At 66.0% G+C, this 50,550-nt stretch carries 36 protein-coding genes and 1 tRNA gene; 21 read left to right on the top strand and 16 right to left on the bottom strand.

Annotated features, from left to right (window positions below):
* From Q319_RS0107960 to Q319_RS24310, 3 genes are all read left to right on the top strand, one after another.
* On the top strand, positions 1 to 331 hold a 331-nt coding region (locus tag Q319_RS0107960; RefSeq protein WP_139322927.1), incomplete at its 5' end, for an ISAs1 family transposase.
* 4 nt (positions 332 to 335) lie between these two features.
* Positions 336 to 506: a hypothetical protein gene (locus Q319_RS28610; RefSeq protein ID WP_245619042.1), complete on the top strand. Its 171-nt coding sequence runs from the start codon at positions 336 to 338 to the stop codon at positions 504 to 506.
* Positions 503 to 1,453, top strand: a complete 951-nt coding sequence (locus tag Q319_RS24310; RefSeq protein ID WP_245619040.1) for an ABC transporter ATP-binding protein — start codon at positions 503 to 505, stop codon at positions 1,451 to 1,453. The genes Q319_RS28610 and Q319_RS24310 overlap by 4 nt, the downstream gene beginning before the upstream one ends.
* A gap of 143 nt (positions 1,454 to 1,596) precedes the next feature.
* Here Q319_RS24310 and Q319_RS0107950 read toward each other — a convergent pair whose 3' ends face one another.
* A complete protein-coding gene (locus Q319_RS0107950) occupies positions 1,597 to 3,285 on the bottom strand; it encodes a long-chain-fatty-acid--CoA ligase (RefSeq protein WP_029481680.1) in 1,689 nt (562 codons plus the stop codon).
* A 223-nt stretch (positions 3,286 to 3,508) separates the two neighbouring features.
* Between Q319_RS0107950 and Q319_RS0107945 the strand changes: the two genes are divergently transcribed.
* Both Q319_RS0107945 and Q319_RS0107940 read left to right on the top strand, forming a co-directional pair.
* Positions 3,509 to 4,480, top strand: coding sequence for a phosphotriesterase family protein (locus Q319_RS0107945; RefSeq protein WP_029481677.1), 972 nt, complete (start codon positions 3,509 to 3,511; stop codon positions 4,478 to 4,480).
* 247 nt (positions 4,481 to 4,727) lie between these two features.
* Positions 4,728 to 4,802, top strand: a tRNA-Ala gene (locus tag Q319_RS0107940).
* Between the two features lie 164 nt (positions 4,803 to 4,966).
* Here the strand turns inward: Q319_RS0107940 and Q319_RS0107935 are convergent.
* Both Q319_RS0107935 and Q319_RS0107930 read right to left on the bottom strand, forming a co-directional pair.
* Positions 4,967 to 6,289 carry a site-specific integrase gene (locus tag Q319_RS0107935; RefSeq protein ID WP_029481675.1) on the bottom strand — a complete coding sequence of 441 codons (1,323 nt, stop codon included), beginning with the start codon at positions 6,287 to 6,289 and terminating at the stop codon, positions 4,967 to 4,969.
* Positions 6,290 to 6,305: 16 nt separating this feature from the next.
* Entirely contained in the window at positions 6,306 to 7,010 is a 705-nt protein-coding gene (locus Q319_RS0107930; RefSeq protein ID WP_156039232.1) for a helix-turn-helix domain-containing protein, read from the bottom strand.
* An 80-nt stretch (positions 7,011 to 7,090) separates the two neighbouring features.
* Here Q319_RS0107930 and Q319_RS0107925 point away from each other — a divergent pair, with 80 nt between their 5' ends.
* A complete protein-coding gene (locus Q319_RS0107925) occupies positions 7,091 to 7,378 on the top strand; it encodes a helix-turn-helix domain-containing protein (RefSeq protein ID WP_029481672.1) in 288 nt (95 codons plus the stop codon).
* A gap of 72 nt (positions 7,379 to 7,450) precedes the next feature.
* Positions 7,451 to 10,381 carry a phage/plasmid primase, P4 family gene (locus tag Q319_RS0107920; protein ID WP_029481670.1) on the top strand — a complete coding sequence of 977 codons (2,931 nt, stop codon included), beginning with the start codon at positions 7,451 to 7,453 and terminating at the stop codon, positions 10,379 to 10,381.
* Positions 10,382 to 11,062: 681 nt separating this feature from the next.
* Here Q319_RS0107920 and Q319_RS0107915 read toward each other — a convergent pair.
* Entirely contained in the window at positions 11,063 to 11,605 is a 543-nt protein-coding gene (locus tag Q319_RS0107915; RefSeq protein WP_156039231.1) for a helix-turn-helix domain-containing protein, read from the bottom strand.
* A 600-nt stretch (positions 11,606 to 12,205) separates the two neighbouring features.
* Between Q319_RS0107915 and Q319_RS0107910 the strand changes: the two genes are divergently transcribed.
* From Q319_RS0107910 to Q319_RS0107885, 6 genes are all read left to right on the top strand, one after another.
* A complete protein-coding gene (locus Q319_RS0107910) occupies positions 12,206 to 17,311 on the top strand; it encodes a DEAD/DEAH box helicase (protein WP_029481666.1) in 5,106 nt (1,701 codons plus the stop codon).
* A gap of 3 nt (positions 17,312 to 17,314) precedes the next feature.
* Positions 17,315 to 20,158, top strand: a complete 2,844-nt coding sequence (locus Q319_RS0107905) for a helicase-related protein (RefSeq protein ID WP_029481664.1) — start codon at positions 17,315 to 17,317, stop codon at positions 20,156 to 20,158.
* Positions 20,155 to 24,144, top strand: a complete 3,990-nt coding sequence (locus tag Q319_RS0107900; protein ID WP_051655204.1) for an Eco57I restriction-modification methylase domain-containing protein — start codon at positions 20,155 to 20,157, stop codon at positions 24,142 to 24,144. The genes Q319_RS0107905 and Q319_RS0107900 overlap by 4 nt, the downstream gene beginning before the upstream one ends.
* Entirely contained in the window at positions 24,141 to 26,483 is a 2,343-nt protein-coding gene (locus Q319_RS25430) for an AAA family ATPase (RefSeq protein WP_081845943.1), read from the top strand. The genes Q319_RS0107900 and Q319_RS25430 overlap by 4 nt, the downstream gene beginning before the upstream one ends.
* Positions 26,480 to 27,781 carry an McrC family protein gene (locus Q319_RS0107890; RefSeq protein WP_029481660.1) on the top strand — a complete coding sequence of 434 codons (1,302 nt, stop codon included), beginning with the start codon at positions 26,480 to 26,482 and terminating at the stop codon, positions 27,779 to 27,781. Before Q319_RS25430 ends, Q319_RS0107890 begins: the two co-directional genes overlap by 4 nt.
* A 106-nt stretch (positions 27,782 to 27,887) precedes the next feature.
* Complete coding sequence (locus Q319_RS0107885; RefSeq protein WP_029481659.1) at positions 27,888 to 28,556, top strand: hypothetical protein; 669 nt, start codon at positions 27,888 to 27,890, stop codon at positions 28,554 to 28,556.
* Positions 28,557 to 29,206: 650 nt separating this feature from the next.
* Here the strand turns inward: Q319_RS0107885 and Q319_RS0107875 are convergent.
* On the bottom strand, positions 29,207 to 31,135 hold the full coding sequence (locus Q319_RS0107875) for an RNaseH domain-containing protein (RefSeq protein ID WP_029481655.1): 1,929 nt from the start codon (positions 31,133 to 31,135) through the stop codon (positions 29,207 to 29,209).
* Between the two features lie 517 nt (positions 31,136 to 31,652).
* Here Q319_RS0107875 and Q319_RS0107870 point away from each other — a divergent pair.
* The gene (locus tag Q319_RS0107870; protein WP_029481653.1) at positions 31,653 to 33,347 is read left to right on the top strand and encodes a hypothetical protein; all 1,695 of its coding nucleotides are present in this window, start codon (positions 31,653 to 31,655) and stop codon (positions 33,345 to 33,347) included.
* A 381-nt stretch (positions 33,348 to 33,728) separates the two neighbouring features.
* On the opposite strand, the gene Q319_RS0107860 is transcribed toward Q319_RS0107870, so the two are convergent.
* On the bottom strand, positions 33,729 to 35,030 hold the full coding sequence (locus tag Q319_RS0107860; RefSeq protein ID WP_029481649.1) for a replication initiation protein: 1,302 nt from the start codon (positions 35,028 to 35,030) through the stop codon (positions 33,729 to 33,731).
* Between the two features lie 573 nt (positions 35,031 to 35,603).
* Between Q319_RS0107860 and Q319_RS0107855 the strand changes: the two genes are divergently transcribed.
* From Q319_RS0107855 to Q319_RS0107845, 3 genes are all read left to right on the top strand, one after another.
* The gene (locus Q319_RS0107855; RefSeq protein ID WP_156039230.1) at positions 35,604 to 36,059 is read left to right on the top strand and encodes a hypothetical protein; all 456 of its coding nucleotides are present in this window, start codon (positions 35,604 to 35,606) and stop codon (positions 36,057 to 36,059) included.
* A 150-nt stretch (positions 36,060 to 36,209) separates the two neighbouring features.
* Entirely contained in the window at positions 36,210 to 36,548 is a 339-nt protein-coding gene (locus Q319_RS0107850) for a hypothetical protein (RefSeq protein ID WP_029481646.1), read from the top strand.
* Between the two features lie 559 nt (positions 36,549 to 37,107).
* Positions 37,108 to 37,566, top strand: coding sequence for a hypothetical protein (locus Q319_RS0107845; RefSeq protein WP_156039229.1), 459 nt, complete (start codon positions 37,108 to 37,110; stop codon positions 37,564 to 37,566).
* Positions 37,567 to 37,696: 130 nt separating this feature from the next.
* On the opposite strand, the gene Q319_RS0107840 is transcribed toward Q319_RS0107845, so the two are convergent.
* On the bottom strand, positions 37,697 to 38,365 hold the full coding sequence (locus tag Q319_RS0107840) for a hypothetical protein (RefSeq protein WP_029481644.1): 669 nt from the start codon (positions 38,363 to 38,365) through the stop codon (positions 37,697 to 37,699).
* Positions 38,366 to 38,559: 194 nt separating this feature from the next.
* On the opposite strand from Q319_RS0107840, the gene Q319_RS0107835 reads away from it, so the two are divergent.
* Positions 38,560 to 39,222 (top strand): hypothetical protein, encoded by a 663-nt coding sequence (locus tag Q319_RS0107835; protein ID WP_029481643.1) that lies wholly within the window; start codon positions 38,560 to 38,562, stop codon positions 39,220 to 39,222.
* Between the two features lie 71 nt (positions 39,223 to 39,293).
* On the opposite strand, the gene Q319_RS0107830 is transcribed toward Q319_RS0107835, so the two are convergent.
* The 4 genes from Q319_RS0107830 to Q319_RS0107815 all read right to left on the bottom strand — a co-directional run bounded on the left by Q319_RS0107830 (position 39,294) and on the right by Q319_RS0107815 (position 42,991).
* Positions 39,294 to 39,959, bottom strand: coding sequence for a hypothetical protein (locus Q319_RS0107830; protein WP_029481642.1), 666 nt, complete (start codon positions 39,957 to 39,959; stop codon positions 39,294 to 39,296).
* Positions 39,960 to 39,971: 12 nt separating this feature from the next.
* Positions 39,972 to 40,841: a phage NrS-1 polymerase family protein gene (locus tag Q319_RS25425; protein ID WP_156039228.1), complete on the bottom strand. Its 870-nt coding sequence runs from the start codon at positions 40,839 to 40,841 to the stop codon at positions 39,972 to 39,974.
* Positions 40,838 to 42,187 (bottom strand): zinc ribbon domain-containing protein, encoded by a 1,350-nt coding sequence (locus tag Q319_RS0107820; protein ID WP_156039227.1) that lies wholly within the window; start codon positions 42,185 to 42,187, stop codon positions 40,838 to 40,840. The genes Q319_RS25425 and Q319_RS0107820 overlap by 4 nt, the downstream gene beginning before the upstream one ends.
* A 189-nt stretch (positions 42,188 to 42,376) precedes the next feature.
* A complete protein-coding gene (locus Q319_RS0107815) occupies positions 42,377 to 42,991 on the bottom strand; it encodes a hypothetical protein (protein WP_029481637.1) in 615 nt (204 codons plus the stop codon).
* 1,535 nt (positions 42,992 to 44,526) lie between these two features.
* Here Q319_RS0107815 and Q319_RS0107805 point away from each other — a divergent pair.
* From Q319_RS0107805 to Q319_RS25420, 3 genes are all read left to right on the top strand, one after another.
* Positions 44,527 to 45,054: a hypothetical protein gene (locus Q319_RS0107805; protein WP_156039226.1), complete on the top strand. Its 528-nt coding sequence runs from the start codon at positions 44,527 to 44,529 to the stop codon at positions 45,052 to 45,054.
* 131 nt (positions 45,055 to 45,185) lie between these two features.
* Positions 45,186 to 45,635 (top strand): helix-turn-helix domain-containing protein, encoded by a 450-nt coding sequence (locus Q319_RS26150; protein ID WP_081845942.1) that lies wholly within the window; start codon positions 45,186 to 45,188, stop codon positions 45,633 to 45,635.
* Positions 45,635 to 46,138: a transposase gene (locus Q319_RS25420; RefSeq protein ID WP_051655201.1), complete on the top strand. Its 504-nt coding sequence runs from the start codon at positions 45,635 to 45,637 to the stop codon at positions 46,136 to 46,138. Before Q319_RS26150 ends, Q319_RS25420 begins: the two co-directional genes overlap by 1 nt.
* A 328-nt stretch (positions 46,139 to 46,466) precedes the next feature.
* Here Q319_RS25420 and Q319_RS0107785 read toward each other — a convergent pair whose 3' ends face one another.
* From Q319_RS0107785 to Q319_RS0107765, 5 genes are all read right to left on the bottom strand, one after another.
* The gene (locus Q319_RS0107785) at positions 46,467 to 46,859 is read right to left on the bottom strand and encodes a hypothetical protein (protein WP_029481628.1); all 393 of its coding nucleotides are present in this window, start codon (positions 46,857 to 46,859) and stop codon (positions 46,467 to 46,469) included.
* Positions 46,826 to 48,253 carry a hypothetical protein gene (locus Q319_RS28210; protein ID WP_029481627.1) on the bottom strand — a complete coding sequence of 476 codons (1,428 nt, stop codon included), beginning with the start codon at positions 48,251 to 48,253 and terminating at the stop codon, positions 46,826 to 46,828. The genes Q319_RS0107785 and Q319_RS28210 overlap by 34 nt, the downstream gene beginning before the upstream one ends.
* Before the next feature lie 63 nt (positions 48,254 to 48,316).
* Positions 48,317 to 48,904: a hypothetical protein gene (locus Q319_RS0107775; RefSeq protein ID WP_029481626.1), complete on the bottom strand. Its 588-nt coding sequence runs from the start codon at positions 48,902 to 48,904 to the stop codon at positions 48,317 to 48,319.
* A 93-nt stretch (positions 48,905 to 48,997) separates the two neighbouring features.
* Positions 48,998 to 49,549 (bottom strand): hypothetical protein, encoded by a 552-nt coding sequence (locus tag Q319_RS0107770; protein WP_029481625.1) that lies wholly within the window; start codon positions 49,547 to 49,549, stop codon positions 48,998 to 49,000.
* Between the two features lie 632 nt (positions 49,550 to 50,181).
* Positions 50,182 to 50,550, bottom strand: a 369-nt coding sequence (locus Q319_RS0107765; protein WP_029481624.1) for a transposase, incomplete at its 5' end; no start/stop codon positions are given.

Genomic DNA, 50,550 nt, shown 5'->3' with positions numbered 1-50,550 from the left:
CGTTCGTTCAACACGAACTGTAGGCCAGAAAACCAGTGTGGAAGAGCGCTTCTATTTGACCAGTATGCGAAACCATGCCGCACTGATTCTGAGAACGAGCCGACTGCATTGGGGCATAGAAAATCAGCTTCACTGGGTGCTGGACGTGGTTTTTGATGATGATGCTTCAAAGGTCAAGAACCGAATTGCAGCCCAGAATTGGGTCATGGTGCGGCAGATGGCTGCCCATCTGCTGCGGCGTGAAGGGACGGGCAAGGGAAGTCTGGCCTCTAAACAGTTCCGCGCCACGATGGATTTGCCATTTCTAGAGGCTGTCCTGACTTTGCGGTAGCCCTGTGCAGGGCTTCGCGCGCGAGGAAGCGGAGGCGCGCAAGGTCGCCGCCATCGGGCAGGAACTGTACGACGAGGGCATGAAGGCGGTGGTGATCCGCAACCGGGCCTTTCCGCTGGTGCATTTTATCGCCAACTTCGGCAACATCCTGATGCTGGGCGGCGGGGTGGTGTGATCGCAGGCGGCCAGTTCACGCTGGGCGGGCTGCTGGCGTACCGGGGCTACGGGCGCTACTTCTACGGTCCCATCGACGATCTGGTGGGCCTCAACGATCTGCTTCAGCGCGCCGAGGCCAGCGGGCGGCGCATCTTCGAGGTGCTGGACGCCCCGGTCACGGTGCTGGAACGCCCGGACGCGGTGCCGTTGCCGCAGCCGGTCACGGGCGAGATCGTGTTCGAGAACGTCACCTTCGGCTACGATCCGGCCCAGCCGGTGCTGCGCGGCCTGAATCTGCGGGTGCGGCCCGGCGAACGGGTGGCGCTGCTGGGCGCGTCCGGGGCGGGCAAGAGTACCCTGATCGGGCTGCTGACGCGCGTGTACGATCCGCAGTCGGGCCGCGTGACCCTGGACGGCCACGACGTGCGGGACCTGACGCTGCCCTCGCTGCGGCGCGCCGCCGCCGTGATGCCGCAGGACACCTTCCTGTTCTACGACACCGTGCTGGAAAACGTGCGCTACGCCCGTCCCGACGCCACGCCGCAGGAAGTAGATCTGGCCCTTGAGCGTGCCGGGGCGGCCTCGTTCGTCGCGGGGCTGCCGCAGGGACTGGACACCATTGTGGGTGAGCGCGGCGTCAAACTCTCGGGCGGACAGAGACAGCGCTTGGCCATTGCCCGCGTGCTGCTCGCAGACCCCGCCGTGCTGCTGCTGGACGAGCCGACGAGCGCCGTGGACGCCGAATCCGAGGCGCTGATCGTGCGGGCGCTGGAGGAAGCGATGGAGGGACGCAGCGCCCTGATCGTGACCCACCGCCTGTCGCTGGCCCGCAGTGCGGACCGGGTGGTGGTGCTGGAGGGCGGCGTGATTGTGGAAGACGGTCCACCCGCCGCACTGCGTTCGAGGGGTGGAAGATACGCGGCGCTGGAACGCGCCCAGACTCCTGGCCTGCCCGAGCAGGTGTAGAAGCGTGCAGGCGTTTCCTGGAGTTCATTTCCCAATTTCCTGACGGTTACACGGCGGGGGCTTGCTGCCACACGCCGGAAGAAGCATGGCCCCGCATTCCCGAGGAGAACAACCCCGAAAGGTCAGAAGTGATACCGGAAAGATCAGTCCCCCTGCAATTCCAGCTCCCCTCTAGCCTCTTCCTGCATGGTGCGCCAAGCGACCTTGCCTGTCGGGCCACGCGGCAGGGCATCTACGAACCGGACCTCGCGCGGGGCCTTGTAGTGGGCCATCTGTTCGCGTGCCCAGGCGATCACATCAGCCTCATCCGGGCGCTGGCCGGGGCGCAGCACGATGACCGCGCGCACCCGCTCGCCAGTCCGCGTGTCCGGGACGGCGATCACGCAGGCTTCCTGCACGGCGGGATGGGCGTGCAGCAGCGCCTCTACCTCGGCGGGCCAGACTTTCATGCCGCCCACGTTGACCATGCGCTTGAGCCGGTCCACGAAAAAGAAATAGCCCTCGTCATCCACGTAGCCCAGGTCCCCGGTGCGGAAGTAACGCTGGCCGCCCAGTTCCAGAAACGCCTCCGCCGTCGCTTCCGGGCGGTTCCAGTAGCCCTGGAACACCTGCGGCCCGCGCGTCACGATTTCCCCTACCTCACCCTGCGGCACTTCCTGGCCCGACTCCGGGTACACGATGCGGGAGTCCACGTCAAAGACCGGCAGGCCCAGGCATTGCAGTTTGGGACGGTTCATGGGATTGAAGTGGCTCTGCGAGATGGTCTCGGTCAGGCCGTAGCCTTCCACGAAGGACAGGCCAGTCAGGTCGCGGAGTTGCCGCGCCAGGGCTTCGGGCATCGCCGCGCCGCCGCCCACGATCATCCGCAGCGTGGGCATGTCGGCTGCCGACAGATCAGGCAGGCTCAGCAGGTCCACCACCAGCGTCGTGATGGCGAACCACACGGTCACGCCCTGGGTGCGGGTCAGCTCGCGGGCCAGCGCCTTGTCCCAGCGGGCCATCATGACCACCCGGTTGCCCAGATACAGGCCCATCAGCATGTCGTGGATGAACGCCGAGACGTGAAACAGCGGCAGGGTCATCAGCAGCACGTCGGCGGGGTTCGCGCCGCGCATGACCGCGCTGCCAGTCACGTTGGCCTGTACGCTACCGTGCGTGTGCATCGCGCCCTTGGGCTTGCCGGTGGTGCCGCTGGTATACGGCAGCGCCGCCAGATCCCCCGCGCCCACCCTGGCCTCGGGTGCGGGCGCGGCACGCAGGGCCGTTTGCCAGTCCACGTCCCCGGCCTGAAGTTCGGGGCGGCTGTCCAGCCCGGAAGGCAGCGGCAGAGTGGTGCCTTCCGAGAGGTCCGCGACGACGGCATGTTCCAGCCCTGCCGCCCTGAGCGCCGCGTACTGCTCGCCCCCCACCAGGCCGACGGTGATCCCGGCGTCCCCCAGGAAATAGCGGTACTCCTCTGGGCCGAGCATGGGCGGCAGCGGCACCAGCACCGCGCCCAGCCGCCAGATCGCGTGCGCCGCCGCCACCCACTGCGGGCTGTTCTGCATGGCGATCAGCACGCGGTCCCCCTGCACTACGCCTGCTGCCGCCAGATGACCGCTCAGCGCGTCGGCCTCGGCGAGCAGTTCGCGGTACAGCACCTCGCGTCCGTAGAACCACAGGGCCACCTTGTCGGGATAACGCCGCGCCGACACGCGCAAATTGTCGTACAGGCTGGTCTGCGGCACGTCCAGACTGAACGGCTGCCCGGGCGGCCAGTAGCGGGTGCTGGGGCTGAGGGGCTGGCTGGGGCTGGGAGGCTGAGTAGAACGGGCGGATGAGGACTGGATCATGTGCTGTTCCCCCTGAACGGCCAGCGCGGACTGGAGCCGCTGCCACGAATTTTTGACGGTGAAGACGGGGTTCAATGTATCCCATGCCGACACGGAGATTTGACGTGGGGGCGCGTCCCTGGCCATGATGGGCCATCTTCAATCCAGCTTCCCGCCAGATGGACACGTCTGTCTGCGCGGTTCCTTCTCGCCCCGTAATCCCTGCTGCGCAAAGGAGTTCCACATGACTGCACAGACCTTCACTGGCCCCGTTCCCGCCGATCAGATGGGCTTTACCCTGCCACACGAACACGTCATCTTCGGCTATCCCGGCTATCAGGGGGACGTGACCCTGGGCACGTTTGACCACGCCGCCGCGCTGGACGAATGTGTGCGGGTGGCCGGGACCCTGCGCTCGCGCGGCGTGCAGACCGTCGTGGACGCCACCCCCAACGAGTGCGGGCGCAACCCGGCCTTTCTGCGCGAGGTCAGCGAGAGATCCGGCCTGAACATCCTGTGTTCCAGCGGTTTTTATTACGAGGGTGAGGGGGCCACCGCCTACTTCAAGTTCCGTTTCTCGCTGACCGACGGCTTCTCTGAAGTTTACGAGATGATGCTGCGCGAGGTGACGGACGGCATCGGGACGACGGGTATCCGGGCGGGAGTCCTCAAGCTGGCCAGCAGCCGCGACGAGATCAGCCCCTACGAGCGGGTCTTTTTCCGGGCGGCGGCCCGCGTGCAGCGCGAGACGGGCGTGCCGATCATCACCCACACCCAGGAGGGCCGCCAGGGACCGCAGCAGGCCGAACTGCTGGTGGGCGAGGGCGCTGATCCGGGGCGCGTCATGATCGGCCACATGGACGGCAACACGGACCCGGATTACCACCGGGAGACCCTGAAACATGGCGTCAACATCGCTTTTGACCGACTCGGATTGCAGGGTCTAGTGGGTACGCCGATGGACACGGACCGCCTGCGGGTGCTGGAGGCACTGCTGGGCGACGGGCACGCCGGGCGCATCCTGCTGTCGCACGACACCATCTGGCAGTGGCTGGGCCGCCCGCTCCCGCTGCCGGAGGCCATCCTGCCCGCCATCAAGGACTGGCACCCCACCCATCTGATGGACGACATTCTGCCCGAACTGCTGCGGCGCGGCATTTCACAGGAGCAGATCGACCAGATGACGGTCAAAAACCCCGCCCGCGTCTTTGGTTGAGAGGCCCGGATCGTGGCATTTGACTGCCGCCTTGCCCCACCGCGCCCAGGATGGAAAACAGAAGCGTCGTCCCGGACTAACTCCTATGCTCAGGATCCAGGCAGACCGTCGCCCAGAAATCTGCGCATCTGCGGGATGCCACGCTTCAATTCGGGCATATTGCCCACTCCGCGTTCACCCCGTACAGCGTTCCCCGCACCACCCCTTGCCATTCGCACCAGTCATCTGCTAATCTGCGCCCCGCTGAGGGGGCTTAGCTCAGCGGGAGAGCATCCGCTTTGCAAGCGGAGGGTCTGGGGTTCGAATCCCCAAGCCTCCACCAAGAAAGGACGTCGTTTACGGCGTCCTTCTTTCTTTTTGACCCTGGTCCAGCGTCTCAGTTGGCAAGTTGACAGGGTTTGACAGGGAAAGGACTTTTATGCGGCCCAACTGCATAAACGTGAAGGGCCAGGAAACACACTCTCTGGCCCTTCGCGCTCTGCGCTGTTAACTGACTGACTCTCCCCCTTCTTCCTGGCTGTCCACCAGTCCCAGACGCTCAGCCCCGATGAACGCCGCACGGGTCTGGCGGCCCTCTACGTTGCGGGCGTAGTGCAACGTCATTTCCGGAGTTGAGTGCCCCGCCGCTCGCTGCACCTCGTGGACCTTCAATTCCCCGAGCACCGCCGTGATCCAGGCCGCCCTCGTCTCGTGCAGGGGCCGGTGCGGCAGGCCGGCGCGTTTCAGAATCTCGCTCCACTCCCGCTGCACGTTGCGGACCAGGAACGGCGTTCCGTTCCCTGTTGGAAACATCGGCGCATACGGTTCAGGGGCCGGGGGCGCGGGCACCCAGCCTGCCGCGTACCGGCGGGTCGAGGCTTGACGCTGAAGGGCACGGGTCTCAGCCTCGTCCTTGACCGTTTTCCGCTGACCCCAGAGGGGACCAGCAGCGGCGCGGGCCCTCGAAACTGCCACAAGGTGGTCCGCCAGGATCTGGCACACGGCGGGAGGCAGGGGCAGTTCGCGCAGCGCATGCTCGGTCTTCGGCTTGCCCCGCCCGCCCCCCTTCTTGGCCGTTCCGGTGATCCGCAGGACCCCGCTGGCCGGATCGTAGTCCTCCAGACACGCGCCCACCAGCTCGCCCACGCGGGTACCGGTGGCCATCAGAAGGATGAAAAAAGCAGACATCCGGCTTTCCTTCACGGCTGCATGGAGGCGGGTGAGTTCCTCCGGCGTCCAGGTCGTTCGCGGGGCAGACGCAGCGACAACGGGAGCCCGGACGCCACGAACAGGGTTGCGGGGCAGGAGGCCGCGCTGAACAGCCTCCTCAACGGCGCTGCGCAGTTGCCGGAAAGCCTTGGCCCGCGTGCTCGGTTTGTAGCCTGCTTGACGCAGGCTCCCGAGCATCGCCTCCACATGCTGCACTTCCAGTTTCTGGACCTGCCGGTTTCCAAACTGCACCAACGGCGCCACATCGAACGCACCCGAGATGAGCTCCGTCAGCCACGCGTGGTTTTCAACCGTCGAGTGTTCGGCCCCGGCATCCCGGCGTCGCCGTCCCCAGTCAACGAGCAGTTCGCGCACCGTGGTGCTGTCGCGGATCACCACGATGCCACGGTCACGGTCATGGAGTACCTTGTTGCGGGCTTTACAGGCGTCTTCTAGGGTGCGGTAGGTACTCTGGAACGCCACATGCCGCCCCTTGTCGGCGTCGAACTTACCGTTCTCAATGGTGACAGCGAAACGGCCGTCCTGGCGTTCCGTGATGTACTTCTCCTTGCCACGCGTCTTCGGTGCAGCGTTTCGGTTTTTCCAGCCAGCGGGAGGCATCGTCAGTTCACCCGGCTCAGGTGTACTGGCCGACAAACAGCACTCGGCCCAGCACCTGAACGGTTTCAGGCTCCACAAGCAGGTGGTCAACGAGCAACAGCATCTGCCCTTCCGGCGCAGCGCAGGCGCGCGCCTGCCGCACGGCGCCGCCCTGCTCGATCAGATACCGTCCCCCCGGAACGAGACCGCGTTCACCGTGATCGACGATCAGCACGTCAGCCCCCAGAGTGTAGGCCCGCTGCCCGGAAGGCTGCTCAGGTGCCAGGTCGGCGGCGTGGGCCGCAAACACGTCCACGGCGCGCCGGTCTTCGACGATCACGCCAGTGATCGCCGCCAGGTCACTGGCCGAGAGATCAAGGACCTGAGTCAGGTAGCGCAGGTATTTGCTGTTGGCCAGCTTGGTGTGCCCATGTTCGATGGCCGACAGGTACTGGGCGCTCGGCGGCGTCTCCCCACTGAGCTGGCCGATCTGCGCGGCCACATCCACCAGGCGAAGATTCCGGCTTTCCCGGCGGCGCGCCAGCATCTGACCCGCTTGCTTTGGCGGCAGCACAGCCAGATCGAACGTCTGACCCGGCGACGGAGCCCAGATAACCTCCGACTCCGCACCTGCACTGGGCGGTGACCACTTTGCCTGTCGCCAGTGCGCGCTTCTTCTGGGGTTCGGTGGAATGGGTAGCACGCTGCCCGCCGGAGCAACACTGGGGTGGGAATCAGTCATGGCCCCATTAGAACCCAACCCGCATTTCTGATCAAGTCATAAATAGACTCGGACTTCACCATATCTTATAGTGATCAGTGATGGAACACACCACGCAAATCATCCTTGACCTCGGTATCCTGGTGCGCCTGCCCGACCTCCTGCAGCGTCTGGAATCCGCCCTCAGCACGCTCGAAACCCCTGACGTCATCCTGAACACTGCGGGAGCGGCAGCGTTGCTCAACGTCAGCGAAGGCGAGATCCGCTCGCTGGTCGCTTCGCACGATCTGCCCGCCTACGCGGTCGGCAACGGCTGGAAATTCTCCCGCCGCGCCTTGCTCGACTGGTTTCACCAACGCGCTCAGAAAAACCTCAAGGAGGCAGTTTAACATGAATGTTCTGCGTCAGAAAAAGGCCAACACATCTGTTCGCCGCCCTCCGGGCTTCGGTGGGCGCTGAACATGGCGGCCCAGGCAACCGAGCCAGAGGCGGAGGTGCGGGTCTTCGCCCTGAACCAGACCATCACCGATCAGCAGATGCCGCAGGAAGCCGCGCGCCTGGTGGCGGTCTTCCGCGAGCCAGGCGAGAAGATTTTTCTCCAGACCCTCCCCGACGGCCCTGACGAGCTGTACTTCAGGTCTGCCTGGACGGACCAGAGCGGCCAGCGCAGGGAAACGCAGAAATACAGGCTGGCCACGGCGGACGGCGGCCACCTCGAGGACTGCACGGCCAGGGGCGGAAGCTTCACGCTGGCGCAAATCGAAGCCGGACAGTACCTGCGCGCCAACCACGCCCGCCTGGGCGTGGCCTGGGTGGTCAACGTCCTCTCGGCGGAAGCCACGCGGCGACAGAGTGACCAGGTGTCCCGCGTGGCCGCCGTATACATCGATCTGGACGGCAAGCCCCTACCGCCCACGTTTCCACACCAGCCCACGGCCATCGTGGAAACCAGTCCTGGGCGTTTCCACGTGTACTGGAAGGTCACCGATCTGCCCCTCGAGGAATTCAGAACCGTCCAAAAATTCCTGGCCACCCTGTACGGCGCGGACACCTCGGTGTGCGATCTGCCGCGCACCATGCGCTTACCAGGCTACGTCCACGGCAAAAACGAGCCGGGATTCCTGACCCGGACTGTGGAACTGCATGCAGACGTGCAGCACAGCCGGGCCGAGTTGCTCGTCGGCTGGCCGGAGTTGCAAGACGCTCTGAATGCAGCGAAAGCGGACCGTGAGCAGCAACTCAAAGCCACCAGGCGGCGGCGCGCTGACATCCAAAAGCGGCAAAACGAGATCGAGGCAGGCACCCTCGTAGGATCTAACCCCGCCTGCGTCAAATACGTTCAGGTCCTGCTTGACGGCTGCTGCGCCGATCTGCTGGCGGCCCCCCTGGGCAAGAGGAACAGCACCTTGAATGCTGTCGCCTACAGGGCAGGAAGGGCCATCGGCACTGGATTTCTGGATGAGGCGGAAGTGCGCGCCTCCCTGAGCGCGGTGGCCGCACAGATCGGGCTGGGCAAGGCTGAAACGTCGGTGACCCTGGACAGCGGCCTGCAAGCGGGCAAGGCCGATCCGCTGGACCTGAGCGCAGTCGGCTCACGCGCCAGGAAGGCGAGCAAAAAAACCACGGTGACCATCAACGTGACCGCCGTGGAGGGTCTGCCAGCAGCTGAAGACCTCCCCGATCCACAGGGCGAAAACGACACCTACAGCGCCGGGCAGTTGCTTGACCTGCTGGGAGTCCGGGTCAGGTGGAATGTGGTTGCCATCGACCGTGACCTGGCACACTCCCGCAGGCTGTGCGATCACGCTGGCAATGACCTGGCCTTCGTTCCCGACCTGGGCGGCTACCTGGCCTGGAACGGAAAACAGTGGCTCGGCGGCGGCAAGTCTGGCCCGGGCCGGCTGGAGGCGCGCCAGCGCGTTCAGGAACTGGGAAAGGCCATGGAATGGGAAACAGACCGCCTGCTGAACCTGTACAGCGTGCTGGACACGGCCACCAGGCGGCTGAGCAGCTCACTGGACGCCGACCCGCGCAAGGTGACAGCCATAGCACGCCGCGCCGCCGCCATGCTCAAGGCGTACCACACGCTCCACCGCGTTGCTCGCAGCACGGAAGATGATAAGAAACAGCAGGCCATCCTCAGCAGCGCAGAGACCATGTACAAAAAACCTTTGGAGGCTTTCCAGCCGCGCCCGTGGGTGATCGGGTTTCAGAACGGCACCTGGACCAACGGCACGTTCCGCGAAGCACGGCGTGAAGACCATCTGCTCCAGCTGGCCCAGGTGGAGTACGACAGTGACGCAGATCAAGGCGACTGGGCCGCCGTGCTGGGGCGGATGACCGGCGGAAACGCCGACCTGGCCCTCACGCTCCAGGACGTGGCCGGCTACGCACTGAGCGGCGCGTCCTCGCTGCGTCTGCTGTTGTGGATGTCCGGCAAGCCAGGCACCGGAAAAAGCACCTTCAGCGAACTGCTGTCCACAGTGCTGGGTGACATGGCCACCACGGTGGACCCCAGCCACCTCGCCGGGGACTCCTCACGCGAGCGACTGGGCGCGGCCATCTGGGCGAAGCGCGTGGTCCTGTGTGCGGAAGCGGGCAACGCCCGCCTGGACGCTGAGCTGTTGAAGACCCTGAGCGGGGCCGACCGACTGCCTGGCCGACTGCTGTACAACGAGGCATTCACCTTCACCCCCACACATGTCCTGATGATGGTGGCCAACGATCCCCCACGCGTGGAGGCGTACGACGACGCCCTGAAAGACCGGGTGCTGGCGCTGCCATTCACCCATCGGCTGGACAAGGGGGACCTTCTCCTGAACGGACGGCCGATCGAGGCGCTGCGGCGGGATCCGAACAGCGCCCTGGTTCGCGGTTTCACCGCGTGGGCCGTCGAAGGGCTGACCCGGCTCCATCAGGTTGGTGCCCGGGACATTCACCGCGCCGCCGTCTGTAAGGAAGCCACGCAGAAATTCTGGCACTCGGTCGATGAACTGCACGGATTCTGGCTGAGCCTGGACCACGCGGCACTCCTGCGGGGCATGGGGATCAGCGACCTGAAGGGTTGCTATCAAGAGTGGTGCAACGCCATGGGCACCACGCCGCTGGGAGGACAGAAATTCAACCGGGCGTGCGAGTCGGTGGGACTGAAGTCCGGCAGTGACGGCAAACAGCGCCGCTGGCGACTGGACAGGCCGGCCAAATTTCCTGAGAAGGCGGACCAGCAGAGCGGGGACGAACTGACAGGTTTGACAGCTTCAAACGGTTTTTCCCAAAGCTCTCCTGATCCCTTCTCTTCTGAAAGAGAACAAGAAAGGCTTTCGGAAAACAGCCCCGAAGTTGTCAAACCTGTCAGCGCCCCACCGTCCGGCTGGACCGGAGACGACTTGTGACGCTGGTGGGCCTGTCGGCCAGGCTGCGCCAGCATGGCGTTTCCCTGACGCTGACCCCGGAAGGAAAACTCCGGCCCACGGCACGACAAGCACCGCCTGAAGAACTCTTGCAAGCGGTCCGTGACCACAGGGACCCACTGGTCCGCCGTCTGGCGCGCGGTCAGCGGCCCGATGGACGGCTCGATGTGGCCACCTTGAGCGCGGCGCCGGGACGCTGCGTCACCTGTCGCCGCTGGACCGGTCCGGACGCGTTCGGCGATGGTCTGTGTCCTCTTGGCCGGCACGCCCATGGGTGGCTGGACGGCGATCCGGACGCGCCCGTGATCACGGCGGCGCTTCACGTCTGCGCGGCACATCAAGGAAATGGCTGGCAGGTCCGGCGGACCGCTGATTCCCCTGGCGAAACAGCCCCATGAGAAAACGCCCGGTCCACAGGAACAAACAACGCACCGCCTGAGGTCTGCGTGGTGCGCGCAGCGCCCAACGGCCAGCAGGGCTTCCAGACTGCGCCCTTTTTCAGACTCAGCCGCGCCGGATCTCGGCGTCAGTCTGCCTCCTCACGGGGCCTGAACGCCAGGAGGCTGCGGCGCACCCACCGGCCGATGTCATCACGGCCATCTGGGGAGCAGTCCTTCAGGAATTCGTTTCCTGGAGCGCCGACACGCTTGAGAAAGCCAGCCGTTAATCCAGCATTTTACTTTTGTGCAGGCGGCGCTCCTCCTGAACCCTCTGACCGCTCTTGACCAGCGGAAACGGATTCAGGGCCATTTCATAATCTCTGTCCTCGTCGGGCCTCCACTCGATCGTCTCTACAGGAACACCGATAAAGGTCGCCAGCCGGATGGCCGACGTGACCGGAGGAACCACCCGGCGCGCACGCCACCGAGACACCGTCACCGTGGTGGTGTCGAGGGCGGCGGCAACCTGTCCGTTGCTCAGGTCGGCGTCGTCCAGCAGTTGGGCAAGTGGGGGACGTTCCAGAGGGAGGTTCGTTTCACCGCCGCCCAGCAGGTCCGGGGTCAGTCTATGGGTCCACAACACGGTCTGCCCGCTGACCACCACCCGTCCTGCCAGCAACTGCACGGACATCGTCTTCAGATGTTCCGCCCCTTGATCCGGCAGCAGACGCCCGAGTTGCTCCTCCATAACGATGGGCGAAACAACAGCGGTGCCGACAAATTCTGGCGTCGCAAAGTTCAGAACAAACCGATCATGGGGATTCACGTCTGGACAGTAGCACCGGCCCTCCCGATCAGCGCACCGAACGTGCCGGGCATGGAGAGTCAGAATCAGGACGCTCGCGCCAGACCGTATCTTGACGCCCTGACCGCCTGCCCGTCCTGAAGTTGCCACCCGTTCCACTACATATGCGGCTGTCTCTACCAGGTCTGCTGCACATGGCGCGGCACGGACCTGGGCGAAGCGGACGCACCGACGCGGCCGTGGCACGGATCGGCAGCCCCACTGCCGCCTTCAGCCGGGACCAGGCAGCGCGCCCGCTGACGTTAAAGTACCCGCCTGATCAGCGTCTCACCCAGGGTGTCCTGCCCTGCGCCCGGTTGCTTCTGAGAATGCCCTGCGAGGTGCCCCCGAAGGACGGACGGGGAGTCGGAAGTGGCGCTGGCTGTCGTCTTGCGAGCCGCTGAAGGCGGGAGTCAGGTGACCTTCAGAAAAACGGCCAGCACGCCCAACCGGTGCCGCCTCCATTCGTACGAAAAATGGCGGCTGGAGGCACCAGCCGTCAAGCTGCCTTTCATCTTTGCCATAATCTCAGGACCCTATGGTCCCCTGCGCCTGCCCCCCCTCCCCTGACTCGAGGCGTTCTTGAATATCTTCGAGTTTCGCCAGGACGTCATCCGTCAGTATCAGAGCTATGTTTCGTCGTTCGTCCACATCCAGGACGCGGACATCCGCGCCTACGTCGAGGGTGAATTTGCCCGGGGGACGTTCTGGCCTGATCCACTCGTTCAACTGAACCCCAATTTCATGCCGGGCGGCAGCGTGACGGAACTGGTGGGTGGGGGACACCTGCACCCCCAGTGCGCCGACATCTTTGCGTCCGAGCGTCAGGGACAACGGGCGCCGCTGAACCTGCACCGGCATCAGCGCGACGCCGTCCTGCTGGCCAACCAGGGTCAGTCCTACGTGGTGACCACCGGAACGGGATCAGGCAAATCGCTGACCTACATGATTCCGATCGTGGATCACGTGCTGCGCCGGGGTTCCGGCCAGGGGATTCAGGCCATCGTCGTCTACCCCATGAACGCCCTGGCCAACAGCCAGCGCGAGGAGCTGACCAAGTTCCTGGGCACCGATGGACCCGTCACGTTCGCGCGCTACACCGGGCAGGAAACGCGCGATGAAAAGGCAGCGATCATCGCCCGGCCACCCGACATCCTGCTGACGAACTACATGATGCTGGAGCTGATCCTGACGCGTCAGAACGAGGCGCAGCTGGTCAGCAGCGCGCGCGGGGTGAAGTTCATCGTCTTCGACGAGTTGCACACCTACCGTGGCCGTCAGGGAGCGGACGTGGCCCTGCTGATCCGCCGGCTCAGGGAGCGCCTGGACGCGCCTGAAGCCATCTGCGTGGGCACCAGTGCCACGATGTCGTCCAGCCCCACCTACGCCGAGCGGCAGCGGGCCGTGGCCGGCGTGGCGTCCCGGGTGTTTGGTGTGCCCCTGAGCCCCGAGCAGGTGATCGGGGAAACCCTGGAGCGCGTCACGGTGGGTGAGGTGACGCCGGCCGCCCTGCGCTCGGCGATCAGTGCGCCGGCGCCCGGAACATTTGCGGCGTTGATCGGTGATCCCCTGGTCGTCTGGCTGGAAAACCGGGTGGGGCTCCGCTGGGACGAGCCGTCAGGCCGCTATGAGCGCCAGCCCCCGCAGGCCGTGGCAGGCGAGGCAGGGCTGGCCGCGCGGCTCGCTGCCGAAACCGGTCTGGAGCGCGCGCTGTGCCTGGACGCCCTTCAGGAACGGTTGCTGCGCGGCAACGCCCTGACGCATCCAGACACGGGGCGTCCCGTGTTCGCCTTCCGGCTGCATCAGTTCATCAGCAAGGCCTCAGCCGTGTACGCCCCGCTGGCTCTGTCTGCCGAGCGGCGGGATCACCTGACGTTGCGGGGACAGGTGTACGTTCCAGGCACAGAGCGTCAGCAGCGCCTGTATCCGCTGGAGTTTTGCCGCAACTGCGGTCAGGAATATTACTCGGTGCGCAGGACCGATCAGGGGGGCCAGGAGGTCTTTCTCGCCCGTGGCGGCGAGGTCCGGGAAGAGAGCGCCCCACAGGACGGCTACCTGTTCGTGGGCAGCCCGCCGTGGCCGCTGGACGAGGAGGAGCAGCTCAGGCGTCTGCCCGACTTCTGGCTGGAAGAACGGGGCGGCGCGCTGCGGGTCAAGAGCAGCTACAAAAAAGACCTGCCCAGGCCCGTACGGGTCAGCGGGCTGGGTGAAACGCTCCACAGCGGGGCCGGACTGCCGGCGGCGTTCGTAGAGGCGAACTTCAAGTTCTGCCTGTGCTGTGGCGTGAGTTACGTGGGCCGCACCGGCAAGCTGACCAAGCTGGCCAGCCTTTCGAGCGAGGGCCGCAGCACGGCCACCACCCTGCTGAGCATGGCCACCGTGCAGGGCCTGCGCACGTCGGACCTGCCGCCCACAGCCCGGAAGGTCTTGTCCTTCACCGACAACCGGCAGGACGCTTCCCTTCAGGCCGGTCACTTCAACGACTTCGTGTTTGTGGCGGCCCTGCGTGCTGGACTGGCCCGGGCGCTTCAGGGAGGCCCGCTGACCCACGAGACGGTCGCCGAGCGGGTGCTGGAGGCCATGGAGCTGGACTTCGCGTCCTACGCTGCGGATCCGGCTGTGCGCTTCGGGGAGCGCAAACGCACCCTCAAGACGGCGCGGGACCTGATCGGGTACGCGCTGTACACCGATCTGGCCGAGGGCAAACGGCTGACCCTGCCCAATCTCGAGGGCGTTGACCTGGTGCGCTTCGAGTATCCAGACCTGCAGGACGTCTGCGAGGCCCACGACCTGTGGGAGGGTGCCCATCCGGCGCTGTCGGTGGTCCGCAGTGGGACAGTGGAAATCCGCCAGAAGGTGGCGCGGGCGCTGCTGGACTGGATGCGCCAGAATCTGGCCGTCAAGGTGCCCTATCTGGACGCCGATTACCTGGACGCCGCCGTGCTGAGCATGGGCCTGATCCGCGACGACAGTCCGCTGTACCTCCAGGCGGATGAAGCGAGGAAGCTGACGCTCGGCGCCCCGGTCATTCTGGGGACCAGGTCACCCGGGTTCCGCGACTCCCAGGGGGCCCCGCTGTACCTGAGTGCCATGGGCGCAGTCGGCAAGTTTCTGATGCGGCCGGACACCCTGCAGTGGTCTCAAAAAATGACCCGCGTGGATGCGGACAAAATCCTGGCCGACCTGATGGGCGCCCTGTCGGAGTTCATCGAGAAAGAAGACGGCGCGTTCCAGTTAAAAGGCACGGCCTTTACCTGGAATGCGGGTCCCGGGACCCAGGCCTACCTGGACTCCCTGCGGATCGTGCGTCCGGCAGAAAGTCCGCCGCCCAGGGTCAACTCTTTTTTCCTGAACCTCTACCGGCAACCCGCCGCCCACTTCCATCACCTGCACGGCGAGGAACACACCGCGCAGATTCGCGCCGACGAGCGGGAGCGGCGTGAGCGGGCCTTTCGCGCAGGTGAGTTGCCCGCCCTGTTCTGCTCGCCGACGATGGAACTGGGGGTGGACATCAGCGACCTGAACGTGGTGCACATGCGCAACGTGCCGCCCACCCCCGCCAATTACGCGCAGCGGTCCGGGCGCGCCGGGCGCAGCGGTCAGCCGGCGCTGGTCATGACCTACGCCACCACCGGGAACAACCACGACCAGTACTTCTTCCGCAGGCCGCAGCTGATGGTGGGGGGAAACGTGTCGACCCCGCGCATCGAGCTGGGCAACGAGGCGCTGGTGCGCTCACACGTCCACGCCATCTGGCTGGCGGAAACGGGACAGCCCCTGCCGCCCTCGCTGGCCGAACTGCTGGACGTGGCGGGGGAGCAGCCCAGCCTGACGCTGCTCAGTGACTACTCTGCGCCATTCGAGGACGACGGGGTGCAGCGGCGTGCCCTGGGCCGCGCGCAGGCCCTGCTTGACGCTCTGGGCGTGGACCTGACGCAGACCACCTGGTTTAGTCCGGAGTGGCTGGCGCTCACCCTGCGGCAGGCTCCACATGAATTTGACCGGGCCTGTGACCGCTGGCGTGACCTGTACCGCAGCGCCCTGTCACAACTCAACCTGAACAACGCGGTTCTGGCAGACGCCAGCAAGCACCAACTCCAGGAGAAAGCGCGGCGGCTGCACGCCGAGGCGAACACGCAGCTGGGCCTGTTGCGCAGCCCGGAAGGGGAGCTGTCGGACTTCTACACCTACCGGTACCTGGCCTCCGAGGGCTTCCTGCCAGGCTACAACTTCGCGCGTCTGCCCCTCTCAGCGTTTATCCCGGGGCGGCGAACAGCGAAGAACAAAGCGGACAGTTACCTGTCCAGACCGCGTTTCCTGGCGCTGAGTGAGTTCGGGCCGAACGCCATCGTGTACCACAACGGCGCGAAGTACGAGGCGCACAAGGTGATCGTTCCAGCGCGCGGCGAGACGAGCGAGCTGCCGGTCGTAAGCGCCCAGCGCTGCGAGCAGTGCGGCTACCTGCACCACGGCAGCGAGCAGGGCGCGCGGGACGTCTGTGAGCAGTGCGGCGCGCGGCTGGCCCCGGCCCAGCCCAACCTGTTCCGCATGACGTCGGTGGCCACCCGGCGCCGCGAGCGCATCGGCAGCGACGAGGAAGAACGCCAGCGCATCGGCTTCGAGGTCAGGAGCGGCCTGCGCTTCGCCTCGCGCGGGGGGGTCACGGACCGGATCGAGGCCACCGCCGCCACCGGGACAGACCCACTGCTGGCCCTCACCTACGGGGACGGCGCCACCCTCTGGCGCATCAATTACGGCTGGCGCAACCGCAGCAACAAGAACGAACTGGGCTTCCTGTTCGATCCGGAAACGTCAGAGTGGTTGAATGCCAAAGCGCTCGAACGCAAACAGCGCGCGGCCAGTGGCCGTGACCTGCACGTCCAGCGCGTGATCCCCTACGTGGAAGACACCCGCAACGTGCTGATGATCGAGCCGTCCCAGCCCCTGGACCACAGCGGCATGGCCACGCTAATGAGCGCCCTGAAAAACGCCGTCCAACTCGCCTACCAGCTCGAGGACAGCGAACTGGCGGCCGAACTCCTGCCGGACAGCAAAAACCCCCGGCAGATCCTGCTGTTCGAGGCCTCGGAAGGGGGGGCAGGGGTGCTGCAGGACCTGGTGTTCCGCGCGGGAGCCCTGGCTCAGGTGGCGGGCGAAGCCCTGACCCTGCTGCACTTTGATCCGGTAGGCGGTATGGACCTTGAAAACGCCCCGCACGCCCGCGAGCGCTGCGTGGCGGCCTGTTACGACTGCCTGATGACCTACGGCAACCAGAACTTCCACGAACTGCTCGACCGCTTCAAGGTGCGTGACCTGCTGCTCGCGCTGACGGCGGGCCAGGTGGTGGCCCAGGCAGAGGCCGGCGCCGATCATCTCGGCGGCCTGTCCGGGCAGTGCGGCCACGACCTGGCCCGCGAGTGGCTGATCCACCTGCGGGATCAGGACCTGCGCCTGCCGTCACACGCCCGCCAGCACCTGGCAGACCTCCAGGCATGCCCAGACTTCACGTACGAGGCGCACGCAGCCATGGTCTTCGTCGACGCACCGGACGCAGACGGACCGGGCCGGGACGCGCAGGCCCGTGAGAACCTGGACCTGGCCGGCTACACCGTCATCACATTCACGCCTGACCGCGCGCAGTGGCCTGAACTGCTGCGCCGGTACGCGTTCATCTTCGGGGAAGGGTAAACAATGGCTTTTGATATCGGTTCGATGGTTAAGGTGCGCGGACGGGACTGGGTGGTGTTGCCGGACAGCACACCCGACTTTTTGCTGCTCAAGCCGCTTGGGGGCAGTGACGCTGAGGTCACCGGCGTCTTCGCCGGCGCCGGCGGTGAGGACGTGACGTCCGCGTCGTTTGCCCCGCCCAGTCCCACGGCCTTCGGTACGGCCAGCGGCGCGAAACTGCTGGTCAACGCCGCGAAGCTCGCCATCCGCAGTGGGGCCGGGCCGTTCCGCTCGCTGGGCCGCCTGGGGGTGGAGCCGCGCCCGTACCAGCTCGTGCCGCTGCTGATGGCGCTGCGCCAGAACCCGGTCCGGCTGCTGATCGCCGACGACGTGGGCGTGGGCAAAACCGTGGAGGCGGGCCTGATCGCCCGTGAACTGCTGGACCGCGGGGAGATCACGCGGCTGGCCGTGCTGTGTCCGCCGCACCTGGCCGAGCAGTGGGTGGAAGAACTGCGCTCCAAGTTCGGCATCGACGCGGTGGCCGTCCTGCCAGGCACCGCGCGCCGGCTGGAGCGGGACTGCAACCCCGGACAGAGCGTGTTTGAGCGGTACCGCTCCGTGGTGGTGAGCCTGGACCTCGTCAAGAGTGACCGCTGGCGACAGGACTTCCTGACGAACGCCCCGGAGTTCGTGATCGTCGACGAGGCGCACGCCAGCGCGGAAGGCGAGGGCCTGGGGGCCAAACGCCACCAGCGCTACCGCCTGCTCGAGGACCTGGCCAGGGATCAGGAGCGCCATCTGCTGCTGGTCACGGCCACCCCGCACAGCGGCAAGGAGGACGCCTTCCGCAGCCTGCTGAAACTGCTCAACCCGGACTTTGCCGGCCTGCCGCTGGACCTGAGCGGCACCCAGAACGAGTACGCACGCATCACGCTAGCCCGCCACCTGATCCAGCGCGGCCGCAAGGACATCCAGGACTACCTGCGGGAGGACACCCCCTTTCCCCGGCGGCATGAGGGCGAGCTGAAGTACACGCTGCACCCCGAGTACGCCGAGCTGTTTGACGACGTGCTGGCCTACGCCCGCGAGAGTGTCCAGGTGCCCGGGGAGGTGGCCGGCCGCACCCGCATCCGCTGGTGGGCCGCACTGGGGCTGCTGCGCGCGCTGGCCAGCAGCCCGCAGGCCGCCGCCGCCACCCTGCGCGAGCGCGCGCTGACAGCGGACGAAACCGACGCCGCCGTGATCGAGGGCCTGGGGCGCGAACTGGTGTTCGATCCAGACCCCGAGGAACGCGAGGCGATCGACGTGACCCCCGGCGCGCAGGTGGACGCGCCGGACAGCGCCGCCACCCGCAGACTCCTGGCGCTCGCCGAGCGGGCCGACGCCCTGGCGGGCCAGAAGGACCGCAAACTGACCCTGCTGACCGCCCAGGTCCGGGAACTCGTCAAGGCCGGGTTCGCGCCGATCGTGTTCTGCCGCTTCATCGCCACGGCCGACGCGGTGGCCGCACATCTGGGGGCCACCCTGAAGAACGTGGAGGTGGCGTCTGTGACGGGCCGCCTGACCCCGGCCGAGCGGGTGGAGAAAATCAACGAGCTGGCGCAGGCGGAGGCGCGCGTGCTGGTTGCCACCGACTGCCTGTCCGAAGGGATCAACCTGCAGCAGACGTTCAGCGCGGTGATCCACTACGACCTGCCCTGGAACCCCACCCGCCTGGACCAGCGCGAGGGCCGCGTCGACCGCTACGGACAGCCGGCCCCCGAAGTGCGCGTCCTGACCATCTACGGCGAGGACAACCGCATCGACACGCTGATCCTGGACGTGCTGGTCCGCAAGCACCGCCTGATCCGCGCCACCCTGGGCACCAGCATCCCCGCGCCAGACGAGGCCGAGAGTCTGCTGGACGTGCTGCTGAGCCGTGTGCTGAACGTGGACTGCAAGGCGGTCCAGCCGGCGCTGTTCGATCCCAGCGAGTTCCCGGACGTGCAGGCCTTTGACCTGAAGTGGCGGGACGCCGCCGAGGGCGAGCGGCGCTCGCGCAGCCGCTTCGCGCAGAACGCCATCCGACCTGATGAGGTGGCCACGGAGCTGGTCGCCATACGTGCCGCTCTGGGTGACACGGAGACAGCCCACAACTTCGTGCTGGACGCCTTGCAAGGAGCAGGGGTAATCGTCACGCCCAGCCTGGACGGCACCTACCGCGCCGATCCGGGGCAGGTGGACGTGCGCCCCGAGTTCCGGGACTTCCTGAAGGCCGCCCCCACGTTCCGCTTTGGCGGCGCGGCAGAGCGCCACGTCACCGCCCTCGCCCGCAACCATCCCCTGGTGGAGCAGCTCGCCAGCACGGTCCTGGGCCAGGCGCTCGACGATCCGGAACACGCCATGGCCCGGCGCGTCGGCGTGATCCGCACCAGCGGCGTCAGCACTGTGACCACCCTGCTGCTGCTGCGCCACCGCTTTCACCTGACGGGGCGCAGGAATAAGGACCGGCGCAAATGGCAGACCCTGGCCGAGGAACTGGACACCCTGGCCTACCGGGGCCGCGCGGACGCCGCCGACTGGCTGGACGCCCCGGACGTCACGCGCCTGCTGGACCTGCCGCCCGAAGGCAACCTCGATCCCGTGCAGAAAGAAGAGCGGCTGACCCGCGCACTCACGGAGCTGGAAGGCATGCAGGACGCGCTGCTGGAACGCGCCCGTGAGCGCGCAGAGGCGCTGCTGGCGGCGCATGAACGCGTCCGCGGGGCCACCCGTCGCGTGGGAGTTGTGAGCTCGGGGGTGGCGTACTCGGTTGAGCCCCCGGGGCCGCCCGATCTGCTGGGCGTGTACGTGTTTGTGCCCGCACCCCGCCCTGGAGGCAGCGCGTGACCCCCACCCAACTGACCAACGTCCGCGTGCATGGCCTGGGCCTCACCGACGACTTTCTGCTCAACCTGAGTGACCGGGCCCAGACCGCCAAAGTGGACGGGGCCACACCTGCGAGCTATGACCTGCCGCCAAAAGTGGCGCTGGAGGAGGCGGTCCTGGAGGCCTGGGACGACGCCCGCAAGGCCTGGGCGCGTTACCAGCAACACCACACCGACGCCTGGTCCGGCTGGGTCCGTCCCCTCCTGAAAGCCCTGGACTATGCCTTTCCAGGCGGCGGCGCGGTGGGGGGCCGGTACGCCGTGAGCCGCCTGAGCGAGACGGGCGACGTGCCGCTGCACTACGCCCCGCCTGTGGTGGACGCAGCCGGCCACGCGCAGCCGGCTGACCTGGACCGCGTCACCCTTCACGGAACGCTGCGCGCCAGCCCGCACGGCGTCATGCAGGGCTACCTGAACGCCACCCCGGAACACCTGTGGGGCCTGGTGACCAACGGCGAGGTGCTGCGCGTCCTGCGCGACAACGCCCAGGTCACGCGGCCCGCCTACGCCGAGTTCAACATCGGCGAGATGCTGCGCGCCGAGGACGCCCGCGCCTTCCGGGTGCTGTGGTTGCTGCTGCACCGCTCGCGCCTGAAAGGAGGTAAGGACAGCGTCCTGGAAACGTGGAACGCGGCGGCCAGCAGTGAGGGGATCAAGGCCCGCGACAGCCTGCGCGACGGCGTGAAGCGGGCCATCGAGCACCTGGCCACCGGCTACCTGAAGGGAAACCCGGCGCTGTACGAGCGGGTCAGGAGCGGGGAATTAACGCCCACCACGCTGTACCGCGCGTGCCTGAACATGGTCTATCAACTGGTGTTCCTGTTCGTCACCGAGGACCGCGACCTGCTGTTCGCCCGCGACGATCAGGGGGACTACGTGTCCGACGCCACCACCCGCGAGCGCGCCAACTATTACCTCACCCGCGCCATGCGCTCCAAAGCCGCTGACCTGAGGGGCAACCCGCTGCACACCGATGCCCACGCGGGCTGGGAACGTCTGCTGGCCCATGTCCGCACGGGCTTTCCGCTTCTGGGTCTGCCTGCCCTGGGCAGTCACCTGTTCCAGCCGAACGACCTGCTCGGGCAACAACTCGACAACCGCAGTTTCTATGAAGCCCTGCGCGCGCTGAGCGAGATCACCGTGGACGGCGCGCGGCGTCCCGTGAACTACGCGGGCCTGGACAGCGAGGAACTGGGCAGCATCTACGAAAGTCTGCTGGAACTCGTGCCCCGCATCCAGCCCGGCCCCCGGTTCGAGTTGCAGACCCTGGCGGGCAACGAGCGCAAGACCACCGGCAGCTACTACACCCCCACGTCGCTGATCAACCTGCTGCTCGACAGTGCGCTGGACCCTGTCATCGACGACGCGGTCAACGGGAAGACCAGGGACGACGCCATCGCGGCGCTGAAGAACCTGAAGGTCATTGACCCGGCGTGTGGCAGCGGGCATTTCCTCATTGCCGCCGCCCGGCGTATCGGTGTGAAGCTCGCGGAACTGGACGAGGAGACGGCGCAGCCCAGCCCAGCCGCACAGCGCCGCGCCACCCGCGCGGTCATCGCCCACTGCATTTACGGCGCGGACATCAACCCTATGGCCGTGGAACTGGCGAAGGTGGCGCTGTGGCTGGAAAGTCAGGACGCGGGCAAGCCGTTGGCCTTTCTAGACCACCGCCTGCGTGTGGGCAATAGCCTCTTGGGAAGTACGCCGGAGCTGATGAACGCCGAGGACGAGATTCCTGAGAAAGTCACCAAAAAAAGTAGGGAGGCGGCCCAGACCGCCAGCACCTTGCATCTGCCGGACGATGCTTTTGTGGTGCTGGAAGGTGACGATAGGCCAACCGTCGCCGCGCTGAAAAAAGGCAACAAGGCCGAACGTGAACAGGCTGTTCGTAACACACTGGGGGCGTCAAGCCTATTCAACATGACGGAAGATCTCGCGCCCATCACTGCGATGGTCAGGGCGCTCGATAAGATCGAACCTGAAAACCTGAACAACGTACAGGCGCAGGAAAGCACCTGGAACGCCATCCAGCAGAGCAGGCAGCTTCAGGTTAAGAAACTTTTGGCCGATGCGTGGTGCGCCGCCTTTGTGCTGCCGAAAACTCCCGGTATGCCGTCCATCACCACCGCCACCCTCAACGCTATTAAAGCCAATCCCGACGCCGAAAATCTGAAATCCGTGCGCGAAGCCCTGCGTAGCGCTGCCGAGCAGTACCGCTTCCTGCACCCACACATCGAATTTCCTGATGTGTTCGGAGATGAGCGGAAAGGTGGCTTTGACTGCGTGCTGGGCAATCCACCGTGGGAGCGGCTGAAGTTGCAGGAAAAGGAATGGTTTGCCCAGCGCGTTCCCGCCATTGCCGAGGCCCCCAACGCCGCTGCCCGCACCCGCATGATTACCGAGTTGAAGGCCACCCACCCGAAGATTCACGCCGACTTTCAGGCCGATTTGAGGCAGGCCGAGGGCGAGAGCCACTTTATTCGCGGCAGTGGGCGCTACCCGCTGACCGGGCGCGGCGACGTGAACACCTACGCCATTTTTAGCGAACTGGGCCGCGACAGCCTGAACCCCGGCGGACGCATGGGCATCATCGTGCCGACGGGCATCGCCACTGACGACACCACCAAATTCTTCTTCCAGAGCTTGATGGACAACCAGACGCTACACAGCTTGCATGATTTCCAGAGCGGCGGCGGACTTTTTAACGAAATCGGTCACGCTCGCTTCAAGTTCTGTGTGTTGACGGCGAGCGGCGGCGACGTTTTGAAGACGGCGCAATTCAGCTTTTTCTCTCGCTCCGTGGCAGAGAGTTTGGAACCTGGAAGGCGCTTTACGATTTCTCCCAACGAAATTGCCCTAATGAATCCCAACACCCGCACCGCACCGATTTTCCGCAGTGCCAGAGATGCAAGCATCACCAAGAGCATCTATCAACGCGTGCCAGTACTGATCAACGAGGAAACGGGGCAGAATCCATGGGGCATCAAGTTTATGGCGATGTTTCATATGTCTGCTGATTCCGGTCTATTTCGCACCGCCTCGCAACTGGAAGCCGAGGGCTGGACGCTAGACGGCAACCACTACACGCTTGAGCAAGAGCAGATGCTCCCGCTGTACGAGGCCAAGCTGATGCACCAGTTTGACCACCGCTTCGCCACCTATACGCCCGAAGGCGACACGAGGGATATGACGGGCGAAGAGAAAGAAAACCCGGACTGTCTGCCGCAAGCACAGTATTGGATGGCGAATAAAAAAGTTGAAGATAGGCTGATTCAGAAAGACAAAGATGGAAATATTTCTTGGGAATGGAAACGGAGCTGGCTTATGGGATTTCGGGATATTTGCCGGAGTACCGATGAGCGGACTTTCATTTTCTCACTCACACCGCGAACTGCTGTTGCCCACAAGATGCCGCTGATGTTTTTGGATTCGTCCAGCAATCCTGATGCGTTGATCTCGTTATTTGGTTCTTTCATATTCGACTATGTGGTACGCCAAAAAGCGGGCGGCACCAGCATGACTTACCACTACATCAAGCAATTCCCCATCCTCCCACCCTCCGCCTTCACCCCCACCCGGCTGTCGTTCATTGCGCCGCGTGTGCTGGAGCTGACCTACACGGCGCATGACCTGTCAGGCTTCGCGGCAGACCTGGGGTATACGGACCAGCCCTTCACCTGGAACGATGAACGCCGTTTCTGGCTGCGGGCCGAACTGGACGCGCTGTATTTCATCCTGTACGGCATTGCGCGGGACGATGTGGCCTACATCATGGACACCTTTCCCATCGTGCGCCGCAAGGACGAGACCGCGCACGGCGGCGTGTACCGCACGAAGGAGGCGATTCTTTCCGTGTTTGACGAACTGGAACGGCTGGGGCTGGAGCGGCTGGGGAAATACAGCAGCAAGGTGCAAGGTGGGAATGTGGCTGGAGGGTGGACACCATGACGCATGAACCACCGGACTCCACCGGACCGACGTTTGAGCTGAGCACCAAAGGCGTCACGGCGCGGGCACAGCAACGGGGCAGCGAGTTCGTGGTCCTGGCAGGCAGTGCCGCGCGGGCGCAGGTGGCCAACAGCTATGAGCAGTACGTTTCCCCAGGCTACCGGGCGCACCGCGAGCGCCTCATCGCCGACGGTGAATTGCAAGCAGACGAGGCCACGGGGGAACTGCGCTTTGTTCGCGATACGGCATTCGGCGGCAGCACCGAGGCGGGATGCGTGGTGGCCGGGCGGATGGCCAACGGCCTGCGCGACTGGTCCTTCCGCGCACCGGACGGATCAAAGACGACACATGGAGACTGGCTGGACGAGTTGGCCAGCACCAGCCAAACGCCGATCTTCACCCTGAAAACCGAGCACCTGATGGCCCGTGCCCAGATGCGGGAAGGAAAGCTCGTGGTCCTCGCCGGGAGTGAAGCAAAGACAGGGTTTTTCATGGACGCCGGGGACCGGGAACTCAAGGAAGAACTGCTGGCCCAGGGTGCCTTGACCGCGAAGCCGGACACCGAACTGCTGGAATTCACGGTCGATACGCCCTTCGAGTCCGCCAGCGCCGCGACGGGCGTGATCCTGATGCGCCCGCGCGGTGGAACCTCGGGCTGGGTGTTCACCGATGCCCAGGGCAACGAGATCGGGTACGGCAACTGGATGGGCATGCTGTCGCGGATTCCCCCGGAAGTCAGGCGTGCCCGTCTGGGTTTTGCCGACGCTATTGAGGAGACCGTCATGCCAGAAACACCCGGCCACCGTCAAGAGATCCTCGCTGAAGTGATCAGTGCCGCTGTTCCCCTGAACCAGATCCTCTACGGTCCGCCTGGCACGGGCAAAACGTTTCAGGTCGTGGAGCGGGCGCTGGCCATTCTGGACCCAGCGCTCCTGGCCGAACACCTGGAAGACCGCGCGATGCTGAAGACCCGCTATGACGAACTGGTTGTGGCGGAGGCGATCTCGTTCGTGACCTTTCACCAGTCGTTCGGCTACGAGGACTTCATCGAGGGCATCAAGCCCGTGATGCAGGGCGGACAGCTCAGTTACCGCCTGGAAGACGGCATCTTTCTCGAGTCGGTGCGGGCGGCAGGGGGCAAGCTGGCTTTGCCAGAGGGTGCGGAACAGCAGCGTGCTGAAGTGTTTGCACCGGCAACCGCTGGACCAGACGCCCAGGTCTGGCGGTTTTACGTTGACGGTGCCACCTCATTTAGTGCGGTGCGGAACCACTGTATAGAACACGGCAAGATGCGAATTGGAAGCTGGAATCAGCCGCCGAAGGATCTGGCCGATATCAGCAGTGAGGATCTGAATCCGTCCCAGACGCTGTTCCGGGATGGCGTCCGGGTCGGCGATGTGGTTCTGCTGGCGATGAATTCGGACACGATCGGTGCGGTGGGCATCGTGACGGGCGAGTACACCTTTGATCCCGGCCACGAGCCGATGTTCACCACGAACTACGCCCACGCCCGATCAGTCAAATGGCTGGCCACCGGCCTGAAGGTCAGCGCACAGGAGGTGACGGGCCGGCGGTTCGCGCCCCCCACCCTGCAACGGGTGGCCGGAGCCAGCGCCGGCGAGGTTCTGCAACGCCTCGGGGTCTCTCGCCCGGAACCCCAGGCCCAGCCCAGCACGGGCCCACGCCCCCACGTCCTGATCATCGACGAGATCAACCGGGGCAACGTGGCCAAGATTTTCGGTGAACTGATCACCCTGCTGGAATCAGAAAAGCGCGCAGGGCGCCCGGAAGCCCTCACCGCCAGACTGCCCCTGAGCCGCCGCGCCCTGAGCGTCCCAGACACGCTGTACGTGATCGGCACCATGAACACCGCCGACCGCAGCCTGACGCAACTGGACACCGCGCTGCGCCGCCGCTTCGTGTTTCACCCGGTCTGGCCGGAGCCACGCGTTCTGCCCATCCTTGAGATAGGCGCAGAGGAACTGGACCTCCGCAAATTCCTGTACGCCATCAATGACCGCATCGAGCGCCTGCTCAGCCGCGAGCAGGTGATCGGTCACGCCTACCTGATGGGCCTGCCGGGCACCCTCGCCGGTGTGGCGAGCGCGCTGCGGGAACGGATCCTGCCGCAACTCGAGGAGTACTTCTTCGACGACTGGTCCAAAATCCGCGAGGTGTTCGCCGATCAGCACAAAGAAACCCACCTGCAGTTCGTCCAGCAGGACACCGTGAATGGTGAAGTGCGCTACCGCGTCAACGCGGCGGCCTTTGAACATCTGGCCGCCTTCACGGGGGTGTACAGCCTGATGAACGCCGACGCCTTTCCCTTCGAGGAATGACCATTCACCTGAGCGTCCGCGAGCACGACGTCCTGGTGCGCGGCGAGGTCAGCGCGCCGGGAGAGCGCAACGTGACCACGCTCGGCGCGCTGACCTTCGACGCTGTGGAAGCCCTGGTCCTCGCTCCAGACGGAGCGCTGGGGCCTGTAGCCACCCCCACCAGGCTGGGTCGCCGCAGCGCCCTGAAACTTTCGCAGTGGGTGGGCCTGATCCGGACACCAGACGGCACCACCATCGAGATCCTGCCCAAGACGCACGAGCGACCCGGCGCGCGGCAACAGGACCCTCAGGCGTCCTTGCAGGGCAGCCGCGCGCTGCTGATGCGCATGCTGGTGGCCACCGACGAGCGCTTCCGGACCGCGCCGCCCGCAGATCTGGACGCGGCCCGCATGCCCCTGTTCGAGGTCCTGCTGCGCTCGGTGCTTGACGGCATCAAGGTTGCGCTGCGGCGCGGCATTCCCCACACGTATGTCCCAGTCTCCGAAGAACGGTCCTCCTTGCGCGGGCGGCTGAACCTGCCCCGCCAGGTGCGTCAGCCCCCCCACCGCGCCCACCGCCTCAACGTCCTGTACGACGAGTTCCTGCCAGACCGTCCCGAAACGCGGCTCACGCGGTCCACCGTGGAGCGGGTGGCCCGGATGACGCGCATGCCGGCCACCCGGCGGCTGGCGCGGGAACTGCTGGCCGGACTGGAACAGGTGCCCCCCAGCCGGAACATCCGGCAGGATTTTGCGGCCTGGCGTCTGGAGCGGGGCCACGCCCACTTCATGGCCCTGGAGGGCCTGTGCCGGATGGTGCTGTACGAACTCAACCCGCTGGTGGGCGGCATGACCGCGCGGGCGCAGGCGGTGCTGTTCAACATGAACCAGGTCTACGAGGCCTACGTCGCCCATCTCCTGCGAACCCAGTATCCAGCGTGGCAGGTTCAGACGCAGGTCACGGACCGCGCCCTCGGGGAAGTGAACGGCAAACGCGCGTTTCCGCTGCGCCCCGATCTGCTGATCACTTGTCCGGATGGGCAGGTGATCGTCGCGGACACCAAATGGAAGCGCCTGAATCCGGACCGGGCCCCCACCTTCGAGGTCACCAACGCCGACGCCTATCAGATGCTGGCCTACAGCCACGTCTTCCACACACAGCGCGCGGAGGTGCGCCGGCCACTCTGGCTCATTTACCCACACCTCCCGGGGCTGCCCGCCGTTTCCCCTCCGATTTCTCTGGGAGAAGGACGCGTTCTCTCGCTGATTACTCTCGATCTGCTGGCCCCGGTGCCGGTTTTTCCTGAAGCGGGAGCGTAAATGCAGCCGCCCCGACCTCTTCCAAGGTTTCAGATATCCAGGACGCCTCCTCTACCGCCAGCTCATTTTTCGCCTCCACAGATTTTTGATGAGACAGAATTGGTGCATGGGAAACTTGTTCCAAACTCACACTCTTTGCGTCGCTCAGCTCATCACCCTGCTGACCCTGGGCTGGTTAGCGCTGCCTGAAAAGATCATCACCTGGCATCACCTGATGGGACAGGGTCCGTACGTGGCCGAAAACGAACTCTATTGCCCCGACACTGACAAATTCCTCAAGCGCAGCTCCGAAGGCAACCAGATCCGGCACCAGCTGACTGTCGTCGACCAAGCCAGAATGCATCTTCCTGAAGCGGCACTCGCCGGATTGTTTCAGACCCTGCAATCCATCCGCCACCATCGGCGCTCCTTGGAGCAGACGCGCTGGTCCAAGGAGCAGGCACGGGCGGTGGGTAAAATGCTGGATCTCGCGTCTGAAGTGGTGGTGGCCCTCGATGTGAAGCCTGATCCACTTTGGACCTGGTGGGATGCCGACGTGATCGACATCTCCGATGATGGAAAGCGGTGGCTGATTCAGCGGGTGACCGAGGACGCAATCTTCGGTGGACACTCAGCGCGCGCGCCAGGCGGTTACCTGTTTGGAGTGGATGATGGATCTTGGGTTCTGCGGGTTCCGGCCCGCATCAGGACGATGCGGCAGGCAAACGCAGCGCTGGCCCGGGCCCAGAGCACAGACACAGACGCGATTTTCAACTTCGCAAACAGGGCAAGCTGAATCTATGGAAGACGCGGAGGCCTGTGGTCCGCCAGCCTGTTCCCTTTCCTAACCGCCTGCCCTTAGGGTCTGGCCGCTCCCCCATCACGCATCAGCGGCCCAGTGCAGTGGGTGTCTCCCTGGAGTCCATCCCGCGCGGCAGTTCTCAGGCCAGGCTCCACATGTTCATGGGTGGTGTGGGCGTGAAGAACCACGCGGCCTACCCCGCCGCCTTGGCGGAGAACGCTGGCCCATGCCAACTGTTCGGGACCGCTGGTGATCCTGTTCACCCTGGGCGTCCCACATCCTGTTCCAGCAGATGCTCAAGAAGGTCCCGCAGACCGGGCGTTTGCCCCAGCGGCGCTGTGGCCCATGCCGGCAGGACATGAGCGCCTGGCAGATCTCACCTCTCTGCTCTTGACCAGGATCCTTGCGGCCATGGGTGGCACCCTCGTTGATGTCAACGGGCCGGAACTGTGACTGGGCCGAGTCTGCCTGCACACGCTGATCGAAGTGATCGGGGCCCTGCACATCACTACGGTGGCAAGTTCACCGCAAAGCTGGTTCTTCCACATGTTGCGGCGGACCCTTAGACCCATAGAGGGTAGTGGCAGTAAGGCAGATCAGCCACCCTGAACTCGGCGGCGCGGTCCGGTACTCCAAGAGACCCCTCATGGGCACAGCGGTGTGGGCAAGATGGGGCCGCCGCCATACGTTGCGCTTCCGCCGAGCAGGCCGCCAACGAACCAGGCCAGTTGGTCTAGCCCGTCCCCCGGCTGCGTAAGCAGCACACTGAGTTCCACCGGGTGCGCGGCGTGGGCGCCCGGACTCGAGGTGATGCCGCACGCGAGGTAGGTGGGGACGGTGGTGTCGTGAACCTGGTGTAGCCTGAGGCCCGGTCCATCCACTGCCAGCGGCGGCGCGTTGTGCTGGCGAAGGCGCACCAGTCGCACGCCAGCGCGTCCCCATGCCACCTGCAGGTCACGCTGGCCCAGTTGTTCGCAACTGATGTGTTCCGGGTTGATGCGGCAGTCCGCCAGCCACGGCCACAGCCGGACCGCGTGGGTGCTGTCGACAGTCACCAGCGGCGCGCGTCCCTCCTCTAGCTCACCCTGGACGGTCTGCTCGACGAAGCGCTGGAACCGCGCCTGGCCGGTACCCGCGTTCAGGGCCATCGGCTGAGTCCCCGCGAGCCGGTTCAAGGCCAGCGGCAGCGGTTCCCAGGGGCTGAACTCAGGCTGATGGGGTGTGTTGAGGGCGTCAAAAGCGACACGGGCCTCAACATCGCCGCTGTGGGTCCAGACCCGGAAAACCAGCGCGCCCCAGGTGCCGCCAAGCGGCAGAGCAGTGAAGCCCAGGACCACCTCGGGCAGGGTGCCGGCGTTGGGCAGGGCACCGAGTTCGCGCACGCCGGTCCACGGCGTCAGGCCCAGCGGCGCGAGGAGTGCCGCCGCGCCGCGCAGGACGGCGCCCTGGTCGTGGACCGGAACGCTGGCCGTCACGCGCTGACCGCCTTGGTCACGCTGCTGGATCACCACCTGCGCGCGGGCGCCACGCTGCTTCGCCGCGCCAGCACGCGTGTTCAGCCCGTAGACACGCGCGAGCTCACGGTACTCGCAGTTGACGCTGCGCGGGCTGGCCTTCGCGCTGACGGTAAAGGCGTGGGCGGAAAGCCCCGCCTCAGCTCCCAGCACGTACCCGGTCACGTGGCCCGGCTGGGGGTCAGGGGCGGTCTCCCAGCATTTCCGGTACGCCTCCAGCGCGATCAACGGCCGGGACAGGCCCGGCAGGCTGAGCACCCGGACGCGTAGCGCCAGGCTGGACGCCTGGCCGTCAGCCTCCCAGAAAGGCTCACCGATCAGCTCGGCTCGGCCCTGACCATGTCTGGGGATCACGCGGCGCATCACGCCGTGACCGGGCAACAGTTCGTGGCCGTGCAGCGCCCCGGCCACGGCGTCGGCCAGCGCCGGGTACGACGAGGGATGGCCGTTCCGGGCCGTGCCGTTGGGGTGGGTGCCCCAGCTATAGACCTTGCCGGGCAGCGTCTGGACGGCGAACAGCGCCCCGCAGGCGTGCAGGTTTCGGAAGTCCTCCAGGGCCCTTTTCAGCGCAGTGTTATCGGCGTATACCTGGCCGATCTCATTCAGAGAACCGGTGATCCAGCGCTCCACCATCACCATGGTGCCTTCCATCAGACGGTTCCGGTCAGGCTCGTTGGACCAGGCCAGTTCGGCTTTCTGATCACCGTAAGCGGTTCCCATGCGGTGATCCAGCCGCTGCAGGCCGGGGATGTGCAGTTCGGCCAAGGCGGCCAGCGAACGGGTGGGCAGGGCACCGGGCCGGAGCAGCGTGTTCTGGAGCAGCACACCCACCCGGCCCAGTGCCTCGGCGGCCTGCGGCTGCCAGACCAGGACATGCAGCGGCGGCGTGGCCAGCGTGACGCCCCCGGGCAGAATGAGGCCCAGCGGCGTGATCTGCCCGGGGGCGAGCGGTCCAGCGCAAGGGGCGGGCAGCACGTCATGCGCGTCCGGCGCGGCGCTGTCCTCCTGGGTCAGTTGCGGGCACACCCGGGCGGCGGTGGGGCTCGTGGAATTCACCATGATCGTCACACTGGCACCACCCCCTTTGGCGGTTTTTTGACCGTTGTGCCATGTGCGTTGGAACCCAGCCGGCAGGTCCACCCGAACGCGTGACCTCCGTCCTCGACCCCTGTAGGGAAGCGTTGTCAGCCTTCCGATGCACCGGCCTGAACCAACAACACGTCTTGCCCCGGGGGATCTTCGGCAGGCGGCGCACTGTTCGGATCCTGCCTTTGTCGAGACCAGAACGACCGACGGTGCCGCCTGGTCTGAGCCGTCCGCATCACCCTGCTCGTACTTAGGCATGTCTTTCACCCCAGGTCTCAGGTGTGTGACCGGCTGCCTGCGGGGGCAGGTCATGGCGCTCCACGGGCTGGTGCCATTTATCCGGGGTGCGTGTAGGGAGTCCGTCAGGCCGCGCAGCGCACACTTTCCTCCACGCAGTCCAAGAACAACGCCAGGACACGATCCCTGTCTGGGCACCTCATGCCCGTCCTGTCAGAGTCCCCCACCGTCATTTCCCCAGTCGAGGAGCCGCATGACCCGCACCACTGTCAGAAAACACCACCAGGACCGTCCGGACTTCACCGCTGCCCTACGCACCGCCGCGTGGACTTACAAGCACACGGGCACGCCATTTGCACCGAAAGACATTCAGGCCGCCGTGCAGCGCGCTCGGCAGGACATGGGCTTGCCCCCGTACCGGGGCGGCGCCGTCAGCGACTACCTGCAGCGCCGCACGCAGGGCACCCAGCTCCAGCAGCAGGACAACCAGCCGGTGCACTATCTCGCCAGTAACCGCAAGCTCACTCCAGCTCCCGGGGTTATGGACAACTGGCGCTTCCTGGGCGCCAGCGACCACGCGGTGATCCGGCTGACGGCCGCTCAGGGCGTGCTGCGAGAGACCCAGGCCGGGCAGTTTTCCTTCGCCACCCGCGGCAGCCACCTGCCGTCCCTGACCGTGCTGGCCGGCCCGATCGCCGAGGTCCGCCGCACCGTCGAGCAGCACTTCAAAAGCCGCAGCGGCCTGTACCTGCTGAGCCGCAACGGCCAGAACTACGCGGGCCAGACCCACGAATTCGAGGTGCGGGGCCGCAGCCACGGGGCCACGGGCGCTGAATTCGCGATCTTCGCGTTTCCCGAACGAGAGCGGCGGGTAAGCAGCGACGTCCTGAACGTTGCCGAGTCGCTGACCCTGGTCTCGCTCTCGGAACTCCTGGACTTGGAAAATGGGACGCTCGGCGGCGACCGCGAGCCTGAAGCGCGGGACCTGCGGGAGGGCAGCGCCCTTTCGGTTGCCTTCCTGGCCGCTGTCTTCCAGTGGGCCCACCAGCATCCGCAGATCTCGCAGCAATTCCTGGTGTGGCGCCGGGACGTGCGCGGCCTCGCGGACGCCTACCTGACCCTCCAGCCCCACGTCGCCCCCGCGCCGGCCACGGTCACGCCCGCCGCGGCCGCCCCGATCCCCGCCGCCGCACGTGACCTGAACACCTGGCTGATGGGCGCCCCCCATCCTGGGGACCGCCCGGACCGCGCTGGCCTCATCCAGGCCGTCGTGCTGGGGGGAGAAGGCGGCACCCTGACCCTACTCGGTCCCATCGACGGTCAGGGAGAGTTTCTGAAGGTCGCTCCCCGAGTCGTCGGGTACACCGAGGACTATTTTGGTGTGTACGACGGCGCGGATCTCATCCCGGTGGGGCGCGAGCTGATTGGCGCGCTGGACCTTGTCAACTCTGAATGGCGCCGCATGGTGGGCGTGCACGTGGCCCCGATTTTCGAAACGGCTGTTCGGCAGGAACTGGCGCGGGCGGAAGAGGCCCGCGCCTACGACGACTGGCGGCAGCGGTTTGATGACTGGCCCATGACGTGCCGCTCCATCTGGCCGGCCTGCGACATGTGGCCTGATGGACAGCCGCGCGACGCCTTCCAGGTGGAGGGCAATCTCGATCAGGTCCGCGCCGTGATGGGCCACCTGGCTTTCGACCATCAGATGCAACTGGATGTGGCGGCCCACGAGCCGTTCGCGATGCTGATCTCCCGTGACGGCAGCCAGCGCTTCGACCTGCCGCATCCCAAATCCACCCAGAGATCAGGCGTCTTGCCGCAGGACCGCTTCCAGCCGGTCGGCCCACATCAGATTCAGGAGCTCGAAGAGCTGCAAAACCTGGGGATGGGCACGTCCGCCCCACCCCACAGGGACCCCGGCGTCGTGTTGCTGGGGCCCACCCTGTAGCACGACGATACAATCCTCAAGAAAGCCCCCAGGACTTTTCTGCCTGTGGACATCAGTCTGTTACGGAGCGCGGTGGAGGCGTGCCTTGCTGCGACGCAGCTGCGCCTTTCGGACCACTGTGCGGGTGGCTTCCAAGGAACGGGATCCTCTGACCTGCGCAACCACTGGGCCGGGGCGCCCGAATGGAACGAGGCCGCTTCCAACCGCGGGCAGGCCGCCAGACAGCTCTGCCTGATGGCGACGCATGGCCTCCTCCGCTGCAGGTGGGCACTCTTGCCTGGCTGCTCCCACTGACAGGCCAGTGGGAGCATGGGTGGGGCTGCCTGATCAGATGACCGCCAGGCCGGGCCAGACCGCCCTGGGGGGTGATTCGAGCTGCGGTCAAGGGTGTGGTCCACAGGCCAGTTGTTCCCCGCTGCCGACCGCCACGTCTCGCTCCAGGGGGTCCCCGGCACCCGGCGTCGCTGTGCGGCCGAGTTCCTGACGCAACTGTTCCATGAACTCGGCTTTCGTCCTCGTCGAGACGGCCTGGACCAAACGACGGCCCAGCACGTCGGCATCCTCCTGACCCGCGTCCAGGCGACGGCGCAAGGCGCCCAGATCCGCCTCAGTCAGGACGTCCCGACCGAACGTCCGCGCCAGCCGGACCACCTCCGCGCCGCTGTACACCACCGGCGGCTCCTCCGGCGGCGTGGTGGGTGGCCGAGGCGGCGCCGGCGCGCTCACCACCGGCGTCACCAGCGCGCCGTAGCGCTCCGGATCGTCCAGCACGTTGCACAGCAGGCCCGGCCAGCTCTTGACCTGCCCGCCCCGGGCCTCCGTTTCTGCGCGGACCTCGCGCGCCCGGTCCAGGCACTGCCGCACGCCCACCGCGCCGTGCCGCCGCGCAAAGCTGCTGGCCCGGGACCGCGACACCCGCTCGCCGCACAGCAGCGCCACCGATTCGGCGTCGGGTCCGGCGTCAGCAATCTCGAGCCGGGCGCGCCTCCCCTGACCTTTGATCTCGGCACGGCTGATGTAGCCGGCGCCGCGCAGGTCCTCCACCATCGTCAGCAGCGCGCGGCGGGCGTTGTCCGCGCGGCCGGACAGGCCCAACAGTTCGCACAGCCCCATCGATAGCAGGCTGAGCGCCCCGGTCTGACCCTGACCAGGCAACTGTTGCAGCGTGTCCAGGACGCCGTACAGTGCCAGCGCGCCGCTAGGAATCTCGGGGTGCCAGGTGCGCGCGGGGCTGGCCCGAACCCGCAGCACCTGGGCCAGCATTTCCGGTGAGAGCTCGAGTTGCAACTCGCCGCTTGGCAAGCGGCAGGCTGGCGTCACGAGGCGGAACTCGCCGGTCAGGCCCAGGGCGACCGGGGCCTGCTGGACCGTGTAGGTCACGGCCGCCAGACGGTCCAGCGCGGCGAACAGGGCCTCGTGCTGGCGGCCGCCGTACCCCAGCCCGGCCGCCTGCAGCAGGGTGGGCACGGTCAGGCGCACCTCGCCGGTCTCAGTGACGTGCCGGGTCAGGGCCAGCAACGCCCGCAGGTCCGCGCCGTGCGGCAGCGCCGTGGCGCTGTTGGCGGTATAGGCGAGCGCCACCGGGCCGAGCAGGACGTCCACCGTGCGGACGGTGTCGGCACTGGTGCGCGCCGCGCTGACGGGGGCCAGAAGAAGAACGGGGGGCATGACATCAACCTGCATGTCTGCATCCTGGCAGGGGGGGGGTTGGGCGACTTTCTGGCCTGGATGGTGGCCTTTGATGTTTGTTTTTCTTTTAAAAAAGGACAACACCAACACACAAGGGCCGGCGCCGGCAGGACAAGAACACCGTGCCTGACGTTTGGACGGCTGCTGGCATCCCTCAGCCGAGACGCGTTAGCCCTCACGGATCCAGGGGCAGTTCCTCAGACCAGACACGGTCGGCCTCGGCCGAGACAGGTCCCTCAACCCACCCCCTCAAAAGCGACAGCCCCTAGAAATGGGCGGCTGGTGCGGGCCGGTGGCTCGTTTCACTGTGCTGAGACGGACGGTTCCTCTCAGCCAAGACAGTTAAGGCGAAAAACGCCGTCCTGGTCCCCTGATGTTGGTCACAGGGTGGTGTCCGGATCAGAAGCCTTCCTTATGGCGGCGTCCCAGACCGGGACTGGCGAGTCCAGCCGTCAGTGTCCTGCCAGAGGAGGGCCCACGGATCCACTGGCCACAGAGAGACCACGCGGCGGGCTGGGAATGACGCTGAAAAAGGGTCCAAAAGGGGTCCTGCTAGGTTGAATGGTGATGGCCACCAACAACAGTCCACAAGAGCCGAGCCGCTGCCCTCACTGCGGCCATGAGGGCCCTGACGCCCGCGCCATTCCATCGAGGGTCCAGCTCGTCCGCGCTCTGGCGTGGGCACACCAGGTGCTGGCCGAGAGTCAGGTGATGGCTGACAGTGCGGGGGCAGCGGGTTTGGCACTCTCCAAGTACTGCCAGGAACTGGCCAGCCACACGGCGACGTGCGCCGCTGAAATCAGCAAGGATCTTCCGGATATCGTGATGATGGGGCGCTTTTTCTGGGATGTCGCCAGCATGGGGATCAACCTGGCCGCCGCATACGAGAAATTCGGCGATGCAACCAAAGCCAACGTTGCTACCAGCGGGGCCTACGAACTGGCCCTGGTTTCGCTGCAACTCACGGACGCTGCGGAGACAAACACTCTCCAGCTTCCCGCTCGCGCCTCTGTCCAGGCCTGACAACCCAGGCCCTTCTGACCCACCGGCCCCAAAAATCAGGGCTGGTGGTTTTTCTTGCTGGCCTTTCCAGCACCCCTCCCAGAGAGAGAACACTCTCAGCATTCTGGCCACCGCTGAGAGGCCGCTTGACCGCCGCACTACAGTTTCCTTATGGCCGCACCCCAGTCTCCCGCTGCACTGCGACACCGTGCCGCGCCACAGCACGCTGACCTGCAAACGCTGACCTTCGAGCAGGCGTGTGCCCAGATCGCTGCGCGCCACCACCTCAGTGAACCGCACGTCTTTCAGCTCGCGCCGGGCGGCGCGGTGCACCTGGTGCGCCTGTCGGACGGCGCGGCGCTGTGTGGCCGTGGACCGCAACTCTATGCCGAAGCCCCTCAGGTCACCGGCCCGCTGACCTGCCGCAGATGCGTTCAAGCCGTCGCGCGCCGCCTGAAAGGCACCCTGGGACGCCGGGCAAAGCGCGTTACCCCCACCCGAAAGTCGTGATGGCCGAGGTGCTGAACACTTGTTCGACGGCGGCTGGCGACTGGTCCAACGCGCCCCCAGTCACCTGCTGGACCAGCAAGGACGCGCGGCCAGATCGGGAAGATCCGGCCAGGACAAGACATGTTGACCTGACCCGTTGAAAAATGCCCCGCGCAGCTTGCAGCGCATCTGATACCCCTGTGCGCACACCCGAATCGGCCAAAATTTCTGAAAAAAGGGCCGTGCCAGGGTGAGGTCATGGAGTTCTCCATTCCCGCCTCTGCTCCCCGTCTCACCCAGATGGTCTATGCCCTCATGACGGCATTTCCAGCGGCCATGACGGTGGCCAGCCAGCGCGAAATACTGGCCGACGCTGGCCGTCACGTGCACGGCAAAGCCGTCCTGGTGCTGCCCGGCGAGGGGCGCTGCGCAGTGACGGGGCAGCCGCTGAAGCCCACGGCTGCGGGCCGACGGCGTCCGGGTGACGGTCCCCCTGTTGACGGAGCACCAGCAGCAGGTGGTGCTCCTCCAGAAGCACCACCTGCTCACGTTGACGATGCACGCCGTGCTCGAGCGCGGCGTGGGAATTCCGGCCGGCTGGCAGTGGAACAAAGCGCAGGTCGTCGATCACGCTCCGGGCCAGCAGATCTGGCTCGTGCAGCGCGAATACCGCCACGACTACAGCCGCAGGGCCGGCACATGGTGGGTGGGGGCGGCCTACCTGACCGGCATCGAGGACGGCCAGGTCTGGGTGGAACGGGTGTCCCGGCACATCACCACGGTGGCGGAAGCGGCGGCGGCGATCACCCCTGCTGCCGTCCACCGCGCCCACACCGAGGGCCGGCAGGTGCTGCGGCAGGGCGATGTGTGGCTCGTCGAGCTGCGGCGGGGCCAGGACAACTTCGATGCCCTGCCCAGCAGCCACACTTTCGATGTGGTGCGGCGCATGCTGTGCCACCGCCAGCACGGCGAGTTGCACGTGCCGTTTCGCGCGCGCGCCTACAGCAATCTGAACGTTGCAGGCAGTTGGGGAGACTGAGTGACCAGGCGAGAAAGAAGGGGATGGGCAGCGTCAGTGACGCTGCCCATCCCCTTTCAACCATCAGACGACGCCCTGCACGCAGAACGCGTTGTCTGGCCGCCGCGCCGCTCAGTTCAGCCTGCCTCCGCTAGACGGAAACAGGCCCGCAGACGCCCTCCTGCAACTCCTGAACGGCCCGCATGGCCTGCGTTTCCGTCATGGCCTGCCACAACGCCAGGCACCGGGCCTGCTCATCGCCGGACACCTGAGTGGCGTGTTGCTCGATGTGACGGCGCAGCGCCCCAATGTCGGCAAACGTGGTGGGAAAATGGTCCATATCCGAGCCCACCACCTTCCACCAGTTGTTCATCTCAGACAGGTACGCCTCTGGCGTGAGATCCCCGTACCCCATGAGAAATTTCTTGGGCTGCTCGAGGGTTGTCTCGGCCCACGCCACGCAGTGGATCGTCGCGGCGCTGATGGTCAGGTGGCCGCTGCCGTCCAGCATGCAGGGTGCCGGCAGGTCGGCCAGGTGGTACAGCGCGCTCGCCAGCGGACCGGTGCCCAGGGCGTCCTGGAGTTCAGCAACGTCGCCGAACGTCCGGACCGTCGTGTCCGCCGGCGCGTCGGCCGCCTGCGTGGCGCTGATCACGGTATAGCCGCCGTCGTCGAGCCCATACAGGGTCAGATCTTCAGTGCGGGCGGGCGCCTGGGGACCGGGCGCGTGTGCGAGCAGGGCTGCCGGCGGCGTGCTGACCTGTGCCAGCAGTTTGGCGTTCAGCGTCAGCTCGTTCAGGGTGTGTTCGTTCGGTTTCATCTCTGCCTCCCGGGGGGGGAATCGCCCCGCACTGAATCCTGACACAGGGGTTCGCCGGAGAATGCCGCCTCCACCTTGGGTGCTGCCCGGCCCCTTTCTTTCAGGGACCACAGCCGTCCGGAAGCCGGTTAAGGTCGATCGCCCCCGGAACTCCAGAGATTTCAGCAAAAGGGGGTGGTGCCAGAGTCGGGAAGATGAAACCTTTTCAGCATCCCATCAGCCTGCCCGTCGCCCAGCTCCTCACCCTGCTGCTCCTGGCGGCGGACATGATGCCCGACGAGGCCGTCGAAGCGCGCTGCGAGCGTGCCGCCCGACACCTGCTGCGCCAGGAGGTGTACGTCGCCGAGGATGAGGCCCGCTGCACCCAGACCGGCCAGTTGGTCCGCCGCCGCCCACAGGGCCAGCAGATCCGCCGCCTGCTCGAAGACATCGCCCAGGACGGTCCGGTGCCCACCGCCCGGGGCCTCGCCGAAGGAGCACGGCTACTCTCGCTGCATCGGGACCTCCGGTCCGAGGCCAAAAGGACGCCGATGGGCCTGATGCGGATCGCCCGGGAGAGCGCCATGCTGGACCACACGGCCGGCTTGGTAGTGGACCTGGGTGTGGGCAGCCATCCCAACTGGACCTGGTGGGACGCCGAGGTGGTGGCCACGTTGAGCGAGGGTTGCCAGTGGCTGATCCAGCGGGTCCAGTCGGGCGCGCTTTTCGGCGGGCACTCCGAGCCGGATCAGGGCGGCTACCTGTACGGCGAGGATGACGGCCGGCCGTGGATCCTGACAGTCCCGGCCGACGTCAGGACGATGCAGCAGGCGCAAGCGGCGCTGGCACAGGCGCGGGCACGCGCAGTGGAACCCTGAGCGGTCCACGCCCTCAAGGACAAGATGTCTTGAACACAGAGCGGCGCGCCTGGGGCGCGCCGCTCTCGTTGCTAGACCATCAGGTGGTGCACTTCGCGCCGCCACGGCTCATCGTCCAGCTCGTCGCCGTCGCGCATCAGTTGCCACGTTGGGTACGCATCCCAGCGAAAAACAAGATCGGCGGTCCAGCCGTGGGTGCCAGCGTAGGGACCACGCTCTATGTAGGCCCAGCCGGTCACGCTGGCGGTCACCAACCTTGGATCGAGGCTGGGTTTTGGGCCACCAGCCGCATGCCGCCACACCTGCGCGGCCCACGCCGGCAGCTTGTCGGTGTCCACTTTGACCACGCCAGGAACGCCGTCCAAGGTCAGGCCGTCTGCTGTAGCTGGCACGAGCAAGCCTTCCCCTGCCACTGGGGCTGGCAGCGCCGGCGCTGCCAGATCACCGCGCGTGATCCGCGCCCGCCGTCCGGTCACGGCCTGCCGGACCAGGCCGAGGGGGACGGCCACCAGCTCAGGCAGCTTCATCAGAGCCTGGATCTCGGCCTCGTCGCCGCGCTCCGCGTGGTCCGGGCCGCCCAAGAGCGCCGAGAGCGACGTGGTCAGGCCGCTCTGGGTCTGTCGCACCACAGCACACTCGATGCCGTGGGCGTGATTACTGAGTGCTTCGAGGGCCTGTTCCTGGGCGGAACTGGGGTAGAGCGGAACGGTGTACTCGTGATTCTGTGATTTGGTCATGGATAGATTTCCTTATGGTGTACGCGGCAGCGTGGGGCCGCCGAGAGCGAGGGCGCGGTGAATGGTCCGTTGGAGGTAGGTCAGTCCCGGTCCGGCCGGGCGGTCCCAGCGCGCGCGCCCTAAGGCGCTGGCACGCATCAGGCGCTCAATCTGGTCAGGATCCTGGGTGGAAAAACGCAGCAGGCGAGCCAGCGCGAAATCGGCCTCCGACGGGCTGGGGTAGGTATCGCTGTCGCCGGCCAGCAGCCTGGCCAGCTTGGGACCGTTTTTGAGTGCGCGCAGCCGGGCCAGCACCTCGTTATCAGCCAGCGGCAGAGAGGCCAGCAGTGTCGGCTGGGCAACCAGCACCTCAGACGGAAACGCGCGGCTGTAAACAGCTTCCAGGGCCACCTGCCGATGGGGAACGACGGCCAGCGAGCCGGGGAGGCGGTGGCCAGTCAACGCGATGAACCCAGCGTCCAGCAGTTCCAGACCTCCGGCGCGGCGGCGTCCTGGCGGTAGCTGGCCCCGAATTAAAATGTGCAGCCCCATGCCCGACACGCTGACCTCGGCGTAGCCCCGCAGCTCGTCAACGATGCCCTGGACCCAGGGCAACACCGCTCCACCCCGCAACACGCCGTCCAGGTCAGCGGCCACCACCCCCAGGTCCGGCCCGAGGACCAGGCCCAGCCCGTCGGCGCGGCCATCGGCCACCAGGGTGGCCGCGTCGGTCAGGCCCAGCCAACGCTGCCGCTCACGGACGTCGGCGGGGATCAGTCTGCCCTGGACCATGGCATGCGGCACCTTACCGAGCCTTCCGTTCCCGCGCGGATGAAAGAGAAACGGCAGATACCGGCGCTGGCCGCGCAGATCCTCAGGGAGGCCACTCACGTTCAGGGTCACGGCCACCCCAGTGCCGTCCAGCCCTGCCGCCGGATCACGCGCGCTGCGTTGAGATCGGGGTGGGAGGTCTGGCCGCAGGAGGCGCAGCGAAACAGCTCTCCAGTCTGCGGGCGCGGCCCCACCCGCAGACACACGCAGCACGTACGCGAAGTGTACGCGGGCGGCATCCGCAACACCGTCACCCCATGCTGGACAGACAGGGCGTTCAGCCAGTCCAACCAGGACACCAGCCCCACATCCTGGGCGTAGTCGGCGAACGGAAACCCGCGCCGCGCGAAGCCGCCCCAATCCAGGCGTTCCACGACCACCGCCCGGTACCCCAGCGCGAGGTCCAGATGGCTCTCGAGCAGCGGCCGCAGCCGCAGGAACATGGCCCGCCGGTGCTGCGCGCGCGCCCAGGCCTCGTGATGCGGCGCGGCCGAGGTCCGGACCAGCGGCGGCTGCGCGAACGGGCCGCGAAACGGGCGGGGCGTGAGGACGTTCAGACCGTGTGCGGCGCAGGCGAACGGGTGGTGATACCCGACATCGACGCCCAGGACGTCGTCGTGAACCCAGCCGGGCACCTCCCCGGCGCCGAAACGCCACTCCACCACCCAGCGCGCGGGCAGGCCGTCGCCGTCGATCCAGCGCAGGACCGTCTCTTCCCGACTGACCGGGTCACCGGGGCATGGCTCCGGCAGCTCAGGCCAGGGCAGCTCGGCCCACGGCCCACCACGCGTGCGGCGAGCAAGCACCTCGGCCGCCGCATCCCGGTCGCCGGCGTCGAGCCAACTGCACTCCAGCGCATCCCGGAGGTTGCGCTCATGGACGGCACGGCGCTGCTGACGGCGCAGCAACGCGTGCCAGTGGGGGTTGGGAAGGTAAAGGTCAGCGACGATCAGCTCGTCAGCACCCAGGGTGGAGATCGCCAGCGTGACGGGATCCAGGACCCGCACGCTGTGGTCCAGGTGCAACTCGGGTGGCTGTGCTGGGGGCCATGGCCCTGGCAGGGTGCCATGCGGGCAGCTGTGCCACTGGCGCGCGGTCTGGGCAGCCATCCAGCGCAGCGCACTGGGCGGAACGGTGGGGGTCCAGCCCAGCGCGTCCCGCGCGGCCCGTACCTCGTCGTCGAGCTGATCCAGGGTTGGGAGTGCACGTGTGCGCGGACGCGGATGGTCGGCGCTGATGGGGCTGGTCCCAGAGGCGAAGGCGAGAAGCGAGTGGTTGCCACCGCCGGCGCGGTGGTGGAGCCACGCCGTCAGGGTGTGCTGCGCGGTGAGCAGGGTGGTCCAGATGGCGCGCAGGTGCGCGTCCTGTGTTGGAGTGGGATGAATGCGCGTGGTCAGGCGCACTGGTGGTTTTGGCATGGATTTCCTGGATGTGGTGAGGGGGTTTTTTGCGTTTGCGGTCTGCTCCCGCTGGTGGTTCCCGCCCACGTGCCCTGTTGATCTGTTTTCTTCGCTGTGGCATCCCTCCGCTTCTGTCGAATTTGCTTTTCAGGGCTTCCTTTTCCCTTCCTCCTTCTGGTCCTCGCCGCCGGACACGGTGTACGTCGCCTACCAGGTCTCAGCGAAATCGAGCGTCACCTTCCACTGCCAGTCCCCCTCGCTCCAGCAACCCTCCAGAGACGCGGACCCCGAGTACACGATCTCGATTTCCTCAGAAGCGACGTGGGTGGACTCGTCGTAGGCCGGCTTTAGCCACAGGGCGTCGTACGCCCAGTCAGGCATACCGGTCAGGTCCGCACGCACCTCCCCGACGCCGTCGATGTGAAGCGTTTCGGGTCCTGCACGCCGCACCAGTCCGGGGCCGGCGATCACGTGGGACGCGCGGCACTCCGGCAGGCCGTCGACGCTGCGCGCGGCGGACTGCCTCAACCCGCACCGGCACGAGGCGATGGCGTCCTCGAGGACGGCTGGTGGGCACGCCTGGAACAGCGACGTCGCCGCGAGGGCCGTGGCCTCGCCTGCGGCCGAGCGATCGGCGTGATCCGGTCCGCCCGCCAGCGCGGAGAGGGCCACGTCTTTGCCTTCGAGCGCCAGAGCCGCCTGATCCGTGGTGAGTCGTTCGGCCGAGCGGTGGGCCGCGCCGAGACGCAGCAGAGTGAGGGCCTGGGCGGGGGTGGAACGTAGGGGCACTTCGACGAAATGGGCGGTGAGTGGATTTAACATTCTTTTCCTTGGTAGCCGAGAACAACAACGGTCTTTCAGTCGCTGTCCGTCTGGCTGGTGTGGGTAGGGCGAGTGCGTAGGTGGGCGGTTGACCAACAACTTTTCCTTTCATCTCTCTTTCTTTCCATTCCGGTTGTCCTGGGCTTTTTTTCCTCTTTCCCCGTCTTCGCCGTTTTCGTTAGCTTCCCCCTTCCTGTGTCCACCAAGGCGGGGGCCAAGGGTCATGCCTGGCCCCTGTCGCCTTCGCTCTCCTCCTTTTCTCCATGTCGATGTGCAAAGCCGGTGCGCATCTCAAGCGTCACAGCGCCGCACCCTGTCAGACGGGTTCATCAACACGAGTCGCGTGACCCGTCTCCCCAAGCTACGGAGTGTGGTGTCTCTGCTGGTTGTTGCTGTTGCGCTGCGCGCGCGTCATGCGGTATGTGTGCAGTCTCGACAACGATGCGGGGTGGGTGTCCACTTTTGGTGCCGCACTTCGGGGTCACCGAAACTGTTGTTCGTACAAGCCACGCCCTGTCCTACAACCCCCGCTCGACTGCGCCTCTGTGATCGGCAGCGCAACACTCCCCCCCCGTGTCCACATCCGTCCGCAGTTCACCCAACGAACGCATCTGTCCGTCTGGCTTGGGTGGTGGCCTGAGCGGTCTGTCTCGGCAGTGCGTGCTGCCGTATCCTCGGCGTGCGCACTGTTCCGATGCTCAGGTGGATGACGGCGCGTTTGTATCGTCACCCTGTCGCGCAGTTGTCCTCCGGCAGGCGATGACGCCCCTGCACTCGTGTCGGTGTGCCGGTCGTCCACCGACGCGCCGCCATGTCGTCCGCCTTCGAGTGCGCGTCTGCTGCCGCCTGCTATCCAGAGGCGCACCTGCGTCGGATCTCGCAAAGCGCCCTTCGCTGCCCGCATCTTTGCGCTGGGCTGGTCCGTTACAGGCTTGAGTTCAGCCGGATGAGGGACGCGCCTGTGAAGGCCCAACCCCTATGAGACCATGAAAGGAAATCTGGAACACAAAGTGCGAGATCCAGCCCGTCTGGGATGGCTTTTCACGAGGAAAATCCAGGAAACAGATGCCCAGGACTGTTCTGATTAGGAAGATGCCGCAACCAGCGATCCTGGAGATGCTGCATGGGGAGGTGAGAGACAGGGAGTCGGTCACCAGTAATGCCGCGTGAAAACGTGGGGAGCGTCCAAGTCGTTCGGAGATGGATGTCGCTGCACGTCCTCCGAGCCGTGCGCAGGTGCGGCGTCTGTTGAACGTGCAACGAGGTGCGCGCTGCCGCGCTGTGTTGCCGTGCTCCGTCTCTGGTGTCGGTGCTCCGCGCGGTCCATGTCGCGGTGAGGCCCGGCCCACTGGTTTTCTCGCATGCAGGTAGGGTGTCCTGCCGAGCGATCTACCTGCGCCGTCTGTGTAGGCGCTGTTCGCTGGTGGTCGTCGGCACATGTGGAACGTGCCCGTGTAAAAAACAGTGCAGCACACACGTGGTGTTTTTTGGTGCGGTCCTTCTTGTGTTGCCCTCTGCCGCTAGAGTGGACGACGATGAAGTCGAGTCTTTTGATGGTGGCCGCCCTGGGGTTGAGTGGTGCTGCGGGTGCGGCTGGAACGGAAATTCGTCTGGGTGTCCAGGGATCGGTGCTGCCGGCGCGGGCGGCCTCGGCGGGGGTAGACGCCACTGGACTGGGTGGACTGGCCGGCGTGCATGTGAGCGTCCAGGGTCCAGTGGGTTCTCGGGGCGTGCTGCTGCGCGGCACGCTCGAGGGCAACCTCGGGCTGCGCTCCGCCAGGTCCAACATGCTGCTCGACCTGACGCTGCTGCGTGTTGGTGGAACGGTAGGCACGGGAAAGCTGTACTACGGCGCGGGTCTGGGATCGGGCGTGAGTTTCGATATAAGCGACACGTCCGCGAGCCTGCCGGCGTTTATTTTTTCTCCGATTCGCCTGGCCAACGTGCACGGCGTGGTGGGTTGGAATGCGGGTGACGTCTCGGTGGAAGCCCTGGCCCGCCTGTCGGTCACGCCTGCTTTTGGCGTCAAACTGAGCCTGCCTGTGGGGATATTCGGGCGCTAAGCTCACCAAAGTGGACGCGTGGACCAGTTTCCTGCCGATGCAGTGATAAGTAGCTAGCGGGTGTATACTACCGTATCAAACGCCTCAGCCTAGACCTCACTGAATCCGCCCTCGCACGCCTTCGTCAGCGCTTGACTGCTGCTGAAGTGCTGCCGTGTGAACGTAAGCGATATTTGGCCCTCTGGCACGTTGCCCAGGGACAGACACCAGCTCAGATTGCGGCTCTTGGCCTCATGTCCGCCAAGAGCGTCCGAATCCATATTCACCTTTATCGTCAAGGTGGTTTGGACGCGCTCCAAGAGCGCGTTCATCCCGGCAGAACGAGCGTCTTGACACCGACAATCATGGCGGATTTGGAAGTGGAGATCAAAACTGGGCGGCAAGTTTGGAATTCTCGGAGCCTGGTAGCTTACGTTGCAGAGCGCTATGGAATCACCGTAAGCCGCACGGCCATGCGAACCCAACTTCACCACACGGGGCTGAGCTGGCAACGCACGCGTCTGGTGGTGGCTGGGCAGGCCGATCCTGAAATGAAAGTGGAGTTCAAGACCGACTTGGAGGCGGTAAAAAGGGGGCTCTGATGGGCCTCTTGCGGCTCCTGTTCCTGGACGAGTCAGCCGTCTGGCTGACTCAACCCAATATGTATACCTGGTCTGCCATCGCTCAGCCGATGGAGGTGCCGACCTCCAAAGCCAGAGGGATCACGGCCCGACTAAATCTGATGGGCTGCGTGGAGTATGGCAGCAACACCGTGCAGTACCGTGAAATCATGGGCAACACAACCGGCCAAGATACGGTGGCCTTTCTCGACACGCTGGCTGAGCAGGCTGATCCAGCCTGCCCCAGCATCGTTTTTTTAGATCAGGCCAGCATTCACACTTGTCGAGCAGTCACTCAGCATCGTGAGCGGTGGGGAATCCAGGGCTTGATCCCCGTGTATTTGCCGGTCTACAGCCCAGAACTTAATCTGATGGAATGCGGGTGGCTCAACTTGAAGTACCACAAACTTCTTCAGCGGCACTTCGACAATAAGGTCGAACTCCGGACCGCAGTGGATGACGCCAATTGGGGAATCGCCATATGAGGTCATCTACTCCAGCTAGCTACTTAGCCCGGGTGGTTGATACGCAACTCATGCTGCCAGGCATGATCTGCGGAGATGAGCGTGCGCCGCTCTTGCTGACGCAAGGCGGCCGCCCCAGCCCTCGGGGTGCTGCCAGGCGACCATCTGCGCCGCCGTAGAGAACGGCAGTGCCGTTTTCAGGAGCATGCTGACTCGCCCTACGGGGGACAACCGGGGTGCCTCCACGCCCTATCACAGCCAGCAGGGCGCTGGCGTTCAGCATCAGGCTATCGGTCAGAACCCGTACTCGCCGTCTGGCACGGTGGAAGTCTGGAAGCCGCGCGGATGCCTAGAGAGCTGCGGGCCGGAGGGTGGCCAGGACCACGACGGCCACCAGCCGGCGCCCAGAGCGCTGCACGCTGACCGCGCAGGCGTTGTGGTGGGCCGCCATGTCCCGCCGGACGCGCGCGCCGAGCCAGCGCGTGAGTTCGGCGCGCGCGTCCAGGGTGCCCCGCAGGTGCAGTTCATGACAGACCCAGTCGTCCGCCGCCCCACGCAGAAGCCGGAGCGTGCCCACGAAGAGTCGGCGGGCGCGGCGTCGGTAGCGGCCAGGCCACCACGTCCGGGGGCCGTAGGCCCGGGCGACGCGGAGCAACTCCGGCTCCTCTGGCAGGCGCAGGTGCCTCAGCAGATGCAGTTCCAGCTCGTTCACGGCCGCGCCCCGGTGCGGGCGCTCAGCCATCCGGCCAACTGGCCAGAGAGCCCCGTCCAGGCGCCGCCGGACTGCTTGCGGAAAGCGGACATCGCCTCCTCGGCGCTCTGGTCGGCGCGCTGATGCAGCTCTTCCAGGCGGCGGCCGTAGTCGGCGCACAGCACGGCGAGGTCGCGCTGGACGCCTTCCAACAGTTCCTGGACAGCTGTCAGTTCGGTCTGCGTGAGCTGCTGGGCCATCTGCCGATCAGCCTGGATCTCCGCCTGGGCGGCGACGAGCCGGGATTCGGCCCGCTCCAGGTTCCCGAGGGCGATCTCCACCCGGGCGGCGTCCCCCAGGGCCGCGCGCACGTCTTGGCGCGCCAGATGCTGCTCGCGCTTGTTCTGGCGGGCGTGGGCACCCAGCCGCGCGCCGGTCAGGACGCGGGCCGTGCGCTGACCCGACAGCATGCCCAGAATCGCCGAGGGCAGCAGGGCGATCAGGGCACCGATCACCGGCAACAGGCCAGAGACGCCGCCCTGCGTGCGGGCCTCCGGGTCCAGCGCCGCGAAGCCGCTGGCGACGATGTTGCCCTCGATGAACGCGAACAGGGCCGCCAGGCCCAGCCACGCCACCAGGGCGTAGGCGTGGTGGCGGCGCAGGAAGCGGTCCAGCCGCGCCGCGTCGCCCGCCGCGCGGATGTGCCGCGCGCCGCTGCGCAGCCCGGCGTGCAGGGCCAGCCATTCCATGACCAGTTTCAGGGTCATGGCGATGAATACGCCGATCACAGCCGCCACCACCACGCCCAGGGCGTCCAGGCTTTCCGGCAGGCCCAGACCCAGCCACGCCTGACGCAGCATGAGTTCGTACAGCGCCGGCCCCATCAGCAGGGCCGCCCCCATGCTCACGAGCGCGGCGGGCCGGGCGTGCGGGATGTCCTGGAAGGCCCCGGTCTCCATGCCGAGCGCCGTGATCTGGTCAGCGTTCAGATCGAGGTCCGCGCGGCCAGCCAGGCCCGCTTCCGCGAGGCGGCCCGCGAGCAGGTCCTGCGCCGCCACAAGGCGTTCCTCGCGGGCCTGGGCACAGGTCTGGGCCGCCTGCAACTGCGCGGCCCAAGCCGCACTCAGAGTGGGTGGACGGTGCAGGGCCTCCAGCAGCGCCTCGCGGCGGGCTTCCAGCCGGGCCTCACGCGCCAGCAACGGCGCGGACACCTCACGCAGCTCAGCGTTCAGGGCGGCGCCCAGATCCCGCAGGTCCGCCGCCTGCCCCTGCGCGACCACCCACAGAAACCGGGCGTACTGGGCGCCGTTTACCGGCACAGCCTGCTCGCCCAGCCGGTCCAGCCACGGGGTGATCCGCACGCGGCGGCCCCGCGCGTCCACACGGGGTGCGCCGTTTCTGACCGCCGATGGGGCCGTGGAGTTGTCATTCAGCGTCAGGGTCATGGGAAGCCTCCAGGTGGGGTCAGGGCGCGGCGAACGAGGGGTGAAGCGAAAACGGGCGCGGGGCTACCGTCTCAGCCGCCTCAGGAACAGACGCAAAATGTCCTGCGCGTCTGCCAGACCACGCGTGCCCACATACGCAGGCGCTGTGCGGAACAGGCTGTCAAAGGCGTCACGGTCGGCGCTCCGCGCCCCGACGACTGCGACCGGCAAGGTCAGGACACGGGCCGTGGATGGAAGCTGCGCGCGGGCCGGATCGTCCGAGAATGCCGTGTCCGTCACCAGCAGCAGTCCGCCCGCCGCGCCCGCCGCCGCCCACTTCAGGCCGTCGTTCAGCCGCGAGCCACGCGTGGCGCAGGGTTGCAGCACTTCCCGGTCCAGCACACGCGCCAGGTCCGTCAGGTCACGGCCCACCTGAGCCTCGTACACCGTGGCCGGGGCGCCGCACAGGCTCCCCAGGCGCACGCGGTCCACTCCTGGCACCAGACGGGTCACGGCCTGCAACACCGCCCCGCGCACCTGTCCCTCGCTGCCGGGCGTGCTGCCGAACATCGTCCGGTCCACCAGCACGTGCAGCGTCAGGCCCCGGCCCGCCTGCGCGGAACCGGGCAGACTCAGGGCGAGAACGGCAAACAGGGTGGCAGGTTTCATCATGGTTCACCTCTGGGCAGGAGACGGGAAAGGCAGGGCGGACGGAACAGCAACGCGTGAACCATTCCCGAATACAGACGCAAAACCGGGTGCGGATCAGAGGATTAGTCCCCAGCGCTGCCCAGAGCGCCCGTTGCGCACGGCCAGCGCGTGGCAGACGCCGCGCCAGAACCAGCCCCGCACCGTCACCTCGTCTCCAGGGGTCAGGGCACAGCCCACCCCGTCGCAGGGAACGAATACCGTCCGGTCAAGGCCCCGTGCCGAGACGACACGCACCACCTGAACGGTCCGGCGCAGCGAACGCCGCACGCGCAGGCCGCCGAGCAGCCAGAGCGCCAGTCCGCCGAGCAGCGCAAGCGGCCTGAACAACAGCCGCGCCAGACTCCGCCCCGCCCACCAGGGCAGGCGCATTCTGAAGACGGTCAGCACCAGCGCCGCCGCCAGTGCCCCGCCCAGGACCGTGCCCAGCGCTGTGGCCAGCCACGTGACGACGGCCTCCAGATGCGGCGATGCCAGGAAAACGGCTGCACCGAGGAACATCAAAGTCACCGCAGGCTGGAGCCACAGCCACCGGCCTGGCCGCATGACCGTCTGCACGGAGACCACGACACCGTCTACCTGCCAATTTCCCTGCATGGGCTGCTGCATCCGTCCTCCTGAAGGGCCGTTTGAGGGCTTCCGGAAACAGACGCAAAACTAGGTGCCCAAAAGAACCTGTCTAGACAGAAGTGCCGACGATTTGCGAATTATACATTTTCTGGCGAAAAGGACGTGCTGGCGGGTGAATAGCCTGTTTTGGAAGCACGCCAAAAGGGCCATCGTCGGCACTGCCGTCCAGCACGGCAAAATCTGGTATCTTTGGAGCGTCGGAACACGCGAAAACCGGAATGGGATGAATAATCAGGGGTCATCGGCATTTTCGGCTCCGCGAACGACGTGCAGGATGACAAAAAAAGTAGGGGCCATTTCAACGGCCTTCCCTGTTAAGGGACTGAAACGCCCGCCTGCGTTCACGTGTGTGTGAGTCATATATTTCAACGGCCTTCCCTGTTAAGGGACTGAAACCATGCGCAACTCGAACAGGCGGGCGTGCAGCAGATTTCAACGGCCTTCCCTGTTAAGGGACTGAAACCGACGTTGGGCAGTGCGACGGCCGTCTCAAAGGATTTCAACGGCCTTCCCTGTTAAGGGACTGAAACTACTTCGCTACCAGTGCCTTCCCACCTTTCAGTCCATTTCAACGGCCTTCCCTGTTAAGTAGCTAGCGGGTGAAGAACTGGTCATATGGCGGTGCCCCAGTCGGCGTCAAGGACAGCCCGGCGAAGTTGTGTCTTGTTCTCGAAAGATCGCTCTGGCAAGTGGTGGTACTTCAGATTGCGCCACTCGCCCTCCATTGGGTTGAGTTCTGGGCTGTAGACCGGCAAATACACCACCATCAAACCACGTTCACGCCAGCGTTCTCGCTGCTCAGACACTGCCCGACAGGTATGAATGCTGGCCTGATCCACGAAGACCAGAGTGGGACAGACGGGATCGGCGTGCTGGGCCAGGGTCTCCAGAAAGCCCACGGTGTCTTGGCCGGTGGTATTGCCCTCAATCTCACGGTACTGGACTTCGCCACTGGCGAAGTCCACGACCCCCATCAGGTT

Source organism: Deinococcus marmoris DSM 12784, from assembly GCF_000701405.1.
Taxonomy (GTDB): domain Bacteria; phylum Deinococcota; class Deinococci; order Deinococcales; family Deinococcaceae; genus Deinococcus; species Deinococcus marmoris.
The sequence above is the reverse complement of the archived record's forward strand: the minus strand, read 5'-3'. Positions and strand labels throughout refer to the sequence as shown.

Excerpts from the sequence above, each read along its gene's own strand:
- Q319_RS0107785 (WP_029481628.1), bottom strand. The coding sequence starts at position 46,859 with ATGGCTGAGCGCCCGCACCGGGGCGCGGCCGTGAACGAGCTGGAACTG.
- Q319_RS0107890 (WP_029481660.1), top strand. The coding sequence starts at position 26,480 with ATGACCATTCACCTGAGCGTCCGCGAGCACGACGTCCTGGTGCGCGGC.
- Q319_RS0107950 (WP_029481680.1), bottom strand. The coding sequence starts at position 3,285 with ATGATCCAGTCCTCATCCGCCCGTTCTACTCAGCCTCCCAGCCCCAGC.
- Q319_RS0107835 (WP_029481643.1), top strand. The coding sequence starts at position 38,560 with ATGAAACCTTTTCAGCATCCCATCAGCCTGCCCGTCGCCCAGCTCCTC.
- Q319_RS0107920 (WP_029481670.1), top strand. The coding sequence starts at position 7,451 with ATGGCGGCCCAGGCAACCGAGCCAGAGGCGGAGGTGCGGGTCTTCGCC.
- Q319_RS0107815 (WP_029481637.1), bottom strand. The coding sequence starts at position 42,991 with ATGTTAAATCCACTCACCGCCCATTTCGTCGAAGTGCCCCTACGTTCC.
- Q319_RS25420 (WP_051655201.1), top strand. The coding sequence starts at position 45,635 with ATGGGCCTCTTGCGGCTCCTGTTCCTGGACGAGTCAGCCGTCTGGCTG.
- Q319_RS0107840 (WP_029481644.1), bottom strand. The coding sequence starts at position 38,365 with ATGAAACCGAACGAACACACCCTGAACGAGCTGACGCTGAACGCCAAA.
- Q319_RS25430 (WP_081845943.1), top strand. The coding sequence starts at position 24,141 with ATGACGCATGAACCACCGGACTCCACCGGACCGACGTTTGAGCTGAGC.
- Q319_RS0107870 (WP_029481653.1), top strand. The coding sequence starts at position 31,653 with ATGACCCGCACCACTGTCAGAAAACACCACCAGGACCGTCCGGACTTC.
- Q319_RS28210 (WP_029481627.1), bottom strand. The coding sequence starts at position 48,253 with ATGACCCTGACGCTGAATGACAACTCCACGGCCCCATCGGCGGTCAGA.
- Q319_RS0107820 (WP_156039227.1), bottom strand. The coding sequence starts at position 42,187 with ATGCCAAAACCACCAGTGCGCCTGACCACGCGCATTCATCCCACTCCA.
- Q319_RS0107925 (WP_029481672.1), top strand. The coding sequence starts at position 7,091 with ATGGAACACACCACGCAAATCATCCTTGACCTCGGTATCCTGGTGCGC.
- Q319_RS0107805 (WP_156039226.1), top strand. The coding sequence starts at position 44,527 with ATGAAGTCGAGTCTTTTGATGGTGGCCGCCCTGGGGTTGAGTGGTGCT.
- Q319_RS0107830 (WP_029481642.1), bottom strand. The coding sequence starts at position 39,959 with ATGACCAAATCACAGAATCACGAGTACACCGTTCCGCTCTACCCCAGT.
- Q319_RS0107885 (WP_029481659.1), top strand. The coding sequence starts at position 27,888 with ATGGGAAACTTGTTCCAAACTCACACTCTTTGCGTCGCTCAGCTCATC.
- Q319_RS0107875 (WP_029481655.1), bottom strand. The coding sequence starts at position 31,135 with ATGGTGAATTCCACGAGCCCCACCGCCGCCCGGGTGTGCCCGCAACTG.
- Q319_RS0107905 (WP_029481664.1), top strand. The coding sequence starts at position 17,315 with ATGGCTTTTGATATCGGTTCGATGGTTAAGGTGCGCGGACGGGACTGG.
- Q319_RS0107855 (WP_156039230.1), top strand. The coding sequence starts at position 35,604 with ATGGCCACCAACAACAGTCCACAAGAGCCGAGCCGCTGCCCTCACTGC.
- Q319_RS0107945 (WP_029481677.1), top strand. The coding sequence starts at position 3,509 with ATGACTGCACAGACCTTCACTGGCCCCGTTCCCGCCGATCAGATGGGC.
- Q319_RS0107775 (WP_029481626.1), bottom strand. The coding sequence starts at position 48,904 with ATGATGAAACCTGCCACCCTGTTTGCCGTTCTCGCCCTGAGTCTGCCC.
- Q319_RS0107930 (WP_156039232.1), bottom strand. The coding sequence starts at position 7,010 with ATGACTGATTCCCACCCCAGTGTTGCTCCGGCGGGCAGCGTGCTACCC.
- Q319_RS0107770 (WP_029481625.1), bottom strand. The coding sequence starts at position 49,549 with ATGCAGCAGCCCATGCAGGGAAATTGGCAGGTAGACGGTGTCGTGGTC.
- Q319_RS0107850 (WP_029481646.1), top strand. The coding sequence starts at position 36,210 with ATGGCCGCACCCCAGTCTCCCGCTGCACTGCGACACCGTGCCGCGCCA.
- Q319_RS0107935 (WP_029481675.1), bottom strand. The coding sequence starts at position 6,289 with ATGCCTCCCGCTGGCTGGAAAAACCGAAACGCTGCACCGAAGACGCGT.
- Q319_RS0107860 (WP_029481649.1), bottom strand. The coding sequence starts at position 35,030 with ATGCAGGTTGATGTCATGCCCCCCGTTCTTCTTCTGGCCCCCGTCAGC.